Raw genomic sequence first — 51,560 nt, forward strand, 5'->3', positions numbered from 1 at the left:
CGCCGGAATCTGGTGCAGCACGTTCTCGACTTCGGCCGGATAGACGTTCTCGCCGCCGGAGATGTACATGTCCTTCCAGCGGTCGACGATGTAGTAGAAGCCCTCCTCGTCGACGCGCGTCGCATCGCCCGTATGCAGCCAGCCGTCGGTGAAGGAGGAGGCGTTGGCGTCGGGCCGGTTCCAGTATCCCGGCGTGATGTTCGGCCCCCTGACCCAGAGCTCGCCGAGTTCGCCCACGGCAGCGTCGGTGCCATCGGGACGCACGATCCGCACTTCCGTGTGTAGCACCGGCTTGCCGGCGGAGCCCGCCTTGCGCGCGGCATCCTCGCGGTCGAGCGCCATCACCGCGGGCGAGGTCTCGGTCATGCCATAGCCCTGCTGCAGCGCCACGCCGCGCGCTTCCCATACCTTCAAGAGCGGCACCGGCATCGGTGCGCCGCCGACGCCGCCGATGATCAGCCGGCCGAAATCGGCGCTCGCAAACGACGGATGCTGCGCCATGAACTGGTAGATCGCGGGCACACCGAAGAAGGCGTTGATGCGCTCAGTGGGATCGCTGATCAGCCGCAAGGCTTCGCCAGGATCGAAGGCGCGCATGATCAAGACGGTGCCGCCGGCATGCAGCACCGGGTTGGTGTAGCAATTGAGCCCGCCGGTGTGGAACAGCGGCAGCACGCAGAGGAACACCGAGGATGGCGAGATGTAGGCGAGGCCGCCGAGATTGACGCAATTGAAGAACGTCATGCCGTGGGTGATGATCGCGCCCTTCGGCTGCCCGGTCGTGCCCGAGGTGTACATGATGGTCGAGATGTCATCGAGCGTGACGGGCTCGAATGTCTCGATCGGCTGCGCCGCTGCGATGCCTGCCTCGTAGGAGCCATCGGGGCCGAGCCGCAGGGTCGAAGACACATTGCAGAGCCTGGCGACACTGAGCGCGGTCTCGGCGAGGTCGCCATCATGGATCATGACTTTCGGCGAGGCGTCGCCGACAATGAACTGCAGTTCCGGTACCGTGAGGCGGGTGTTAAGCGGCAGGAATACGGCACCCAGGCGCCCACAGGCGAACTGCACTTCCAGCGTGTCTGATGTGTTCAGCGCCAGCACCGCGACCCGGTCGCCGCGCGCGACCTTGAGCTGATCGCGCAGATGCGCAGCCAGCCTCGAGATCCGCGCATCGGATTGCGCATAGGTGAAGCGTCGGTCGCTGCCGAGGTCGACCATCGCGACCTTGTCAGGTGTCCTCAGGCCATGATGAGCGATCCAGTCGTAGTAACGAACCGGCACATGTCCCTCCCACGGTAAGCGGTCTGGCGCCGCCTGATCATGATCCGCAGGGTACCAGTGGACGGGCCGAGGCTGGAATCTGTCTTGCGTTTAGTGGCTGGACCGAGGGTAGGATCGGCGTCCATTCGCCGCCGGCAGCCACTTGACGCAAGTTGGCGCGGCGATTTCCGGACATCGTTCCGGACACAGGAATCGACGGAGCAGAGGGATGGCGAGCCCATTCTACAGCAGCGAACACGAGGCCTTTCGCGAGGCGGTGCGCCGTTTCGTGCAGAAGGAGATCGAGCCTTACGCCCATGAGTGGGACGAAGCGGGCGAGTTTCCGCGCGAGCTCTATCGCAAGGCTTCCGAGATCGGTCTGCTCGGGCTGGGCTTCCCGGAGGAATATGGCGGCATTCCCGCCGACCAGTTCATGAAGATCGTGGCCTCGCAGGAACTGGCGCGGGCGGGCGCCGGCGGCATCAGTGCGAGCCTGATGAGCCACACCATCGGCTCGCCGCCGGTCGCGCGCGCTGCCCGTCCCGAGGTCAGGGCGCGTGTGCTGCCGGAAGTGCTGCGGGGCGAGAAGATTTCCGCGCTCGCGATCACCGAGCCGAGCGGCGGCTCCGATGTCGCGAACTTGCGCACCAAGGCGAGCCGCGACGGCGATTATTACATCGTCAGCGGCGAGAAGACGTTCATCACCTCGGGCGTACGCGCGGATTATCTCACGGTCGCCGTGCGTACCGGCGGCGAGGGGCCCGGTGGCGTCAGCCTGCTGCTGATCGAGGGCGATACGCCCGGCCTGTCGCGCACCAAGCTGAAGAAGATGGGCTGGTGGGCCTCCGACACTGCAACATTGCATTTCGACGAGTGCCGGGTGCCGGCCGAGAACCTGATCGGCGAGGAGGGTCAGGGCTTCAAGATCATCATGCAGAATTTCAACAGCGAGCGCATGGGCATGGCGGCGAGCTGCACGGCTTACGCGCGCGTCTGCCTCGACGAGGCGATCGCCTACGCCAAGGAGCGCCAGACCTTCGGCAAGCCGATCGCACAGCACCAGGTGATCCGCCACAAGATCGTCGACATGGCGCAGAAGGTCGCCGCCTCCCAGGCGATGCTGGAGATGCTGGCCTGGCGGCTGGAGCAGGGCGAAAGCCCGGTCGCCGAAATCTGCATGATGAAGAACCAGGCGACCCAGACCATGGCATTCTGCGCCTCCGAGGCGGTGCAGATCTTCGGCGGCGCCGGCTTCATGCGCGGCATCAAGGTTGAGCGCATCTACCGCGAGGTCAAGGTCAACGCCATCGGCGGCGGCACCGAGGAAATCATGAAGGACCTCGCCAGCCGGCAGATGGGATTGTGACTAAACACGCTCCGTCATTCCGGGGCGCGCGCAGCGCGAGCCCGGAATCCATCGGGCCGTATACGCCGGCGGAGAAATGGATTCCGGGTTCGTCCTTCGGACGCCCCGGAATGACAAGACAATGCTGATTGGAGCTCAAGAGGGACCATGATCTTCACCGCCGACCATGACGAACCCCGCCGCGCCTTGCAGAAATTCATCGCGGCCGAGATCAACCCCTATGTTGACGACTGGGAAGACGCCGGCATCTTCCCCGCGCATGAGCTGTTCAAGAAGCTCGGCTCGCTCGGCTTCCTCGGCCTCAACAAGCCCATCGAATTCGGCGGCCAGGGGCTCGACTACAGCTTTGCGCTGATGATGGCAGAAGAGTTAGGGGCCATCAGATGCGGCGGCGTGCCGATGGCGATCGGGGTGCAGACGGATATGGCCACGCCCGCGCTGGCGCGGTTCGGCTCCGACGAGGTGCGGCGCGAGTTCCTGGTGCCGGCGATCGCGGGCGATCAAGTCGCCTGTATCGGCGTCTCCGAGCCGGGCGCCGGCTCCGATGTCGCCTCGATTAAAACCAATGCACGTTCCCACGGCGACGATTACGTCATCAATGGCGGCAAGATGTGGATCACCAATGGCACGCAGGCCGATTGGATCTGCCTGCTCGCCAACACCAGCGACGGCCAGGTCCATCGCAACAAGTCGCTGATCTGCGTGCCGATGAAGAGCAAGGGCGTCACCATCGCGCGCAAGCTCGACAAGATGGGCATGCGCTCCTCCGACACCGCGCAGATCTTCTTCGACAATGTCCGGGTGCCCAAGCGCAACCGAATCGGCGAGGAGGGCAAGGGTTTCACCTACCAGATGATCCAGTTCCAGGAGGAGCGTCTGTGGGGCGCCGCCGCCTGCCTGAAGGCGCATGAATTCATCATCAACGAGACCATCGAATATACCCGGGGCCGCAAGGCGTTCGGCGGCTCGATCCTCGACAACCAGGTGGTGCACTTCAAGCTCGCGGAGATGCAGACCGAGGTCGAGCTGTTGCGCTCGCTGATCTATCGTGCCGGCGAAGCGCTGGTCGCGGGCGAGGACGTCACCCGTCTCGCCACCATGGCGAAGCTGAAGGCGGGCCGGCTCGGGCGCGAACTGACCGACGCCTGCCTGCAATATTGGGGCGGCATGGGTTTCATGAACGAAACCCCAGTCAGCCGCGCCTATCGCGACAGCCGCCTGACCTCGATCGGCGGAGGCGCCGACGAGGTGATGCTGATGGTGTTATGCAAGATGATGGGTATGTTGCCCAGCATGAAGGGAAGCGCCTGAGATGGTCACGCTTTATCACTGCGAAGCCGCGCGTTCGTTCCGGCCGCTCTGGATGCTCGAGGAAATGGGATTGGCCTACGAGCTCAAGATGCTGCCGTTTCCGCCACGGGTGTTCGCGAAGGACTATCTGGCGCTCAACCCGCTCGGCACGATTCCCTTGCTGATCGATGGCGAGACGCGGATGACGGAGTCTTCAGGCATCTGCCATTACCTTGGTACCAAATATGGCCCGACACCGCTGATCGTCGGACCCGACGAGCCCGCCTACGGTGCCTTCCTCAACTGGATGTATTTTTCCGATGCGACGCTAACCTTTCCGCAGACTCTGGTGCTGCGTTACGCCCAGCTCGAGCCGGAGGAGCGGCGCAATCCGCAAGTGGCCGGCGACTACGCCAAATGGTTCTTCGGCCGTCTGCGGGCGGTGGAGGCCGCAACCGGCAAGGCCGAGACGTTGTGCGCCGGCCGCTTCACCGCCGCCGACATCGCCATCGGCTACGCACTCCGGCTCGCCGACAATATCGGGCTCGCCAAGGATTTCGGTCCCAATGTCGCAGCCTATTGGGCGCGGCTGCAGCAGCGCGAGGCATACCAGCGGGCCGTCGCGGCGGAACGCAAGGCCGGCGTGGAGCAAAACGTCGCGCCGCGGGTGCGTGGGTAAAGCGCCCGCCCCGGCCGTCACTGCGAGGAGCGACAGCGACGAAGCAATCCATTTCTCCACTCGTGGTGGCATGGATTGCTCCGCTTCGCTCGCAATGACGGAGAGAGCCGTTTCCTCGCCCCAATTGTAACGGTGACTTCAGCCAGATTTCGGCTATGGTTGGCGCCGCAACGGCCGGGAAGAGCCGTGCGAGGAGGAACCACCATGGACGACCAGGCCCGCGAAGTAGGCCATCTGATGCTGATCACGCCGGAGCGGGTGTTTTACGCCGGACTGCTCGGCCGCCCGCGCGAGCGCTGTCCGGGCGCATTCCATGTCTATGTCGCGATCAAAGGCCGCCTGCACCTTGCGACCAGCGATGGCCGCGAGTCCTATGGTGATCTCGTCGTGACCATGCCGAACCTGCGCCACACGATCGCGAGCGACTATCGCTCGGCGATCTGCGTCGCCATCGAGCCTGAGAGCGTTCGCGTCGGCGCGCTCGAGTCGTTCTCAAGGCTGTTGACGGGCTCGGAAAGCCAAATCTTCGCCGACCGCATCCGCGCCGCCTATGCCGCGCTCGGACGTCGCCAATATAGCGACAACCTCTCGAACGCCGAGTTCGACATCATGTGCTTCGGAGAGGGGCTGCCGCAGCGTGTGCTTGATCCGCGCGTGGTGCGGGCCATCATGCGCATCGGCAAATTCTCCGGCGAGCCGGTGACGGCGGCGGATTGCGCGGCGGATGCCGCGCTGTCGCCCTCGCGCTTCCTGCATCTGTTCAAGGAGGAGACCGGGATCTCGTTCCGCTCCTTCCGTGCCTGGAAGCGGGCGCGGCATCTGTTGCATTTCGCCAACCAGGACATCAATCTGGCGCATCTGGCGCAGGACATCGGCTATCCCGACTCGACCCATTTCAGCCACTCGATCCGCCGCTTCTACGGCCTGAAGCCGCGCGCGATCTTCTCCGGCTCGCGCGATCTCGCGATCTATCGCAGCAGCGGATCGTTCACGGAAGCGGTGGTCCCCTAATCGTCATGCCCGGGCTTGTCCCGGGCATCCACGTCTTCCTTTGGTGTCGCCGGCACGTGGATGGCCGGGACAAGCCCGGCCATGACGGAGAGAGCGTCTACAATTCACTCCTGGGTCCAGCCGGTCGCTGGCCGCCTTCCGCCATCAGTGCGACAGCAGCACGGGCAGCGGCGGGTGTGACATCATGCTGAGCGTGGCGCCGCCGAGCACGAATTGGCGGAAGCGGGAATGGCCGAACGCGCCCATGACCAAAAGGTCGCTGTCATGGCTCGTCAGCGCAGCCTCCAGCGCGTGCGCGACCGAGCGGCCCGCGGCATCGACGGTGTCGAGGATCACCTCGACGCCGTGACGGGCGAGATGCTTGGCAAGTTCCGGCCCGGACCGCTTGGTGTCGATGCGCTTCTCATTGGTCACCGTCACGATGTGGACGCGCTTGGCCTGCTTGAGCAGCGGCAGCGCATCCGCGACTGCGCGTGCGGCCGGACGGCTGAAATCCCAGGCCACCGTTGCCGTATTCAGGATGAACGGCTTGCGGCTGCTTTGCGGCAGCAGCAGGACGGGGCGTCCGGATTCGAAAATGATCGGCTCGGCATTCCAGGCGCCGAACAGGGCATTGTCCTGGACCGGAATGATGGTGAGGTCGCGAAGCCGCGCATACTCGATCAATAGCTCGCGCTGCTCGGAGGTCAGGCAGCGTTCCAGGATGCGTTCCTCGAAGACGCCGCGCTTTTCCGCGGCGGCCTGGAACGCTGCGAGCGCGGCCTCGGCCCGAAAGCGTGATTTCTTTTCATCGGTCGCGGCGATTCCGGGAACGTCGAGCAGCGCCGGGCTCAGGAAGCTGCCGGGCACGGCGACGCGGATCTCGCAGGCGATCGCGGAAATCTTGGCACCGACGGCGGCGGCGAAATCGGTCGCAAGATCGATCGCCGCCGGCGGCGTCGTTTCGGGGTAGCTCGCGAGCGTCAAGAGGAGGTCTTTGTAGGCCATGTCGTGTCTCCCAGAATCCAGGGAAACTCATAGCCCTGTCGCGGCGTCCGGGTTTGATTCAGAGCAAACCTCCATGCGCGCTATTGCCACGGCGACCTGCCTGCCGCCGCGGCAATAGCCAGTCAACGCAAGAGGGCTCTGGCCAAATCGCGCATCATGCAAAAAACTGAGCCATTCAAACACCTTGGACTGGATGCATGAGCGACAAGGCCGTTATCACCTGCGCGCTGAACGGCGTGCTGACCGATCCAAAACAGCACAATGTGCCGGTGACGCCGGAACATATGGCGCGCGAGGCCAAGGCGGCCTTCAACGCCGGCGCCAGCATCATGCATATCCATCTGCGCCAGCAGGCACCTGGCAAGGGCCATCTGCCGTCCTGGGAGGTCGGCGTCAGCAAGGAGATCCAGCAGGCGATCCGCGAGGCCTGCCCCGGTGTCATCATCAATCACACCACGGGCACCTCCGGCCCGAACTATCAGGGCGCGCTCGATTGCGTCCGTGAAACCAGGCCCGAGATCGCCGCCTGCAATGCCGGCTCGCTGAATTATCTGAAGGTCAAGGCCGACAACACTTGGGCCTGGCCGCCGATGCTGTTCGATAACGCGGTTGAGAAGGTGCAGGATTATCTCGACGTGATGAAGGACGCCGGCACGATTCCCGAATTCGAATGTTTCGACGTCGGCATCGTGCGCTGCGTCGGCATGTACCGGCAGACCGGCATGTATTCCGGTCCGCTCGAATATAATTTCGTGATGGGCGTTGCCTCGGGCATGCCGGCCGATCCGGAATTGCTGCCGATCCTGCTCAAGCTGAAGGCGCCGGACGCGCATTGGCAGGTCACCGCGATCGGCCGCGCCGAGATCTGGCCATTGCACCAGCGCGCCGCCGATCTCGGCGGGCACTTGCGCACCGGGTTGGAAGACACCTTCTATCTGGCTGATGGCACGAAGGTGACCTCCAACGGCCAGTTGATCGAGGCGATCGCCGCCTGCGCGCGCAGAGCTGGCCGCGAGATCGCCAGCCCCGCCGAAGCGCGGCAGATTTTCGGGGTGAGGCACTAGGGCTGCTCCGCTGTCATTCCGGGGCATCGCGAAGCGATGAGCCCGGAATCCATCGGGCCGCATGGACCTGTGGCGAAATGGATTCCGGGCTCGCGCTACGCGCGCCCCGGAATGACGACGGCGGGTGGAGGGGAGGGAATCAAATCAATGGATGATCTCGCAGCAACCGGCGGCGTGTCGGGTCCGGGACAGATCGGCCGGGTGGCGATCGGCGATCTGCTCAAGCGCGCGGCGCGGCGCTTTCCTGATCGCGTCGCGCTCACCGACGGCGCGCGTCGCGTCACCTTCACCGAGCTCGAGCGTGACGCTAACCGATTTGCCAACTACCTCGTGCAGCGGGGTCTAAAGCCGGGCGAAAAAATCTCGACCATCTGCAACAACTCGGTCGAATTCGTCAAAGCGCTGTTCGGCATTCACCGCGCGGGCCTCGTCTGGGTCCCGATCAACACCATGCTCGGGCCTGCCGATATGGATTACATCCTCGGCCATGCCGAGGTCCGCTTCGCGCTGATCGACGACAATCTGCATGCGCAAGCGGACCGGCGCGCGACGCTGGAACAGCGCGGCATCGGGATGGTCGCGATCGATCTTGCCGGAAAAGTCGCGGCAACCGGCCTTGAGAATTTCAACGATCTCATTAAGGGTCAATCCGACATCGAACCCGAGATCGAGATCAACGACCGCGATCTCGCCATGATCATCTACACCTCCGGCACGACGTCGCGGCCGAAGGGCGCGATGCACTGCCACCTCGCCGTGGTAATGGCGGTGATGAGCAATTGCATCGAGATGCAGCTCTCCCGCGATGACGGCATCACTGGACAATTCCCGCTGTTCCATTGTGCCGGCCATGTGCTGCTGCTCAGCTATCTCTCGGTCGGCGGCCGCATGGCGCTGATGCGCGGCTTTGATCCTGTCGTCTGCATGGAGGCGATCGTCCGCGACAAGCTCACCGTCTTTGTCGGGCTGTCGCTGATGTATCAGGCGATCCTCGACCATCCGCGGCGGCGGGAATTCGATCTTTCGGGCTTGCGCTGCTGCATCTACACCATGGCACCGATGGGCAAGCCGCTGCTCGAACGCGCCATCGCCGACCTGTGTCCAAACTTCGTGCTCTCCAGCGGCCAGACCGAGATGTATCCGGCGACCACGATGTCGCGGCCCGAAGTGCAGCTCAATCGCTTCGGCAATTACTGGGGCGAATCGCTTGTTGTTAACGAGACCGCGATCATGGACGACAACGGCAATCTCTTGCCGCGCGGCGAGATCGGCGAGCTCGTGCATCGCGGGCCGAATGTAATGATGGGCTATTACAAGGACCCGAAGGCGACCGAAGAGGCGCGCAAGTTCGGCTGGCACCACACCGGCGACCTCGCGCTGATCGACGACAATGGCGAGGTGCTGTTCCTCGATCGCAAGAAGGACATGATCAAGTCCGGCGGCGAGAACGTGGCTTCCGTGAAGATCGAGGAGACGCTGCTCGCACACCCCGCGGTGCAGAACGCCGCGGTGGTCGGCCTGCCGCACCCGCAATGGGGCGAAGCCGTCTCCGCCTTCGTCAAGCTGAAGCCGAATGCTGCGGCTGGCGAAGCTGACATCATCGAGCATTGCCGAAAGCATCTCGGTGGCTTCCAGGTGCCGAAGCTGGTGCGTATCCTCGACGAAATGCCGATGACGGCAACCGGCAAGCTGCGCAAGGTCGAACTGCGGCAGGCGTATAGTGAGTATTTCTCGGAAGCGAAAAGCGCATGATGCTTACCAAGAACACCCCTGTCATTCCGGGGCGCGCGCAGCGCGAGCCCAGAATCCATTTCTCCATGAGCGTCCGCGGCCCGATGGATTCTCTGATGTGCAATTGCACATCATAGCTCGTCCTTCGGACGCCCCGGAATGACGGAATAGGCTGAGCTATGGCCATCATCGAAAACACCATCTCGCCCTCCAGCGCCGCCTTCCAGGCCAATCGCGACGGCATGCTGGCGCTGATCTCCCGGATGCGGGCGCTGGAAGAGCGCACCCGCGCGGTATCCGCTGCTGCAAAGGACCGCTTCCACAAGCGCGGGCAGCTCCTGCCGCGTGAGCGCGTGGCGCTGGTGCTCGATCCCGGCTCGCCCTTCCTCGAACTGTCGACGCTCGCCGGCTACATGTTCGACGTCGCGGACGCGGACAGAAGCGTGCCTGGCGGCGGGCTGATCGCCGGCATCGGCTTCGTCTCCGGCATCCGCTGCATGGTCAGCGCCAATGATGCCGGCATCGATGCCGGTGCGCTGCAGCCCTATGGCCTCGACAAGACGCTGCGGGTGCAGGAACTGGCACTCGAGAACAAGCTGCCTTATGTGCAGCTCGTCGAGAGCGCCGGCGCCAATCTGTTGCGCTACCGCGTCGAGGATTTTGTCAGGGGCGGCAACATCTTTCGCAACCTGGCGCGGCTCTCGGCAGCCGGCTTGCCGGTGGTCACGGTGACGCATGGCTCGTCCACCGCCGGGGGCGCCTATCAGACAGGATTATCCGATTACATCGTGATGGTGCGCGGCCGCACCCGCGCCTTCCTCGCCGGTCCACCGCTGCTCAAAGCCGCTACCGGCGAGATCGCGACCGAGGAGGAACTCGGCGGCGCCGAGATGCACACCTCGATCTCCGGTCTCGGCGATTACCTCGCTGAGGACGACCGCGACGCCATCCGGATCGCGCGGGACATCATGTCCAGCCTCGAATGGGACCGGCGCCAGCCCGCGAGCGCGTCGTTCAAGCCGCCGCGCTACGATGCGGAAGAATTGCTCGGCATCATGCCGATGGATCACAAGCGTCCCGTCGACATACGTCAGGCGATCGCGCGCTTCATCGACGATTCCGATTTTACCGAGTTCGGCGCCAATTATGGTTCGGCCACGATTTGCGGCCATGCCCGCATCGAAGGGCAGGCGATCGGCATCATCACTAATAACGGCCCGCTCGATGTGCCTGGCGCTAACAAGGCGACGCATTTCATCCAGGCCTGCTGCCAGTCGCGCACGCCGCTGCTCTATCTGAACAACACCACCGGCTACATGGTCGGCAAGGCCTATGAGGAAGCCGGCATGATCAAGCGCGGCTCCAAGATGATCCAGGCGGTGACCTCGGCGACGGTACCGCAGATCACGATCTATTGCGGCGCCTCGTTCGGTGCCGGCAATTACGGCATGTGCGGCCGCGGCTTCCATCCGCGCTTCTGCTTCTCATGGCCCAATGCCAAGACCGCCGTGATGGGCGGCGAGCAGGCCGCCGAGACCATGGCGATCGTCACCGAAGCCGCCGCCGCCCGCCGCGGCAAGCCGGTCCCGAAGGAGAAGCTGGACGCGATGAAAGCCGAGATCATCGGCGTGTTCGACGGCCAGATGGACGTGTTCTCCACCAGCGCGCGCGTGCTCGACGACGGCGTGATCGATCCGCGCGACACCCGCAGCGTCCTCAGCGAGGTGCTTGCGATCTGCCGCGAGGCGGAAGCCCGCAATCCTCAGCGCATGCAGTTCTCGGTGGCGCGGCCATGAGTCGTGAAGGGGGCGGGATGTTCTATCGGGTCCTGATTGCCAATCGCGGCGAGATCGCGCTGCGGATCATGCGCACCGCGCGCCGACTCGGCTACGGCGTCGTCGCCGTTTATTCCGATGCCGACCGTGATGCCCTGCACGTAGGCGAGGCCGATCACGCGGTCCGCATTGGCGAGGCGCAACCGTCGCAATCCTATCTCAACATCGATGCGATCATCGCCGCCGCCAAGGCCAGCGGCGCCGGCGCCGTGCATCCCGGCTACGGCTTCCTCGCCGAGAACGAGCATTTTGCGCAAGCCTGTCGCGACGCCGGCCTCGTCTTCATCGGCCCGTCGCCGGAAGCGGTCCGCGCGATGGGCAACAAGGCGGGCGCCAAGGAGATCATGCAAAAGGCCGGTGTGCCCTGCGTGCCCGGCTATCAGGGCGCCGACCAGAGTGACGAGGTCATGCTGGCGGAAGCCAGGCGGATCGGCTTTCCCGTGATGATCAAGGCGGTCGCTGGCGGCGGCGGGCGCGGCATGCAACTGGTTTCCGACGCGGCGTCGTTCCCGGATGCGCTGCGCAGCGCGCGCTCGGAGGCGCTGGGCGCCTTCGGCGATGCGACGGTTATCCTGGAGCGCGCGATCGTCGATCCCCGCCACATCGAGATCCAGGTGTTCGGCGACCGCCATGGCAACGCGATCCATCTCGGCGAGCGCGACTGCTCGGTGCAGCGCCGGCACCAGAAGCTGATCGAGGAGGCGCCGTCTCCGGCGGTGTCGCCCGAGTTGCGGGCGCGGATGGGCGCCGTCGCGGTCCAGGCGGTGAAGGCGCTTCGCTACGAGGGCGCCGGCACGCTGGAATTTTTGCTCGACGGCAACGGCGACTTCTATTTCATGGAGATGAACACGCGCCTGCAGGTCGAGCATCCCGTCACCGAGGCGATCACCGGGCTCGATCTGGTCGAGCTGCAGTTGCGTGTCGCCCGCGGCGAGCCGCTCGGCGTGAAGCAGGAGGACATCACATTCTCCGGCCACGCGATCGAGGTGCGGCTGTGCTCGGAGGACGCGGACCATGACTTCGTGCCGCAATCCGGCAGGATGGCGCGCTGGCAGATGCCGGAAGGCGTCCGCGTCGAGCATGCGCTGCAGTCAGGTTCTGAGATCCCGCCGTTTTATGACTCCATGATCGCCAAGATCATCAGCCATGGCGCCGACCGGCGCGAAGCCCGCAGCAAACTGATCGTTGCGCTGGAGCAGGTCGAAGCCTTCGGCGTCACCACCAACCAGGGCTTTCTGATCTCCTGCCTGCGCCATCCAGCCTTCGGCAGGGGCGAGGCAACGACGTCGTTCATCTCAGCGCATCGGAGCGAACTGCTGGCGCCGCGCGCCGACGGGAGCGCGGATGCGGCGCTCGCGGCGCTGCTGCTCTACGTCACCAATCCGCACGCGCCGTCGTGGCGGAGCGGCCGCTCGCTCGCTGCGACGTTCCCGCTCGGATTGCGCATCGATCTCGGCCGCGGCCTCCGCGAGGTCGAGATCGTGCGCGAGCGCGACGGCTCTTACGTCGCCGATGTCGCGGGACACAAGCATCGCTTCGAGATCGATGAACTCGGTCTGGACGCGATCCGCTATCGCACCAACAGCCTCATGGCCCGCGCGAAATTCCTGCGCGACGGCGATCGTCTCTACATCCTCAATCACGACGTCACACTCTCGGTCCGCGATCTGACGCTGGCGCCGCCCGAGGCCGCCTCGGGGGCCAATGGCGACGGCAAGGTCCGCGCCGCCATGAACGGCCGCGTCGTCGCGGTGCTGGTCAAGCCGGGCGAGCAGGTTGCCGCCGGCCAGCCCGTGATGACTTTGGAAGCGATGAAGATGGAGCACGTGCACACCGCTAGTGTCGCCGGTACGGTGTCGGCCATCGACGTTGCCGAGGGCGAACAGGTGACGACGGGCAGGATTGTCGTCGAGATCGAGGCGGCGGCTTAGCCTCAACGCGTAGGGTGGGCAAAGCGCGGCGTGCCCACCATCACGAGCACGACACTTGATGGTGGGCACGCTGCGCTTTGCCCACCCTACGGCGCGTTGACCCGCCCCGTTCCCTCATTCAGCCAGCACGCCACCTGATGTCTGGCACCCGCTTCCACCAGCGGTGGGCGTTCAAGCTTGCAGCGATCCATTGCGTAGCGGCAGCGCGTATGAAACGCGCAGCCGGAGGGCGGGTTGATCGGGCTCGGCACGTCGCCCTCGACCAGCGGCGTCAGCCGCTTGACCCGTGGATTGGCGACCGGCACGGAGGCCAGCAATGCCTGGGTGTAGGGATGGCGCGGGTTGGCGAACAGCTCGGCTTTGTCTGCGATCTCGACGATGCGGCCGAGATACATCACGGCGACGCGGTGGCTGATATGGGCGACGACGGCGAGGTCGTGGGCGATGAACAGATAGGAGAAGTTGCGCTGGCGCTGCAGGTCGATCAGCAGATTGATCACCTGCGCCTGGATCGAGACGTCGAGCGCGGAGACCGGCTCGTCGCAGACGATCAGGCTCGGCCCGAGCGACAGCGCGCGTGCGATGCAGATGCGCTGGCGCTGGCCGCCGGAGAACTGGTGCGGATAGTTCTTCATCTGGTCGGGCCGCAGGCCCACCTGCTGGAACAGTTCCGCGACGCGTTCCTGCTTCCGCTCGCCCGAAGCCAGCCCGTGCACGCTTAGGGGTTCGCCGACGATGTCGCCCGCGGTCATGCGCGGGTTGAGCGAGGCAAACGGATCCTGGAACACGATCTGCATCGAGCGGCGGTGGGCACGCAGCTCCGCTTTGCTCAGATGCGTGATCGCCTCGCCGTTCAGCCGGATCTCGCCGCTCGACGGCTCGACCAGCCGCAGCACGCTACGCGCCACCGTCGACTTGCCGCAGCCGGATTCGCCGACCAGCCCCAGCGTCTCGCCGGGAGCCAGTGAAAAGCTGACACCATCGACCGCATGCACGGTGCCGACCTGCCGGCGCAGCACGCCGCCGCGCACCGGGTAATGCTTCACGAGGTCGGTGACCTCCAGCAGCGGCCGCGCTTCGCTCATGAGGCCTCCGCCATCTCGCCCGCGCGCCAGCAGGCGGCAAGGTGCCTGCCGCCGAAATCGCCGAGCGGCGGATATTCCTCCCGGCAGCGCGGGATCGCGAACCGGCAGCGCGGCGCGAACGCGCAGCCCGTCGGCAGCTTCGTTAGCGACGGCACCATGCCGGGGATTTCGACCAGCCGCACATCGGCTTTTGCGTCGAGCGACGGCACGGCCGGGATCGAGGCCATCAGGCCGCGCGTATACGGGTGCAGCGGATTCTCGAACAGCGCCTCGACGCTGGCTTCCTCGACCTTCCTGCCGGCATACATCACGATCACGCGCTGCGCCGTCTGCGCGACCACGCCGAGATCATGCGTGATCAGGATCAGCCCGGTGCCGAGCTTCTTCTGCAGATCGACCATCAGCGCCAGGATTTGCGCCTGGATCGTGACGTCAAGTGCAGTGGTCGGCTCGTCCGCGATCAAGAGCGCCGGCCGGCAGGCCAGCGCCATCGCGATCATCGCGCGCTGGCGCATGCCGCCCGAAAGCTGGTGCGGATATTCCTGCGCGCGCCGCTCCGGCTCGGGGATGCGAACGAGGCGCAGCATGTCGACCGCCTGCTTCCAGGCCTCCTTGCCGCTGATCTCCTGGTGCAGGCGCAAGGCTTCCGTGATCTGGTCGCCGATCCGCATCACCGGATTGAGCGAGGTCATCGGCTCCTGGAAGATCATGGAGATGCGATTGCCGCGGATCCTGCGCATCGCTTCGTCATCGAGCGCGAGCAGGTTCTGGCCTTCGAGCACGATCTCGCCGCCAACGATCTTGCCGGGCGGGTCCGGCACCAGCCGCATCACCGAGAGCGCGGTCACGCTCTTGCCGCAGCCGGATTCGCCGACGATCGCCAGCGTCTCGCCGCGGCGGACGCTGAAGGAGACATCGTCGACCGCCCTGAATAATCCCGAATTGGTGAAGAACACCGTTTTTAGGTTCTTCACCTCGAGCACCGCTTCTGCCTTGCCTGCTCCGCTCATCAGCCGCGCTGCCTTGGATCGAGGATGTCGCGCAGGGCGTCGCCGAACAGATTGGTGCCGAACACCGCGAGGCTGATCGCGATCCCCGGAAAGATCACGAGCCACGGCGCGACGCGCACATATTCTGCAGCCGATTCCGAGAGCATGCGGCCCCAGGACGGATAGGGTTCGGGAATGCCAAGGCCGAGAAACGACAAGGATGCCTCCGTCAGGATGGTGGAGCCGAGCTGCGCGGTCGCGAGCACGATCAGGGGGGCCAGCGTGTTCGGCAGCACGTGGCGGAACGCGATCCGCATCTCGCTCATGCCGATCGATTTCGCTGCCTCCACGAACGGCAGTTCGCGCAGCGCCAACGTGTTGGCGCGGATCACGCGCGCCACCGTCGGGATCAACGGGATCGCGATCGCGATGATGACGTTCGGCAGCGACGGGCCGAGCGCGGCCGTCATCACAAGCGCCAGCACCAACAGCGGCAGCGACTGCAGGATGTCGGTGATGCGCTGGAACAACAGATCGACCCAGCCGGAGAGATAGCCGGAGGCGAGCCCGACGATGACGCCGATCGACGCGCCGAGCGCGGTCGAGCCGAGACCGACCGCGAGCGAGATGCGTGCGCCATGGATGATGCGGCTCCAGACGTCGCGGCCGAACGAATCGGTTCCGAACCAGTGCAGCGCATTGGGCGCGGCCAGGCGGTGCGCCGAATCGACGGCAAGCGGATCGTAACGGCTGATCAGGTCGGCCGAGAGCGCCATCGCGACGAACAGCACCATGATGACGAGGCCGATCGTGCCGAGCAGGTAACGCTGCGCAAGGAACGTCAGCCGTCGCCAGCCGTGGGTGGCGTCAGCGCCGGCGCGCTTCAGTTCGGCATCGAAGTTGATGACAGCCAAGAGCTAGTCTCCGTAGCGAATGCGCGGGTCGATCGCGGCGTAGAGCATGTCGACCGTGAAGTTGACGACGACCACGACCACGGCGATGAACATCACGAGATTCTGCACGATCGGATAGTCGCGCCAGCGCAATGCCTCGACCAGGAAGCGCGCGACGCCGGGGATGTTGAAGACCGTCTCGGTGACGATCAATCCGCCGATCAGAAATGCCGCCTCGATGCCGATCACGGTGATCACAGGCAGCACCGCGTTCTTCAGCGCATGGTGATAGTTGACGGAGGCGTCCGATGCGCCCTTGGCGCGGGCGGTGCGGATGTAATCCTGCCGCAGGATCTCCAGCATCGAGGAGCGGGTGATGCGCATGGTCAGCGCCGCACTGCGGAAGCCAACCGCCATCGCCGGAATGCAGTAGATCGCGAACGCCTCGGCCCAGGTCTGCGGGTTCGGGTTGTAGATCGGCATCCAGCCGAGCATCGACACTGACGCCATCAGGATCAGCAGTCCCAGCCAGAACGACGGCAGCGACAGCCCGCTCAGGCTGACCACGCGCAAGGCATAGTCGAGCCGCGTGCCCTGATGCACCGCGCTGAGCACGCCCAAGGGAATGCCGATCGAGGCCGAGAACAACAGCGCCAGGCCGGCGAGTCTTGCGGTGATCGGGATCCGCGGCAGGATCTCCTGCAGCGCCGGCTTTTCCGAGACATAGGAATAGCCGAGATCGCCGTGCAGCAGGCCGCCGATCCACTTGAGATATTGCAGCACGATCGGGTCGCTGAGGCCGAGTTCCTTCTCCAGGTTGGCCTTGTCGGCGGGATCGACATAGCCGGCGGCGTCGAACAGGATATCGACGATGTTGCCGGGCACGATGCGCAGCAGCACGAAGATGATGACCGAGATCCCGAACAGGGTCACGAGCATCAGGAAGAGGCGCCGGACGATATAGGCTAGCACCTGGCCGCTCTCCTCTTGTCGTCTGCGCCGCTACAGCAGGACGGTCGCGGTTACTACCTCCCCCCAGCGGGGAGAGGTCGGCGCAACGCGCCGGGTGAGGGGCCGCGGCGCCCTCGATAGAGCGTAACCCCTCACCCGCGCCTTCAGCGCGACCTCTCCCTTTGGGAGAGGTGGGGACTCCCGACGCGGAGGCTGACTCGATTCCATCTCGTCACCTCGCGGACGCTACTTGTCCATCCAGACGTCTTCGTAACGGTAGCCGTTGTAGGAGCTGTTGGACATCACCGTCACGTTCTTGACGTAAGGCTGCCAGCAGGTTCCGGTGCGGCTATGCAGGATGATCGGCCGCGCCACGTCTTCCTGTAGTTTCTTGTCGATCTCCCACACCAGCTTCTTGCGCTTTTCGGGGTCGGTCTCGGCCGACTGCTGGTCGAACAGCTTTTCGATCTCGCGATTGCAGTAGTTGGTGTAGTTCCGTTCGGAGTCGCAGGAATAGTTCTCGTAGAACGACTGGTCGGGCTCGTCGACCGCGTTGCCGGTGAGGTTCAGGCCCAGCGAATAGTCCTTGCGCGCGACCTTCGGGAACCATTGCGCGGTGTCGACGACATCGAGCTCGGCGTCGATATAGATGGTCTTGAGCTGGTCGATCAGGATGATGGCGGGGTCGCGGTAGACCGGGATGTTGCGAGTCGAAACCTTGATCTGCAGATGCTTGTCGGGGGCGTAGCCCGCCTTCTGCATCAACTTGCGCGCCTGCTCGCGGTTGGCGTTGACGTCGGGCCCATAGCCCGGGATCGTCTCCAGCATCTCCTTCGGCATCGCCCACAATCCCGCCGGCGCGGGCTGCATGGTGCCGCCGATGTCGGCCTGTCCCTCGAACAGGATCGAGATGAACGCCTTGCGGTCAAGGGCGAGCGCCAGCGCGCGGCGGATGTCGAGATTGTCGAACGGCGGCGCCGACGAATTGATGATGATGTTGGTGGCAACGTTGCTCGGTTCCACCACGCAGATCGCATTGGGCGCCTGCGATTTGACATCCTTCAAGAGCGGGATCGATACTTCAGTCGGGAACGTCATGTCGAACTTGCCGGAGACGAAGCCAAGGATCGCCGTCGAGCGGTTCGGCACAATGGTGAACTCGATGCCGTCGAGATAGGGCAGGCCCTTCCTGAAGTAGTCCGGGTTCTTCGTCAGCTTGATCGACTCGTTGGCCTTGAACTCGACGAACTTGAACGGACCCGTGCCGATCGGCTTGGTGCGCATTTCCGCCGGCGAGACATGGCAGGGATAGATCGGACTATAGCCGGATGCGAGCAGCGACAATAGCGCGGGCTGCGGCCGCTTCAGGTTGAATGAGGCCTCGTAATCGCCATTGATGGTGACGTCATTGACCTGATCGTACCAGGATTTCCGCGGGTTCTGGCGGAACTTCTGTTGCGACTTGCCCATCAACAGGTCGAAGGTGCATTTGACGTCGGCCGAGGTGAACGGCTTGCCGTCATGCCATTTGACGCCGTTGCGAAGCTTGAATGTCAATTTCTTCTTGTCATCGCTCCAGGCCCAGCTCTCCGCGAGTTCCGGCACGATCGTATCGACGCTGTTCTGCGGAATATGCTGGTTGAAGATCACCAGGTTGTTGAAGATCGGCATGAAGGGAACGTTGAACGAATAGCTTGCGCCTTCGTGGATCGAGGCGCTGCCTGGACTGTCGCGGTGATACATCCTGAGAATGCCGCCGGACTTCGGTGTCTCCGCCAGCGAAACATCGCAAGCCGCAAGCCAACACAGCGCTGCCACGGCAAGCGCTCGCACGCTCCGCATCATTTCCTCCCGACGTTCGGTCTCTATGGCCGATTTGGCATGGAGGATACCATGGTGTGAGGTCTGAGCAACCAGCGTCGTATGCATGAGGATCGGCAATTCGGATGAAATGCCGAGCCTGCGACATTAGGCGCTGCAATGCGGGCCGCTATTCTGCCGCTTGTGGCGAGGGCAGGCCCATGCTGGCGAGACCGTCGGCCTCTGTCGCCGAGATCGTGGTGCGGATCATCAGCCGCGGCTCATGCGCCGGCCACGGCCGCCCGCGATGCATGGTGGCGCGGTTGTCCCACATCACGACATCGCCCTGCCGCCATTTGTGCAAGTAGGTTGTTCCCGGCGCGGTGGCTGCCGCCATCAGTTCATCGATCAGCTTCTTGCCCGCGGCGGCCGCCATGCCTTCGATCGCATAGGCGTGCGATGCGAGATAGAGTGCGCCGCGGCCGTTGGCGGGGTTGCGCCACACCATGCGCCAGCACACCGGCGGCAGCACCGCCATCTCCTCAGGCGTCGCAAGGCCGGGCGCGATCTGGTCGCGCGAATGCGCGTAGGAATGCCAGGCGAAGGAGTTTTCGAGCTGCTTTGCGAGTCCCTCGTCCAGCAGTTCGAACGCAAGACGGGTGGAGACGAATTCGGTCTCGCCGCCATGATCGGGAATCACTCGTGCCGACAGGATCGAGGTCAGCGCCGGCACGCGCTTGAACGAGGAATCGGTGTGCCAGAGCTGGTTGGCCTTGCTGCGCAGAGCCTGACGATGATCTGTTGGCACCACCTGGCCGTCGGGGCCGATGGTCGTGAGGATCACGAAATGCGATCCCGTTCCTATGGAACCGATTTTTGTCACTTCCGGCGGGCCGAAGCGGCGCGAGAATGCCAGTTGCTTTTCATCTGACACGTCCTGGTCGCGAAACACTAGGACTGAGTGCGCTTCAAATGCTGCACGCACTGCAGCATAAGCGGCCTTGCTTCTGGCGACATCGCCCAGCGTCACACCGCGAATTTCCGCAGCGAATCCCGGACCTACCCGGACCACGTCCATCGGCCATCCTCCCTAGTCTTTTTGTTGCTCAAGACTTAGGGCAAAAGCTGCAGCCGGGCAACGCGGCGACGTATCAACCCATCGCGATCAGGCTCTGCCGCTCGCGTCGGCTGGTGGTTTCGACGCGATACGTGACAAAAGCGAAGATCACCCAGCTTGCATGAAAGAGGACTCCCGCAAGAACGACCAGGATCCCCGGAATGGGGCCGATCGCGGCCCGCTCCCAAACTTCGGCAAGGGTGGTCAGCGGCGCCGGATGGATCGCGAGCTTGCCGTAATAGGCGATGGCCTGGATGGCGAAGATCCAGCCATAGGTGCGGCGCAGCCTTCGGCCGATCGCGCGCGCATAGCTGATGTGATAGCTCGGATTGCGATAATCATTGGCGAGCAGCTCGGTCCAGGTCGAATTCGGGTCAAGCCGTTCGCCGCGGATCATCGGCGCGTAGAAATCGGTTTCGAGCAGGCGCGCGCGGGCGCGCCAGACATTGAAGTAGCGGTAGCGCCGGGCCTCGAACAGCAGGAACACGGTGACAAGCAGGCCGACGAGGACCATCGGCAAAGGCGACGCGTCGGCGCTGCTGTAGGTGGCCGACAAGGCAATGCCCGTTGTGACCACCGCCCAGTTGGTCGAACTGTCGAGGCGCGTGCGCCAGACTGTGCTTCGGTAAACCTCGCCGCGATAGAGGTGGGCGAGGGCGCCAATCTCTGCGGCGGTGAATTCGAGCCTTGGGGCCGGTAGCGGCGTGGGCTCGCGTGGCTCGGGCAATGCCATGGCGTGCCTCCCGACGAAGCTGGCAGACGGGCAGGCACTATAGCGCAGACACGCCCCACCGAGCGAGTCCAGCCTCGGCGCACACGTCCACGCCTTCGTCGCAGCGCGAGCGCAGATAGGCCAGCTCACACGATACGCGAGGTCTTGTTGCCCCAATAGCGGTCGCGCAACAGGCGTTTGTAGAGCTTGCCGGTCGGCAGCCGCGGCAGTTCCGCCTCGAAATCGATCGAGCGCGGCACTTTCTGGCGCGACAGCGATTGCGCGCAGAACGCGATCAATTCCTCGGCAAGATCGGGTCCCGGCACCACGTCATGCATCGGCTGCACCACCGCTTTCACCTCCTCGCCGAGATCGGCGTTGGGCACGCCGAACACGGCGGCGTCCGCGACCTTGGGATGGGTGATCAGGAGGTTCTCGCATTCCTGCGGATAGATGTTCACTCCGCCGGAGATGATCATGAAGGTCGAACGGTCGGTGAGATAGAGATAGCCGTCATCGTCAACATAGCCGACGTCGCCGACCGTGCTCATGCTGCCGTCCGCCGAGCGTGCCTCACGCGTCCTGGCGGGATCGTTGAAATATTCAAAGGCCGAGGCGGTCTTGAACCACACCGTGCCCGGCGTCCCCTTGGGGCTCGGCTGCATGTTCTCGTCGAGGATATGCAGGTCGCCGAGCAGCACCTTGCCGACAGTGCCGCGATGGGACAGCCACTCCTCGGTATTGCAGGCGGTGAAGCCGAGACCCTCGGTCGCGCCGTAATATTCGTGGATGATCGGCCCCCACCAGTTGATGATGTCCTCCTTGACGAGGGCAGGGCAGGGAGCGGCGGCGTGGATCGCGATCTCCAGCGACGACAGGTCGTAGCGTTTGCGCACCTCCTCCGGCAGCTTCAGCATGCGCGAGAACATCGTTGGCACCAATTGGCTATGCGTGATGCCCCATTGCTCGACGAGCTGTAGATAACGCTCGGGATCGAAGCTCTCCATGATAACGACGGTGCCGCCGACGCGGATGGTGAGATTGACGGCCGCCTGCGGCGCCGAATGATAGAGCGGCGCGGGCGACAGATAGATCATTCCCTCGCGGTAGTGCCAGAGTTTCTGTAGGAAATCGAACAGCGGCAGTTGCTGTGACGGCGCTTGCTCCGGCAGCGGCCGCAGGATGCCTTTGGGCCGACCTGTGGTGCCGGACGAATAGAGCATCGCGGTGCCGATCGCTTCATCCTCGATCGGCGTCGCAGGAAGGCCCGCAGTCATCTGCTGTAGCCCGACGATGCGATCGCTTTCGCCCTCGCCGTCGGCGACGATGCAGAGCTCGACCTCAGGACATTCCTTCAGCGCCTCGCGCGCGACGTCGAGTTTTGCCCTCGACGTGATCAGGATGCGCGACTGGCTGTTGGTGAGGATGTAGGCGAGCTCGCTTGGGGTCAGATAGGAATTCACGCAGGTGAAATAGAGGCCGGAGCGCTCGCCGGCACCGCAGGCCTCCAGATAGCGATTGTTGTTCTCCATGAAGATCGCATAGTGCTCCAGCCGCTTCAGGCCGCATTTTCGAAACAGGTGCGCCAGGCGGTTGCTGCGCACCTCGAGCTCGCGATAGGTGACGGTCTCGCCCGTCGCAGCCATGATGAAGGCCGGTTGCAACGGGCGCAGATAAGCGTGCTTTCCGGTATACATCAGTGGAAAATGTCCCTCATGCTGCCAGCAGAAGAATCTCGCGGACCTGCTCGGGCCCTGCGATAGCGCGCGGATTGCGCGGAACCCACGGCGTCTTCATCGCCTGCGCCGCGATATGGTCGAAATGTTCGGGGCCGATCCGCACGTCCTGAAGGCTGCGCGGCAGGCCCAGTCCGCGGATGAAGTTGTCGAGCACGTCGCCGGCGTCCTGACCGGGATGGCCCATGGCGGCGGCGACCTGCGCCTGCCGCTCCGCATTGGCCGACTTGTTCCAGCGCATCACCGCCGGCAGCATCACGCAGGACGTGTAGCCGTGCGGCACGTCGAATTCGGCGCCGAGCACATAGCCGATGCCATGGCTCGCGCCCATCGGCACGCCGGAGGCGAGCGGCCCCGTCGACAGCCAGGTGCCGATCTGGCAGTCCAGCCGCGCGTCGATGTCGGTTGCATCGGCTTTGACCTGCGGCAGGGCTTGCGCCAGCATCGACAGTCCCTTCAGCGCCTGTGCATCGGCATAGGGATGCGATTCGTTCGAGCAGATGCCCTCGACGCAATGATCGACCGCGCGGATGCCGGTCGAGAGCCACAGCCATTCCGGCGTATGCAACGAAAGCCAGGGATCGAGGATGACGGCGCGCGGCATCACCAGGGGATGCGTCAGCAGCTCCTTGACCCGTTTCTTCTCGTTGGTGACGCCGGCGATCGCGGTGAACTCGCCGCCCGCGATCGTCGTCGGCACGCTGATCTGGCGTACGATGGGTGCATTGATTTGAGGCGTTACGCCGTGGCTGGTGCGGACTTTCTCGATGTCGTCGGCCTTGCGGATACCATTGGCGAGGCATAGCTGCACCGCCTTGGCGCCGTCGGTGATCGAGCCGCCGCCGATCGTGACGATAAGGTCGGCTTTCGCGGCGCGCGCCTGCTCGGCTGCCGCGACCACGGCGGAGCGCGGCGTATGCGGCGGCATCGCATCGAAGGTGCCGGCGCAAGCTGCGCCCAGCGCGGCGCGGATTCGCTCGATTTCGTCGGTCGTGCGGTTGAGCGTTCCGCTGACCATCAGGAAGGCGCGCTGCGCGGCCACACGCGCCACCTGCTCGACGATCGCCTCAGCCGCCTGGCGGCCGAACACGACCTCCTCCATTGCGCCAAATACGACACGTCCTCGGTGCACGAGCCGACCCTCCCTGAAAGATTTATTTTCTTTGACGGCAATCTAACGGAGCCGGAACGGCTCGTCATGCCCTTAGATGCGCCATCGGCGTCCGCGGGTGGGCTTTGCGGAGGTGATTGCCGCCTGTGTTGGCGTGCGGCCACGAAAAATGGACAGCGATTTTGCTTGATCCCGTCCCTCTCTTGAACAGACTGTCCTCCGGTCACATCTGTGACCTCCGCTGCGCGCAAGCTGCGGATCCGAGCGGCGTTACCCGCGCCGCCTGTGCTGTTCAGGGGGAGATCGACTTGGGCGCGAACGACAGGACGGGGAACCTCACGGCCAACTCACGGCGCGGCGTCAGCGCGCTTGGCTTGCTCATTGCCTTGGCAACGTCTGCCTTGGCATTGTCGGGCTGTGGCGACAAGCAGCAGCCACAGGCGGCGGCGCCGGCCCCTGCGGTCACGGTGGCGCAGCCGACCAAGCGCACGGTCACGGATTGGGACGAATTCACCGGGCGGTTCGAAGCGATCGAGGAGGTCCAGGTTCGCGCCCGCGTCGGCGGCTTCGTCACCAGCGTCGAGTTTCGCGATGGCGCCATCGTCCGCGCCGGCGACCTGCTTTACGTGATCGATCCGCGCCCGTTCGAGGCCGTCGCCAAGCAGGCTGAGGGACAACTTGCGGACGCGCGGGCCAAGGCGGAGCTCGCCAAGCGCGAGCTCGACCGCGGCCTGAACCTGGTTCAGACCAGTGCAGTCTCCGAACAGGTCGTCGACCAGCGCCGTCAGGCCTTGCAGGCAGCCCATGCCGCCGAGACGCAGGCCGAGGGCGCGCTCAAGGCAGCCCAGCTCAACATCGAATTCACCCATGTGCTGGCGCCGCTCACCGGCCGCGTCAGCCGCCATCTCGTCAGCGTCGGCAATCTTGTGCAGGGCAGCGAGGGCGGCGCGACCCTGCTCACCTCGATCGTGTCGCTCGACCCGATCTACATCTATTTCGACGTCGACGAGGCGACCTATCTGCGGAACAACCGGCTCTGGTTCGAGGGCAAACGGCCGAGTTCGCGCGATACGCCCAATCCGGTCCAGGTGACGCTGACCGGCGAAACCAGGCCCTCGCACGAAGGCAAGATGGATTTCCTCGACAACCGGCTGGATGTCTCGACCGCCACCCTGCGGAGCCGCGCGGTGATTCCGAACAAGGATCTCTCGATCCTGCCCGGACAGTTCGGCCGCGTGCGGATCATCGGCAGCTCGCCTTATGAGGCGCTGCTCGTGCCCGACACGGCTGTCGCCACCGACCAGTCGCGCAAGATCGTGTTCGTGGTCAAGGACGACGACACGGTGGAGGCAAAGCCCGTGACGCTCGGCCCGCTCGACGAAGGTCTGCGCGTAATCCGCGAAGGCCTCAAGGCGGACGACCGCGTGATCGTCGATGGCCTGCAGCGCGCTCGCGTCGGCGCCAAGGTGAGCCCGCATCCCGCACAAGCCGCGAGCGGTGGCAAATCATGAACCTCGGGCGGCTTTCCATCAACCAGCCCATCCTGGCGATGGTGCTGTCGATCGTGCTCCTGATCGTCGGCGCGATCGCCTACACCACGCTGCCGGTCTCGGAATATCCGCAAGTGGTGCCACCCACCGTGGTAGTCACCACCAATTATCCCGGCGCCTCCGCGCAGACCGTCTCCGACACCGTCGCTGCCCCGATCGAGCAGGAGATCAACGGCGTCGAGGACATGCTGTATCTCTACAGCCAGGCCACCTCGAACGGCCAGCTCACCATCACCGTCACCTTCAAGCTTGGCACCAACCTCGACACCGCCCAGGTGCTGGTGCAGAACCGTGTCGCGATCGCGCAGCCGCGACTGCCCGAAGAGGTGCAGCGCAACGGCGTGACCACGCGCAAGAACAGCCCTGATATCCTGATGGTCGTATTCATGCTGTCGCCCGATGACAGCTTCGACCAGCTCTACATCTCCAACTATGCGCTGCTGCAGGTCCGCGACCAGTTGCTCCGGCTCGACGGCGTCGGCGACATCCAGATCTTCGGCGCGCGCGATTACTCGATGCGGCTGTGGCTGGATCCCGACCGCCTCGCCAATCTCGGCTTGACCTCAACCGAGGTGCTGGCGGCGATCCGCGCGCAGAACCTGCAGATCGCGGGCGGACAGATCGCGGAGCCGCCGATTGCGGATCGCGCGTTCCAGCCCAACCTTGTCTTTACCGGCCGTCTCAAGGATCCCAGGCAGTTCGAGGATATCGTGGTCAGGGCCGGCGCCGGCGGCCGCACCGTGCGCCTGCGCGACGTTGCCCGCGTCGAACTTGGCGCGCTGTCCTATAGCACCAACAGCTTCCTGCTCAAGAAATCGGCGGTCGGCATGCTGGTGACGCAGCGGCCCGGCTCGAACGCGCTCGCCACCGCCAAGGAAATCTCCGATACGATGGTCAAGCTCAAGGCGAGCTTCCCGAAAGGGCTCGACTACAATATCGGCTACAACCCGACCGAATTCATCGCACAATCCATCCACGAGCTGATCAAGACCATCTACGAGGCGATGCTGCTCGTCGTCATCGTGGTGCTGGTGTTCCTGCAGGGCTGGCGGCCGGCGATCATTCCGATCATCGCGATCCCGGTGTCGCTGGTCGGCACCTTCGCGGTGATGGCTGCGCTCGGCTTCTCGATCAACAATCTGACGCTGTTCGGCCTGGTGCTGGCGGTCGGCATCGTGGTCGACGACGCCATCGTGGTGGTCGAGAATGTCGAGCGGCATCTCGAGCACGGAATGAGCCGGCGCGATGCCGCGCTCAAGACGATGGAGGAGGTCGGCGGAGCGCTGGTCTCGATCGCGCTGGTGCTGTGTGCGGTGTTCGTGCCGACCGCATTCCTCGGCGGCATCTCGGGCCAGTTCTTCCAGCAATTCGCCGTCACCATTGCGGTCGCAACCGCGATCTCCTGCTTCTGCTCGCTGACGCTGTCGCCGGCGCTGGCCTCGCTGATCCTGGTGCCGCATGAGGAGAAGCGGCCGGCGGCGCGCTGGAATATCATTGCCCGTGGCTGGGAGAAGTTCACGGGCGTCTTCAACCGCCTGTTCGACCGGCTGTCGCATGGCTATGCCGCAGCGGCCGACTTCGTGATCCGCCATACGGCGGTGATGCTGCTGATCTATGTCGCGCTGATCGGCAGCGCCGGCTGGTTGCTCGCGACCACGGCACAGGGCTTCATTCCGGCGCAGGATCGGGGCTACATCATCGTGTCGGTGCAATTGCCGGGGGCGGCATCGCTGGCTCGCACCACGGCGGTGGTGCGCGAGATCGAGCGGATCGCGCTCGACACGCCGGGCATCGTGCGCGTCGCGGCCTTTGCCGGCTTCTCGGGCGCAACGCGCACGCAGTCGGGCAATGCCGCGGCGCTGTTCCCCGTGTTCGATGAGCCGGAGGCGCGCCAGAAGAAAGGGTTGTCGGCGACCGCGATCACGGCCGAGCTGCGCAAGCGCCTGTCTGTGATCCAGGGGGCCTTCATCATCGTGATCCCGCCGCCTGCGGTGCCGGGCATCGGCACCGGCGGCGGCTTCACCATCCGCATCCAGGATCGCCAGGGCCGCGGCCCCGAGCTGCTGGCTGCCGCGACCGACGAACTTGTCGCTGCCGCGCGCAAGTCGCCATATCTCACCTCGGTGTTCTCGCCGTTCACCGCCAATACGCCGCAAGTGTTCGTCGACATCGACCGCATCAAGGCGCAGAAGCTCGGCGTGCCGATCGCAAGCATCAACGACACCATCCAGACCTATTTCGGCTCGACCTACGTCAACGACTTCAACCTGTTCGGCCGCACCTATCACGTCACCGCGCAGGCTGACCTGCCGTTCCGCAAGGAAACCTCCGATCTCGCGCGGCTGCGGACACGCAATGCCGCGGGCGACATGGTGCTGCTCGGCAGCGTGGTCGAATTCCGCGACGTCTCCGGGCCCGACCGCGTCGCGCGCTACAACCTCTATTCGGCATCCGAGCTGCAGGGCGAGCCGGCGCCCGGCACGAGTTCGCAGACCGCACTCGACACCATCAAACAGCTCGCCGATGCAACGCTGCCGAGCGGTTTTGCGTTCGAGTGGACCGACCTGTCGTATCAGCAGATCACCGGCGGCAATGCCGGGCTCTACGTGTTCCCGATCTGCGTGCTGTTCGTCTATCTCGTGCTCGCCGCGCAATATGGCAGCTGGAGCCTGCCGTTTGCGGTGATCCTGATCGTGCCGATGTGCCTGCTGGCTGCGACCATCGGCGTGCGCATCATGGGGCAGGACGTCAACATCCTGACTCAGATCGGTTTCGTCGTGCTGGTCGGCCTCGCCGCCAAGAACGCGATCCTGATCGTCGAGTTCGCGCGCGACATCGAGGCCGAGGGCAAGCCGCGGCTGGAGGCGGTGATCGAGGCCTGCCGCCTGCGGCTGCGGCCGATCCTGATGACGTCGTTCGCCTTCATCCTCGGCGTGCTGCCATTGGTGGTCTCGACCGGCTCGGGCTCGGAGATGCGCCAGGCGGTCGGGGTCGCCGTGTTCTTCGGCATGCTCGGCGTCACCCTGTTCGGCCTGATCTTCACGCCGATCTTCTACATGGTGGTGCGCGGGCTCGCCGATCCCAGGCATCCGAAGAAGCCGGTGGAAGCTTGAGGCGGGGGCCGCGGTCTCACCCCGCCGTCATTCCGGGGCGCGCGCAGCGCCAGCCCGGAATCCATTTCTCCGCCAGCGTATGCGGCCCGATGGATTCCGGGCTCATCGCGGAGCCTGTCATCGGGCCGCGCTTCGCGCGGACCCGTTGGCGATGCCCCGGAATGACGAGGGCCGCAAGCCCCACTAATGGCTGAGCCGAAAGTGATGGGCAGCCGCAGGGTTATAAAATATCATTCGCTTATATTCCGAACAGAAACTGCAGGGAGATCATTTATGAAATCGGGATTGCTCGCCGCCGTCGCCCTTGGCGGCCTTTTGCTGTCAACTCCGAGTTTTGCCCAGGGCGTCAAGATCGGCATCCTGAACGACCAGTCCGGCGTCTATGCCGATTACGGCGGCAAGTATTCGCTCGAGGCCGCCAGGATGGCGATCGAAGATTTCGGCGGCGAGGTGCTGGGGCACAAGATCGAGCTCGTCACCGCCGATCACCAGAACAAGCCCGATCTCGCCTCTGCGATCGCGCGGCGCTGGTACGATACCGAAGGCGTCGACATGATCACCGAGCTGACCACCTCTTCGGTGGCGCTCGCGGTCCAGGAACTCTCCAACGAGAAGAAGAAGATCGACATCGTCGTGGGCGCGGCGACCTCCCGCATCACAGGCGATGCCTGCACGCCCTACGGTTTCCACTGGGCCTATGACACCCGCGCCCTGGCGGTGGGCACCGGCGGCGCGCTGGTGCAGGCGGGCGGCGATACCTGGTTTTTCCTGACCGCCGACTACGCCTTCGGCTACGCGCTGGAAAAGGACACCAGCGACATCGTCAAGGAAAAGGGCGGCAAGGTGCTGGGCTCGGTGCGCGTGCCCCTGAACTCGTCGGATTTCTCGTCCTTCCTGCTGCAGGCGCAGAGCTCGAAGGCGAAGATCGTAGGCCTTGCCAATGCCGGCCTCGACACCACCAACTCGATCAAGCAGGCGGCCGAGTTCGGCATCGTCAAGAGCGGGCAGAAGCTTGCTGGCCTGCTGATGACGCTGTCCGAGGTCCACGGTCTCGGGCTGGAAGCCGCGCAGGGTCTTGTGCTCACCGAAGGGTTTTATTGGGACCACGACGACGCTTCGCGCGCCTTCAGCGAACGCTTCATCAAGCGCACCGGCCACATGCCGAGCATGATCCACGCCGGCACCTATTCGGCGACGCTGTCCTATCTGAAGGCCGTGAAGGCCGCCGGAACCAAGGACAGCGATAAGGTGGCGAAAAAGCTGAAGGAGTTGCCGGTCGACGACGCCTTCGCCAAGGGCAAGGTGCAGGAGAACGGCCGCATGGTGCACGACCTTTACCTGTTCGAGGTCAAGAAGCCCTCGGAATCGAAGAAGCCGTGGGACTATTACAAGCAGCTCGCCGTGGTGCCCGGCGACAAGGCCTTCTTCACCGCCAAGGAAAGCGGCTGCCCGCTGACGAAGTGATGCTTTAGCAACCACTCGGTCGTCATCCCCGCGAAAGCGGGGATCCATAACCACAGTCGGTCGTTGTGGTGCGCGCAAGCGGTTGCGGCGGAGCACACCACGAGCGCTTGCGGTTATGGGTCCCGGGTCAAGCCCGGGACGACATTGGAGTTTGAATAGCCGTCAATCTCAAATAACCCTCTCAGGAAATCACCTTCCACGTCGCGGCCCCCAACGCGCCACCCCACAGCACGATGCACACCAGCGCCTGGATGCCGAAGCCGGGGCCGCGCTTTTCGACGGCTTGGCGATAGCCGATGAAATAGACGATGCGGCCGATGATCCAGACCACGCCGAGCGCGGCTGCGATCGCGTCGCTGATGTAGATCGCAAACAGCCACAGCGAGGGCAGGAAGATCGGCATCCATTCCAGCGTGTTCATCTGCACCCGGAAGATGCGCTCGAAATCTGGATCCCCCGAGATCGCCGGCAGCTTGACGGCGAATGTGTAACGCGCCCGCGCAACGGTCGCCGAGGTGAAGAAATAGAACGCGATCGCAAGGCAGGTGACGATCGCCGTGTCGTGATACATGGAGAGCCTCCCTTGAAGTCGCCGCTCAATAGCCGGTCAGTTCGAGATAGCCGACGCCGGCATGGCTGCCGGCAAAGCTGATCGGGCCCTCCCAGTAGGAAAAACCCGTTCCCATCCAGCTTCGCGCGTTGAGCGGCCTGGTTTCGATCTTTACCCCGCGCGCAGGGATTTCGATACGCCATGACGTCGGCACCTTGCGGCCGCCGATCTCGGTGAAGGCGATCGGCATGATGCTGTTGTCGCTTGAAGCGATCTCGCTGGAACGGCCGTCCGGCTCGATCCAGTTGCCGAATAGGTTGCTCTTGCCGTCCTTCTGGCGCAGCCGGTAGAGCATCAGCTTTTCGTCGTTGGGCAGATGCAGCGAGAACCAGTCCCAGCCGGTCTGGTCGGACGCGAGCGGCTGGCTGCTCCATTCGCGGTCCATCCAGGCCTGCCCGGTGACGTCGACAGGCTTGTCGTCGATGACGATGCGGCCGGCCGCCTTGAAGAAGGGCTGGCTGTAGTAATAGGACGCCTGTCCGCGATCGGACTTCATGCTGTAGCCGCGGTCGCCCTGCAGCACCAGCGCCCGCTCCGCATCGAGCCGGAGCTCGTAACTGAAATCCGCGCCCGTCGCGCTGAGTTTCAGCGGCGCCACTTTGTCCGCATTGAAGCCGTCGAGCCCACGCATCTCCCAGGCATCGATCCAGCCGACAAACGGACTCGTCTCGACGCCGGCCTGCCCGACGCCGCCGCGCGCAAATGTCTCGGAATAACGGTGCGTGTCGGCGCGCGTGACCGCGGCATGTCCCATCCAGATTTGCTGGTTGGCCCAGCCTTCAAGCTGCGCGCCCGCGCGCATCGCCTGCCGGAACAGCGTCCATTGCAACCCGTGGGCGGTGCCCGCCGCATCGACGAGGTTCGCGGTCACATACCACCATTCGATGCGGAATTCCGGATGCGGGCCGTGATCGAGCGGAAAGACGAAACTCTTACCAGGCGTGACAGGCGCAAACCCGTCGGCGGTCTCGCCGAGCCCCGCGAAGCCTTGCGCACGGGCATGGCCTCCAAGGCCAACTGCAAGCGCGCCGCCGACAAATGCGCGGCGCGAGATTTTCACCTCTCCCGCTTGCGGGAGAGGTCGGCGCGAAGCGCCGCGTGAGGGCTCTCTCCACACGGACAGTCCCATCGTGGAGACACCCTCACCCCAGCCCTCCCCCGCAAGCGGGGGAGGGAGCGCAGCCACCATTGCGGATGCAATTCGGCCCAGTCTCATTTAGCGCTCATTGACGAAGATGCGGATCAGATTGGCCGGCTGCATCCGCGCCAGCCGGATGACAGGCAATAGCGCAGCCAACAGCGCCGCCGCCAGGGCAACGCCGAGCAGCTCCACCAGTTGCAACGGAAACACCTGGAACGGCAAGCGCCAGCCGAAAGCCTTCACGTTCACGACCGCAAGCAGGCACCAAGCCACCAGAAGGCCGAGCGGCAGCGCAAACAGCGAGGTGATCAGCGCCACCGCCATTGTCTTCAGCAATTCGATCCGCGCGAGCCTCTCGCGCGTCAGCCCGATCGCCCACAGCGGCGCAAGTTGCGGTAGGCGGGAATTCGCCAGCGTCAGGAGGCTCGTGAGCAGCGCGACGCCGGCGACGCCGAGCGTGAAGGTGTTGAGTGCTGACGTAACCGAGAAGGTGCGGTTGAAGATGCGTTTCGACTCCGCCTTCACCGTCGTCTGATCAGCGACGCTGCGGTCATCGAGGCCGAACTTCTGCTGCAGCTCGGCAATCAGCGCGGGCACGGCGGGCGGTGGGACGCGGAGGCCGAACCGTGTCTGCGGCACTTCCGGAAAGTGCCGCGTCAGCGCGGCAAAGTTCACCGCCACCTGGCCCTTGGGATTGCCGTAGTCGGCATAGATGCCGACGATCTCGAGCGGCCAGTTGCCGCCCGGCGCGGGCACCTCGATCCGGTCGCCGATCGCAAGCTTCAGCCGCCGCGACAATTGCTCGCTGGCAAAGCAGGTGTCGCCGGCGCGCAGGCGGTCCCATCCATCCGACCGCGACTCCAGCAGCGGCCAGTTGTCGCGAAAGGTGGCCTGATCGGGCAGGCCGAGCACCTCGATCGGCATGCCTGCAAGCTGCGCATCCGCGCGGCCACCGGGCAGGATCGCCTGCACCTCGCTCCGCCCGCGCAGCCAGGCCTTGATCTCACTTGCCTGCGCATCGCTGGCCGCATTGACATAGACGTCGGCGGCGAGCCGTCCGTCGAGCCAGACCAGGAAAGTGCGGCTGAAACTTTCCACCATGGTACCGACACCGACATTGACCGCGAGCGCTAGCAACAGCGCCATCAGCGCCAGTGACAATCCCGAGAGCTGCTGGCGGCTGTCGGCCCAGAACCAGATACTGACCGGCCGCCCGGCGCTGCGTTGGCCGAGCGCAAGTGCGATCTCCAGAATCATCGGCAGGATCAGCGCGGCGCCGAGCATCAGCGCGGCGAGCACGGCAAAGCCCGAGAGCAGGGAATCGCCGAACCAGAGAAAGCCGCCGGCCACGGCAAAGGCGGCAAGCGCGGCAGCGCTCTGAAACACCAGCCAGCGCCGCTGCGCCTGCTGCCAGGCCTGCGGCTGCGCCGATGATAGCACCGGCATGCGGATCGCCTTGGCAAGGCTCGCGGCGGCGGCCGCCAGCGCGCCGAGGATGCTGATCGCGATGCCGGCGAGCCACCACTCGCCCTTCAATGTCAGTTGTCCCGGAATCTGCGCGCCATACAGCCCGCGCAACGAGGCCGCGACGTCGGGTAGCAGCGCCGCGGCGATGAAATACCCGCACACCAGTCCCACCAGGCCCGCGACCAGCGCGAGCGATACCAGCTCGGCTACCAGCACGCTGTTCAGCATCCGCGCCGACACGCCGCAGGCGCGCAAGGTGCGCAGCATCGGCAGCCGCTGCTCGAAGGCAAGCCCGATCGCGGAGTTGACGATGAAGAGGCCAACGAAGAACGACAACAGCCCGAACGCGGTCAGGTTGAGATGGAAGCTGTCGGTGAGGCGCTCGAGATCGGTTTCCGCGTTGGGCTCGACCAGGCGCAGCCGGTCGCCTGCGATGCTTTCGAGCGGCGCGCGCCTGGCGCTGGATTTGCCGATCAGCACGCGCGAGATTTGATCCGGCATCTTCAGGATCTGCTGCGCGATCCCGATATCGACGACGAGCACGCCGGGCACGAGCTGCGCCTGCACGCGGAGTGGCGGCAGCAGCACGCCGCCATTCGACGATGGCCGCTCGCCCTCTTTGAGGCCGAGGTCTGCCAGTGTCTCCGGCGCCACCAGCATTTCACCGGGCGGCGTGACAAAGGACTGCAGATCGGTCCGGCCGATCACGGGCGCAGTGCTGACTTCGCCCGGCAGCGTCACCGGCTCGATGCCGAGCAGCCGGAACGATCGTCCGCCGATCTGCGGGCGCCCCTCGACCACGGGCGAGACCGGCCAGCCGGCGCGGCGCAGATCGACGAAGAGGTGTTGCGGAAAACTGGTGCTGTCGCGACTGACGAGCATCGCGGTGCGGGTGCCGCCGAAGGTCGCCGCCGCCCGATCATAGGCGTTGCGCGCCTGCTGGTTCAGCGCCTGCACGCCGCTCCACAGCGCGGTCGCGGAGATCAATCCGATCAGCAGCGTCGCAAGCTGCATCGGATGCCGACGCCAATGGCTGAGCAGAACTGCCAGCGTCCACAGCGCCCGGCTCATGCGATCACCCCCGCATGCAAATTGACCCGGCGGTCGAGCAATGCTGCGAGCCGCGCGCTATGCGTCACCATCAGGAAGCCGCACCCGGTCCGCGCCACCAGATCGCGCGCCAGCGCCAGCACCTCGTCGGCGGTCTCTTCGTCGAGATTGCCGGTCGGCTCGTCTGCGAGCAGCAGCAGCGGCTTGGGCGCCAGCGCGCGGCCGATCGCGACGCGCTGCTGCTGGCCGCCGGACAATTGCTCCGGATATCGCTTCAAGAGCTGCGCCAGTCCAAGCCGCTGCACCAGTTCGTCGTGCCATTTCGGATCATGCCGTCCGGCGATCCGCGACTGAAAGGTAAGATTGTCCGAAACCATCAGGCTCGGGATCAGGTTGAATTGCTGGAACACCAATCCCAGCCGGTCGCGACGCAGTGCAGCACGACCGGCCTCGCCGAGGTTGGAAAGGCTGACGCCGTCGAGAACGATCTCGCCGCCATCGGCGGCATCGAGCCCGGCGATCAGGTGTAACAGCGTGCTCTTGCCGCTGCCGGATTCGCCGGTCAGCGCCACGCTTTCGCCCGCGGCAACCGCAAGGTTGACGCCGCGCAGCACCGCAATGTCCTCGCCGGCCGAACGATAGCTTTTCCTCAGGCCGGTGACCTCGAGCACGGGACGATTTCCACTTGGCATGCGCTGTCGATGCCACGGCAGGGCCGGCAGGTCAAAATCCACGGTTGCCTTGTCAGGAAACCCAAGGCTAGCATGGGGCACAACCTGGCCGACAGAGCCGAACAACCGAGCCGAGCAAGCGAGAAAACCACGGGGAGAACCAAGCATGACCGCACAGCCGACGCCGAAAGGCGCCTGGAAGATCACCTTCCTCCTGTTCCTGTTCATGCTGGTGAACTTCGCGGATAAGATCGTGGTCGGCCTCGCCGGCGTGCCGATCATGACCGAACTGAAACTCGATCCGGAGCAGTTCGGCCTGCTCGGCTCCTCCTTCTTCTTCCTCTTCTCGATCTCGGCCATCGTGGTCGGCTTCATCGTCAACCGCGTCGAGACCCGCTGGGTGCTGCTGGTGCTGGCGCTGATCTGGGCGCTGGCGCAGTTCCCGATGGTCGGCACCGTCGGCTTCGCCACGCTTCTGATCTGCCGCATCATCCTCGGTGCGGGCGAGGGGCCCGCGGCGTCGGTGGCGGCGCATGCCATCTTCAAATGGTTCCCCGACGAGAAGCGAACCTTGCCGATTGCGATCCTGTCGCAGGGCTCGGCGTTCGGCGTGATCCTGGCGGTCCCGGCGCTGAACTGGATCATCGTCAATCACGACTGGCACTATGCGTTCGGCGCCCTCGGGATCGTCGGGCTGATGTGGGTGGTGGCGTGGGCGATCCTCGGCAAGGAAGGCCCGCTGGTGGAGAGCGCGGCGACGGCGGCCAGCGAGCAGCGCATTCCCTATTCGCGGCTTCTCACCTCGCGGACCTTCGTCGGCTGCGTTGCCGCCACCTTCGGCGCGTACTGGGCGCTATCGCTTGGGCTCACCTGGTTCACGCCCTTCATCGTCAAGGGACTCGGCTATTCGCAGCATCAGGCCGGCTTCGTTTCGATCCTGCCATGGGTGTTCGGCGCCGTCGTCGTCATGCTCACGGGCTGGGTTTCGCAGTCGTTGCTGGCGCGCGGTTTCACCACCCGCGGCGCGCGCGGCGTGCTCGGCTCGGTGCCGCTGATCGTCGGCGGCATCATCATGGCCATCATGCCCCATGTCGCGCCGGGCGGAATGACGATCGCGCTGCTCGTCTTCGGCTCCGGTCTCTGCGGGTCGATCTATGTGGTCTGTGCACCGATGATCGGCGAGTTCACCCCGGTGTCGCAGCGCGGCGCCGTGATCTCGATCTATGGCGCGCTCTACACGCTTGCCGGCGTCGTGGCGCCGGCGGTCATGGGCAGCGTGATCCAGCACGCGGGGAATCTGTTCGACGGCTACATGACCGGCTTCACCATCAACGCCGCGATCATGATCACATCCGGATTGCTCGGCCTGCTCTTGCTCTGGCCCAACACCGAACGCGCAAGGCTGCGCGGCGAAGTGGTGCCCTCAAGCGAATTGAAGAGCGCGGTATCCCCGACATAGTTTCGGTGTAGTGAGGCTAACACAGCATCCGCACACTCGAACCGCCTCTCCCACAAGGGGAGAGGCGGGAGCGCGCAGCGCCGTTCTCGCGCTTTCTTCGCGCCGTTTTCGTGGGGCAGGCAAAGCGACTTGTCCGCCGTAACTCGAACAGCGAAGGCAAAGTCAGCATCATCACCCGATTGTGGATGTCTGCCGAGGTTTCCCCGAGTTACAAGCGAGCGTTGAAATGTCAGATGGAGTGTCGCAGTGAACAAGAAAGTGATATTCAGAACGCTGAATGGCCTTGCAATCGGGGGAGCCTTGGCACTCGGGTTGGTAGCCGTTCCGGCTACGGCTCAGCAACCGGGGCGAGTGAGGGTCGGAACGCTTTCCTGCAATATCGCCCCTAGCGTCGGCATGGTTATCGGGGGACAGCAGCAACTGAGCTGCATCTATGCATCTGCACGAGGCAGGACGCGTGACGCCTACCAGGGCACTATCAGCACGTTTGGGCTGGACATCGGTGCAACGTCCGGCGGTCAACTTGCGTGGGCCGTCTTTGCGCCGACCACGCTGCGCCGGGGAGCGCTGGCAGGAAGCTATGGTGGCGCCACCGTCGACGGTACGATTGGCGTCGGACTGGGGGCCAATGTCCTGGTCGGAGGTTCAGACCGCACTGTCAGCTTGCAGCCGGTGTCGGTCGAGGCCCAGACCGGTCTGAATGTCGCGGCGGGTATATCCAACATGGAGCTACGGCCGGCCGCGCCGCCCGCACGTCGAAGACCCTCATGAGCCAACCATAGTCGGCGCTGCCAAAGTTCTGCGGCAGTGTGCCTGATCGGGTAAGCAATATTTCGTCCTTGTAGGGTGGGCAAAGCGACTTGTCCGCCGTAGCTCGAACAGCGAAAGCGTGCCCACCATCGCGAGCACAGCGCGTGATGGTGGGCACGTCGCTGCGCTCCTTGCCCACTCTACGCCGCTACGCACCTAATGCATCGCCTGCGTACCGCGAATAAGCCGGCCTGGCCTTGCGCCGGTGGCCGCGCCGCCGCGCTGCGTCACTACGCCGGAGACGATCGTCGCGTCATAGCCGTCGACCTGCTGCAACAATCGGCGGCCGCCTACGGGGAGATCGTAATGCACCTTTGGCGGATGCAGATGCAGCCGGTCGTAATCGATCACGTTGACGTCGGCTTTGTAGCCGGGCGCGATCAGGCCGCGATCGGCGAGGCCGACCGAGAGCGCGGTCTTGCGCGATTGCACCGCGATCACGAAGGGGATCGAGAGCTTCTCGCCGCGGGTGCGGTCGCGGGTCCAGTGCGTCAGCAGATAAGTCGGGAAAGAGGCATCGCAGATGATGCCGCAATGCGCACCGCCGTCGGAGAGGCCGGGCACCGAATTCGGGTCCAGCAGCATCTCGCGGGTCGCGTCGAGATTGCCGTCGGAATAGTTGAGGAACGGCACGTAGAGCATGCCGCGGCCCTCGTCGGTCAGCATCGCGTCATAGGCGAGTTCTTCCGGGCGTTTGCCGAGCCGGCGCGCCTGCGCGCCCAGCGTGTTCTCCGGCGGCTGCTCGTAGTCGGGCGGATTTCCGAGCAGATACATCTTGTCGTAGTTCGGCCGGAAGAACAGCGGATCGTCGGTGTCGCTGGCATTCTCGGCGAGGATCGCGGCGCGCACTTCAGGTTGGCGCAACCGCGCCACCCGCTCCTTGAGCGGCAGGTGCGCGATCGCCTTGTAGCTCGCATGGGTCTGGAACGGGTTGCGCGACAATTCAAGCCCGAGCATCAGCCCGACCGGACGCGCGGCGATCTGCGCGGTGATCGACAGCCCGCGGCGGCTTGCCTCGTTGATGGTGTCGAGCGTCTGGCGCCAGCGCCGCGGCGACTTGTCGTTCTGGGTGATCGAGAACGAGATCGGGCATTTCGTGTTCTCCGCCACCCGCAGCATCATCGGCAGGTCTTCGTGGACGGTGGAGAGATCGAGCACGAATTGCAGCACGCTGCGGCCGACGCCATGCATCGCGCCGGCGATCGCGGTCAATTCGTCCTCGCCCGCCTTCAAGGTCGGCGTGAAGTCGCCGGTCGAGGTGCGGTGGTTGAGGGTGCGCGAGGTGGAGAAGCCGAGTGCGCCGGCGCGTACCGCGTCGCCCGCCAGCGCCGCCATCTGCCTGTTATCCTCCACCGTGGAAGGATCGCGCCGCGCGCCGCGTTCGCCCATCACATAGACACGCAGCGCCGCATGCGGCAGTTGCGCGCCGATGTCGACGTCGAAGCTGCGCTTCGACAGCCAGTTCATGTAGTCGGGAAAGCTCTCCCATTCCCAGGGAATGCCGGCGCTCAGGACCGGCTCGGGAATGTCCTCGACGCCTTCCATGAGCTGGATCAGCCTGGTGTGGTCGCTGGGCCGGCACGGCGCAAAGCCGACGCCGCAATTGCCCATGATCGCCGTGGTGACGCCGTTCTGCGAGGAGGGCGTGATGTCCTGGCTCCAGGTCACCTGGCCATCATAGTGGGTGTGAACATCGACGAAGCCTGGCGCCACCAGCTTGCCGCGGGCGTCGATCTCCTCCTTGCCTTTGCTCGCGACCTTGCCGACCTCGGTGATCTTGCCGTCCGTGATCGCCACATCGGCTTCATAGAGGTCCCCGCCGCTGCCGTCCGCAATGGTGCCGCCGCGGATCACGATATCAGGCGCTGAGGTCATGGCGCTTCATCCCGATTTGTTGTTGTTGCCGCGCATCATGGATCGCCCTCCGAGGCTGTCAACCGGCAGTGGTGGGGCTCTGCAATGCGCTATGGCGCCGCAACCTGGAAATATGCGGTGACGTCAAAGCCTAGTCCATGTCGCGGAAAGCGTGACCGTTGGTTTCGATCCTTTTCACAAGATCTGGCGGCAATTCGGCTTGTGCCGCCGTGCCGTCAAATGCCCATTGCTTGGGATCGGCCAGATCAGGAAGACCGGCCCCTTTGCGCACATAAAGGCCTAACGTCGGCTTTTGCGGATTAATATAGAGATCGTACTCCTGCATTGAGATGTCTCCTCTTCTGTTGCCAGCTCAGGATCGCATCAAGCCGCGTTGGCTCGCCTCCCTGTCAGATTATCGCGATCGGTTACAGCCGTAAGCATTTAGTTCGAGGCAGTGATCGGACCGTAACAGGCGCACCGCAGAGTCCCCTCGTATCACTGCGGAGACCTCTCGTGACCGCGACCACCATAGCCAACGAGCGCGCTTTCCATGCAGCCAGCCGAGGCCGGCGATCACGCTATCGGCGCCACGCGCGTGCCGACACGTCGAGACCGGAGCGTTCGCGCGCTTCAGACCATCTATCTCGGTATCGCCTGTTATGTCGGCCTGAACGATTGCGCGGATCGTCTGGAAGCAATCGCCCGCGAGGACACCTGAAAAATAGGTCGTCAGGCCGCGGCGCGCGCTTCCGATCCCTGCGGCTTGCGGTCGGTGACGAGCGCGAGCAGCACCGTCAGCACCATGAACGCGGCGGACGCGCCGAACACCCAATGCGGCAGGTTGTGGTCCATGATCCAGCCGAACAGCAGCGGGCTTGCGATGCCGCCGAAGTTGAAACCGGTGGAGACGATGCCGAAGGCGCGGCCAGCCGCACCGGGAGGCGCCGCGTTGCGCACCAGCATGTCCCGCGAGGGCGTGATCACGCCGCCGAGGAAGCCGGCCAGGCCGAGCGCTGCGGTCAGCACTGCCGATGGCGGGTTGACCAGCGCTATCAGCAGCACGATCGCGGCATTGACCACAAAGCAGGCCGCCGCCACCTGGCTATGACGGTGGGTGCGGTCGGCGAGATAGCCTCCGGCGAGCACGCCCGCCGCGCTGGCGCCGAGGAACGCGGTCAGCGCGATATTGGCCGACGAGAACGACACGCCATAGCCGCCCATCAGCGCCACCACGCCGAAATTATTGATCCCCGCGCTCGACAGGCTGAGCAGCGTGAAGAACACGGTCAGCACCATGATCGCCGGCGTCATCACGCTGGTTTTCACCTTCTCACTGCCCTCGGGCCTGTCCTTCGCGGCGCCCGCGTCGGGGATGCCCATGACGACGAGCAATAGCGCCACCAGCGGGCCGATAGCGCCGGCCACCATCAGCGCGCCGAGCCCGCCGATTGCCGCGACCAGCGCCGCCATGATCGCCGGCGCCACCGCGCCGCCGAGGAAGCCGGCAAAGGTATGGACCGAGAACGCCCGGCCCATCCGCGCCTCGTCCATATGCGCCGACAGGATCGCGTAGTTGGCAGGGTGATAGACGCTGTTGGCGAGCCCGAGCGCGATCGCGCTTGCGATCAGCGCCGGATAGCTCAAATGCGCACCGAGCCCGATCAGGGCAAGGCCGCCGAGGCAGAGACCGATCAGGAGAATTTTGCGCGCGCCGATATGGTCAGCGAGATAGCCGATCGGCGCCTGCGTCAGGCCGGAGACCAGCGCGAATACGGTCAGCGCGAAGCCGAGCTCGATATAGCCGACACCGAGCCGCTCTTTCAGGAACGGGAACAGCATCGGCAGCACGAAGATATGGAAATGGCTAACCCAATGGGCGATCGAAATCCCCGTCAGCGTGCGCACCGCGCTATCGGTCTTCAATTGCTGCAGTGCGGCGAGAACATCAGCCATATCCGTGAGAAGCCCCTAAATGTGACGCCCGGCGGGGCTTGTCTCGAAAATATCGGCTGAGCGTTATTTGTCCATGAAGGCCACTGCATGGCTGCCCCGGCGAACCGCGACCGAGCGACATGCGGCATTAAAGCGGCAAGACAAGCAACTCGCATTGCAGCAATGATCTGGCATGACCGATCCGGCAACAAAGCTGCGCGTCCTGATCCCCGAGGGGGCGAGCACCTCGGCGCGCGAGGCGATCACGATCCTCGGCCTTGCCGGGCACCATGTCGAAGTCTGCGATCCCTCGCCCTGGTGCCTGTCGCGCTATTCGCGCTTCGTGCGCAAATTCCATCGCTGTCCGGGGTTGCGCCACGATCCCGAGGGATTCCTCGGCTTCATCGAGCGGCTGCTGGAGGCGCCGTTCGACGTGCTGCTGCCGACCCATGAGCAGGGCTTTCTGTTCGCGCGCGCCGAGGCGCGGCTGAAGGGCCGCGTCGGCCTGGCGCTGCCGCGGTTTGGCAGCTACCGGATGGCGCACGGCAAGGCCGGCTTCAGCCGTCTGCTTGGCCAATTGGGCCTGCCGCAGCCGCCGACTCGGATCGTGACGTCGGAGAGCGAGCTGCGCGACGCCATCCGCTTTCCTTCCGTGATCAAGACCTCGGTCGGCACCGCGAGTCGCGGCATCTGGTTCGTGCGCGACGAAGCCGATTTCAACATCGCGCTGTACGAGCTCGGCGCGGCCGACACCTTCGCCGACGAGCTTCTGGTGCAGGATCTCGTCACCGGCACCACCGAAAAGGCGCAGTCGGTATTTTGCGAGGGCAGGCTGGTCGGTTTCCATGCCTATCGGCAGATCGCGCCCGGCGTCGGCGGCGGCGAGGCGATCAAGGAAAGCGTCAGCCGTCCGCAGGTGCGCGCCTATCTGGAAGCGATCGGGGGAGCGCTGGCTTGGCACGGCGCGCTGTCGGTCGACTACGTGATGCCGATCGACAGCCCCGTGCCGCTCCTGATCGACTGCAATCCGCGTTTGGTCGAGCCGCTCAATGCCTTCCGCGCCGGCACCGATCTGGTCGATCTCCTGCTGCGCGTATCGCTCGGCGAGACGCCACAACCCTTGCCTGAGAGTCGCGCCGGCGTGCGGACGCATTTGGCGATGCAGGCGCTGCTCGGCCACGCCTCCCGCGGCGGCACCAGGCGCGACATTCTGGTCGAGTGCGGCGATCTCTTGAAGACCTCGGGGCCCTACAACGCCAGCACCGAGGAGCTGACGCCGGTGCGGCTCGACTGGCTCAGCGCCGTGCCGCTGACGATGACGGTCGGCCTCACTCTGGTCTCGCCGAAACTGGCAAAGACGGTCGCCCGCGGCGGCTTCGGCGCGCATCTGCTCGATGTGAAGAGCATCCGCAAGATCGAGCGCGACGATTTCGCGGGACTGCATCAACCTGCAAATCTCGCGTCTCACAACGGTTCGTCGTCGGGGCCGTAGCGATCGCGCTTCGGTGTGGCGATGTCGCCGTCTTCGTAGTCGTCGTCCTCCTCGTGACGCGCAGGTGGAGGCGGCGGCCTTGGCTTGCCGCCTTCCTGCTTCGGAGGTTGGCTTCTCTTCCCGATCCCGCCCATGTCGATCTCCCGCCATCACGACATAATGGCTGATTCGGGCGGAACAAGCCGGTCCGCGCGTGGCTCGCGGACCGGCCGATCGCTTCAGAACGTGGCGCCGGCCTTCACCAGGAAAGTCCGACCCGGCAGCGGATAGGCGCTGAAGCGGCCGGGCGTGAAGTTCGAGGCAATGGCGTAGTCGTAATAGAGCGCATTCAGGACGTTGTTGACGCTGACCGACCAGAAGAAATGCTCATAGGCGCCGCTGAGCTTGAGGTCGATCGTCGCATCGCCCGGAATGCGCGTTTGCGTATTGGCCTGATCATTGTCCATGACGCGCGAGCTCCAGGCGCGCAGCGTGGCATCGAACACGAGATAGTTGTCCCAGACATTCCAGGTCACGCCGAGATTGCCGGTGTAGCGCGACACCAGCGGCACGTCGTTGCCGGCGAACTGTCCCTCGCGGAACACCGCGCGCGTGTAAGCCATGCCGCCGCGCAGCGACACGGTATCGCTGACGCGCAGCGAGGCCTGCGTCTCGGAGCCATAACGCCGGGTCGGATCGAGGTTGATGTTGTAGAACAGCACCGGATTGAAATGGATCTCGTTCTCGAGGTCCATGTTGTAGATGCTGGTTTGCACCTGGAAGCGGCCCGTCTTGACGCGGAAGCCGGCTTCGACGTCGTGCGAGGTCTGCGTCTTCAACTGGAAATTCTGCGGCAACGGGTTGAAGTCCGCATCGAACGCGGGTCCGGTGGACGTGCGCTCGTCGACATCGGGCGTGCGAAACGCGTGCGCGGCGCGGGCGAACACCGAGAACATTTCGGTGAAGCGATGCTCGACGCCGACATGCAGCGCGTAATTGGTCTCGCTCTGGTCGAGCGGCGTCGCCTGCGCGTCGAAGGCGAACGGCGCGTTCGGATCGTAGCGGTCGCGCGCGCTGAGCCAGGTGTTCTGCACCCGCGCGCCATAGGAGAAATCGGTGGTGGGCAAGAGGCCAACCGTGTGCTGCCAATAGCCGGCGAGCGACTGCTGCGACAGGTCGTAGGTATGGATCGGTGGCACGCCCCGGAACGCGCCGCGCTGCTGGTGGAACGTTGCATCGTAATAGTCGATGCCGGTCAGGATCGACGAGGGAATCCCGAAGATCGAATTGCTGATGCTCAGCCGCGGCGTGATCGACCAGGTCTGCAACGCGGCGTCATTGTAGGTGGATGCCGCGCTGATGAATGGCGAGGTGCCGAAGAACGCGCCTTGCGTGTCCTTCTGGCGGTAGCCGCCATCGACGATCAGGTCGACACCGTTCAGGAGCGTCTTGGTGAAGCCCGTCGTCGCGCTCGCGCCCTGCTGGTTGCCATAGTCGAACGGCGTGGCGGCGCCCTTGCGATCGGTGACGAGCTGATTGACGCCGATCGAAGGATCGACCAGCCTGCCGCCGGGAAAGCCCAGCTTCTGGTCGTCGCCGGTCACCGTCAGGAAGGCTTTCAGGTCCGGCGTCGTGTAGTTGAGATTGCCGACGCCGTTGCGCTGGTCGAGCGCATTGTTCACGCGGTAGCCGTCGGACTTGATGCCGTTGCCGTAGAACGACGCCGACCATGGTCCCGAATTCATCGCGATCGAGATCGCGGCCATGCGCTGGTTGAAGGAGCCATAGCCGGCTTCGCCGCGGATCGAGACCGGCGGGCCGCCGACACCGGTCTTGGTGACGATGTTGATCACGCCGCCTATCGCATTGTCGCCGTAGAGCACGGCGCCGCTGTTGCCGCGGGTGATCTCGACGCGCTCGATCGAATCGAGTGGGATGGTCGACAGATCCACCTGCGCCATGTCGATGTCGTTGAGCCGTCGCCCGTTGAGCAGGAACAGCGTGTTGGCGGTGGCGAACGCGCCGAAGCCGCGCAGGTCGACCGAGGTCTTGGCGCCGTTCACGCCGCCATAGAGCGATTGAAGCTGCACGCCGGGGGCCTGCGCGATGATCTCGGCCAGAACCTGGGTCGGCGAATGCGCGATGTCGTCGGCGGTGATCACGGTCGAGGACGTCCCGACAATGCCGGCAAATTGCGGGCCGCCGCCACCGCCACCGGATGAAGCTCCGCCAGCGGCGGCGCCGCCAGCGCCCGCGCCGCCGGCCGGCTGCGCGTTGGTCGGCACCTGGCCCGGCGCGGGACGCCGGGGACCTGGAGTGCCGTCGGAAGCGGGCTTGGCACGGGTGCGGTTGTGGTCGCCGGGCGCCCTGACCTCGACCGGCGGCAATTGCTCGGAGGGCGCTTCCTGCGCCTGCGCGGCGGAAACATACAAAGCGGGCGCCAGCATGCTCGACGCGAGCAGCAGCGCGCGGCGTTGCTTGGTGGCTGTGGTAGCAGAGAACATCGGCGAGACCTCGGTATGACGTCAGTGGCACGTCACAGCGAACCAAGGCTCACCATCGCGTTTCGCGCTTCAGGTGAAGCAAATGCCTGTACTCCCCGACCGACATCGTCGCGTGTGACCACGTATGACGGCAGGTCTCCTGGCTCGCGGGTCGTTACCCTTCGTCGCCTTCCCAGGACCGAGACTCCCAGTGGCATATGACGAAGGATTCACCGCATACAGTTGCGGGGGCAGCCGCGGCTTTACGGGAAGTTTCCCGGTACCGCATTCCCTTTTGATCCCGATAGGAACCGTCGGGGCCATCTAGGATTTCGGCGGCACGTGAGTCAATCCCGGCGAAACTGCGGCTCCCTGGCTCCCATACGTTTTTTTGTTCCGGTGTCGCTTGTCTGCCACCGAATTCGCTGCAAGAAGCAGGGCGCGATGAGTGCACAGGATTTCACGATAGCGGCGGGTCTGGCCGCGCGGCGGCGGTTGGGGGCGACCGTTGCAATGATTGCGTTGGTTGCCTTGCTGATGCTGATCTCGCTCGGCACCGGCCCGGTGCGGCTGTCGCCGCTGACGGTGATCGAGGCGCTGTTCGGTGGCGGCAGCGATGTCACGCAGGTGATCGTGCGCGAGATTCGCCTGCCGCGCACCATCCTGGCGTTTGCGATCGGCGCCATCCTCGGTCTGTCAGGCGCGGCGCTGCAAGGCCTGTTGCGCAATCCCTTAGCCTCGCCCTCGCTGTTCGGCGCGCCGCAATCGGCGGCGTTCGGTGCGGTGCTGGTGATCGCGCTGGGGTTGGCTGACGTCCGCTCCTATGCGCTGCCGGTCGCCGCCATCATCGCCGCATTCGGCTCGGTCTTCGTGCTGCTCGCGATCGCAGGCCGCAATGCGGGCCTCTTGATCCTGATCCTCGCCGGGCTTGCGATCTCGAGCCTTGCGGGCGCTGCGACGGCGCTGGTGATGAACCTCGCGAGCAATCCGTTCCTGGCGCTCGAGATCGCGTTCTGGCTGCTCGGCTCGCTGGAGGACCGCAGCTTCCAGCATGTCGCGCTGGCGCTGCCGTTCATCGTCGCCGGCGCGGCCATCCTGCTGTCGCAAGCCAGCGCCTTCCGCGCGCTCACGCTCGGCGAAGAGACCGCGCAAAGCCTCGGCGTCGATGTCGGCCGCCTGCGCCTGTTCGTGATCGCAGGCGTTGCGCTCGGCGTCGGTGGCGCGGTGGCGGTCACCGGCACCATCGGCTTCATCGGCCTGGTCGCGCCGCATCTGATGCGGCCCGTCATCGGCCACGATCCGGCGCGGCTGTTGGTGCCGAGCGCGCTTGCCGGCTCGGCGCTGTTGCTCGCGGCCGACATCGCGGTGCGCATCATCCCGTCGACGTCGGACATCAAGGTGGGCGTGTTGACCTCGATCATCGGCGTGCCGTTCTTCCTCTATCTCATCATGCGCGAGCGTCGCGCGCTCGGCGGAGGCGTCGCATGACGGCGCTTGTTGTAGAACACCTCAACGTCGTGCTCGCCGGCCGCCGCGTGCTCAACGATGTGTCGCTGCAACTCGCCTCCGGTCATCTCGTCGCGCTGGTCGGTCCGAACGGCGCCGGCAAAACCACGCTGCTGCGCGCGCTCGCCGGCCTCATTCCCTCCGACGGCGTCATCAAGGTGGGAGGCGAGGCGCTTGCCGCGCTGCCGCTGCGCGAACGGGCCAAGCGCTTCGGCTATCTTCCGCAAGGGCACATGGTGCATTGGCCGCTGCCGGCGCGCGACATCGTCGCGCTCGGCCGCTATCCGCATGGCGCGACCGATCCGGCGCGGCTGTCCCCGCGCGACACTGAGGCGGTGGTGCGGGCGATGCAGGCGGCCGATGTCATGGAGTTCGCGGAGCGGCGTGTCACCGAGCTTTCCGGCGGCGAGCGCAGCCGCGTTGCGCTGGCGCGCGTGTTCGCGGTGGAGGCGCCGATCATCCTGGCGGACGAGCCGACCGCCTCGCTCGATCCGCGCCACCAGATCGACGTCATGAAGGGTTTGCGTGCCGCAGCCGATCAGGGCGTGCTGGTGATCGTGGTGACGCACGACCTTGGCCTTGCCGCGCGCTTTGCCGACCATGCGCTGGTGCTGGCGCAGGGCCGCCTCGCATCGCAGGGCGCGCCGGCGGATGCGCTCTCGGAAACGGTCATGGCCGATGTGTTCCGCGTCAGCGCCTTCCGCGCCGAGCATCAGCGCGAGACGGTGATCGTGCCCTGGGCGGAGATCTGATGGGCCGGCTCGCGGCATGCCTTGCAGCGCTCGTCTTGTCCACCACTGTCGCGCATGCGGCGAGCCCGCCGCGGATCGTCTCGATGAATGTCTGCAGCGATCAATTGCTGCTCTCGCTCGCCGATCCCCAGCAGATCCTGGGCCTCAGCCGCTACTCCCGCGACGCCTGGCAATCCTTTGCCGCCGATCAGGCGCGCCGTTTCCCGATCCTTTCCGGCGGCGCGGAGGACGTGCTGGTGCTCAAGCCCGACATCGTCGTCGCCAGCCTGTTCGACAAGCGCGCAACGCGCGAGCTTCTGAAGGCAAACGGCCTCCATCTCGTCGAGTTCAGCGTGCCGCGCACGCTGGACGAGGTGAAGGACCAGATCCGCGAGATGGGCGAGATCGTGCAGCATCCGGACCGCGCGAAGGTCGCGATTGCAAGATTAGATGCCGCGATCGCCCGAGCGCGCCAGGCCGCGACCGGCAAGCACTATCGCGTGCTGCCGCTGGCGCGCCGCGGCTGGGTATCCGGCAGCGACAGTCTGGTCTCCTCGCTTCTGACCGAAGCCGGCCTGCTCAATCCCGCCGGCGACCTCGGCGTCGCTGCCGGCGGCTACGCCTCGCTGGAGGCGCTCGTGCAACTGAGGCCGGATTTCATCCTGGTGTCGGAGGCCGGCGACCGCGCCGAAGACAACGGTCGCGCCTTCCTGCTGCATCCGGCGCTGGAGCACTTCTACCCGCCAGCGAGGCGCATCGTGCTTCCCGAACGTCTCACCGTCTGCGGTGGCGTGATGCTCGCCGATGCGCTGGATGTGCTGACGAAGGAATTGCAACGCGTGGCACGATAGCTCGCAATGACGAAGTCGTAGCCCGGATGAAGCGAAGCGTAATCCGGGATTCGTGCCACTTGCTCCACCGTTCCCGGATTACGCTTCGCTGCTCCGGGCTACGGACTCTCCCCTCGTCATTCCGGGGCTCGCGTCAGCGAGAACCCGGAATCCATTTCTCCAGGGGCGCATGGGGCGCAATGGATTCCGGGCCTGCGCCTTCGGCGCATCCCGGAATGACGAGCGGAGAGATGGGGGCGCCCGCCCGGATTTCGCTGCGCTTCATCCGCGCTACCGACGTAACCATTATGACGGAGCCGCGCTCAAATCGCGCATTGCGACGACGCGCACGGAATAGCAGGATCGCTACGGTGTTGCGTTATGTACGATAGGAACAGGAGAGCATCGTGGCAGAGTTCGTGGTTGAATTCGGCAAAGACGGCGGGCGGGTCGAGGCCGACGGCCGGCTCGATGCGGCGGCCTTTCATCGCAACCATCAGCCGATCTGGGCGGTGCTGGAGAAATTCCTCGCAGGGCGTTCCGGCGACGTGCTGGAGGCCGGCAGCGGCACCGGCCAGCATGTCGTGTATTTCGCTGGACAGACCCCCGATATCACCTGGTGGCCGAGCGATCTCAACGACGCCCATCTGAAGAGCATCGCGGCCTGGCGCGCGTTCGCCGCCCTTCCGAATATCCGTCCGCCGCTGCGGATCGATCTCTCCGATCCAGCCTGGCCCGGTGCTGCGCCCGAGGGCGGCGAGCTGCCAAAGCTGCTCGCGGTGTTCTGCGCCAATGTGATCCACATCGCGCCCTGGTCCGTCACCGAGGGCCTGTTCGAAGGCGCCGCACGCCGCCTGCGCGACGACGGCCGGCTGTTCCTCTACGGCCCCTTCAAGCGCGACGGCAAGCACACCGCGCTCAGCAATGCCGTGTTCGACACGTCCTTGCGCAATCAGGATCCCGATTGGGGCGTGCGCGACATCGCCGACGTCGAGAAGCTGGCGGCGCGCGTCGGCCTGTCACTGGGCGCGACTATTGAAATGCCCGCGAACAACATGATCTTGGCCTTCGCGCGCGGCTGATTCCCGTTCGTCATTCCGGGGCACGCGAAGCGTGAACCCGGACTCCATTGCGCCACATAGCCAGGCGGAGAAATGGATTCCGGGCTCGATGCTGTCGCATCGCCCCGGAATGACGGCGGAGAATGATCACGCCTCACCATCCACCCACCCGATCTTCTCCCTCAGGAACCCAAGCCCCAGCGCCATGAAGGCGGCGCGTTCCTTGTTGTCCTTGCCATAGCCGTGGCCGCCTGCCGCGGGCTCGTAGAGATGGGCTTCATATCCCATTGCCTGCAGCTTGGCAGTCATCTTGCGGGCGTGGCCGGGATGCACGCGGTCGTCGCGGCGCGTGGTCGCGATCAGGATCGGTGGATATTTTTGGCCGGGCGTCGCCATGTGATAGGCGGAGTAGGTCTGCAGCCACGCCCATTCTTCAGGTTTGTCGGGATCGCCATATTCGGCGATCCAGCTCGCGCCGGCGAGCAGCTTGGTGTAGCGGCGCATGTCGATCAGCGGGATGGTGCAGAACAGCGCGCCGAAGCGTTCGGGGTAGCGCACCAGCATGTTGGTGATCAGGATGCCGCCGTTCGATCCGCCCTCGGCCGCGATCCGCCCGGGCCGCGTGACGCCGCGCTTCACCAGATCGGCGGCGACGGCGGCAAAGTCGTCATGCGCCAATCGCTTGCCTGCGTAGCGGCCGGCGTCGTGCCAGCTTGTGCCGAACTCGCCGCCGCCGCGGATATTGGCCTCCACGATGGTGCCGCCGCGCTCCAGCCACAGCTTGCCGAGCGCCGGGTTGTAATATGGCTTCATCGCCAGACCAAAGCCGCCATAGGCGGTCAGATGGACCGGCGCATCGCCGGTCTCCGTCGCCGGGCCGGTCTGCACATAGGGGATGCGTTCGCCATCGACGGAGATCGCCTCGTGCTGGGTCACCACGAGTCCATCCGCGCTGAACGTCCTCGGTGCCTGCTTCAGCACCGTGGGCGCCCCGACCTTCTCCATCAGCATCAGCGAAGATGGCGTCAGCGGGTCCTGCACATTGGCGAACAGGTCGCCCCTGCTTTCGGAAACATGGCTGTCGAGGCGCCAGACATCGACGACGCCGATCCCGGGCAGCCCTTCGAGCCGCGCGCGCGTCCAGCCGGCGGCCGATGGCATGCAGATCTCGAACACCGGCCGCAGTTCATCGAGGATCGATAGCACCAGCCGGCCCGCGGTCCAGAAGAAGCCTTGCAGCGCTCGCCGCGGCTCCGGCTCGAACACGACGGTGAAATCGCGGCTGCCCACGAGGAAGGCCGACAACGACACGCCGAGCACGGTATCGGGCGCATAGGTCTTGCCACCGACCGTCCACGGCTCGCGCAGCTTGACGACGAACCAGTCCTGATCGGCGAGCAGCCAGATGCTGGTGGGCAGATCGAGCTTCGTCTTCGCGCCCGTCTCGTCGCCGAGCCAGGCGCTCAAGTTGAAGAAATCGAGCCGATCGACGAACCAAACCCGTGGGACCGGTCCGGAATCATCGACCTGAGCGGACGCGCTCATATGATCCGCCGGCACGTCGAACACGACAGGCGCGCGCTCCACGACCTCGCCGCGGCGCCACAGCCTGACGGTCCGCGCATAGCCCGAATGGGTCGCCATGCCCTCGCCATAGGCGCTCGACAGCAGCAGCGTATCGTCGTCGACCCAATCGACGCCGCCCTTGGCCTCGGGCAGCACGAAGCCGTCGGCGACGAAGCGCTTCGCCTCCATGTCGAACTCGCGCAGCGTCACCGCATCGCTGCCGCCGCGCGACAGGCTGAGCATCGCGCGCCGATCATTTCCCGGCCGCATCGACGTCCAGTTCAGAAGCCAATCCTCGCCTTCGTCGGCGGCAAGCTGGTCGACGTCCAGCAGGATTTCCCAGTCGGGATCGGCTTTGCGGAATTCGTCAAGCGTCGTGCGCCGCCACAAGCCGCGCGGATTCTGCGCATCCTTCCAGAGATTGTAGAGCAGCCCGCCGCGCCTGGTGACATAGGGAATGTTGTCCGGCCGGTCGAAGATCGCGGCAAGTGTGTCGCGATCGGCGGCAAATGATGCGCCGGCAAATTTCTCCAGCGTGAGCCGGCTCTGCCCCTCCACGAATTCCAGCGCCCGCGCGCCCTCGATCTCCTCCAGCCAAAGATAGGGATCGTCATCGGGAGCAGCGATCGTAGGCCTGTCGTCGATGGTCATCGCGAGAACTCCAAGGGCGGACACAGCTATCGATGTAGGCACTCGCACCTGCGCTGTCCAATAGCGCCCCGCACACCACCGTCATTCCGGGGCGCGCGTAGCGCGAGCCCGGAATCCATTGCGCGGCATACTCAGCGGCTGGATGGATTCCGGGCTCGATGCTTCGCATCGCCCCGGAATGACGGGGGGAGAAAAATTCACCAGCGATTCCAGAGTGATTTGCCCTGTCCACTCGTCGCACAAAAAACATTCGGCTTTCGCCGTCGGGCAAATCAGTGATTTAACTCCGCGCGTCTCACCCGAGATGAGGGGCGGGTCGCGATCGTCACGAACGTTGCGGTGAGATGCGGTGGACGAGGATGTCACGACTGACGAGCGTGGCATTCACGGACGGCGAAGTCGTGTGGTCCTGGCGCCCCGACGCTGGCGCTAAGTCCTGGGGGATGGAAACATCCCTAGGGGTGACGGTGGCAAGAAAGCCCGGTCACCGGCTATCTAATGCACACATCTTTGTTGCGAAGATCGGCGAAGACTGATTCCCTGGCGGGAGGCGGTCTTGTGGAGAGCGGTCGTATGTCGATGGAGG

40 protein-coding genes and 1 riboswitch (1 of these 41 cut by a window edge) are annotated in these 51,560 nt (G+C 64.9%); of the genes, 19 read left to right on the forward strand and 21 right to left on the reverse strand.

Annotated features, from left to right (window positions below):
• Nucleotides 1-1,284: the 5' portion of an acyl-CoA synthetase gene (locus ACZIRK_RS24280; RefSeq protein WP_130228113.1), read on the reverse strand. The gene continues 264 nt to the left of window position 1, outside the view; only the first 1,284 of its 1,548 coding nucleotides appear in the window; its start codon is at nucleotides 1,282-1,284; the stop codon falls past the left edge of the window.
• Between the two features lie 208 nt (nucleotides 1,285-1,492).
• On the opposite strand from ACZIRK_RS24280, the gene ACZIRK_RS24285 reads away from it, so the two are divergent.
• The 4 genes from ACZIRK_RS24285 (at nucleotide 1,493) to ACZIRK_RS24300 (ending at nucleotide 5,609) form a co-directional block, all read left to right on the forward strand.
• Entirely contained in the window at nucleotides 1,493-2,629 is a 1,137-nt protein-coding gene (locus ACZIRK_RS24285; protein ID WP_130228112.1) for an acyl-CoA dehydrogenase family protein, read from the forward strand.
• A 147-nt stretch (nucleotides 2,630-2,776) separates the two neighbouring features.
• A complete protein-coding gene (locus tag ACZIRK_RS24290) occupies nucleotides 2,777-3,940 on the forward strand; it encodes an acyl-CoA dehydrogenase family protein (RefSeq protein WP_130228111.1) in 1,164 nt (387 codons plus the stop codon).
• A 1-nt stretch (nucleotide 3,941) separates the two neighbouring features.
• Nucleotides 3,942-4,598 (forward strand): glutathione S-transferase family protein, encoded by a 657-nt coding sequence (locus ACZIRK_RS24295; RefSeq protein ID WP_130228110.1) that lies wholly within the window; start codon nucleotides 3,942-3,944, stop codon nucleotides 4,596-4,598.
• Nucleotides 4,599-4,802: 204 nt separating this feature from the next.
• Nucleotides 4,803-5,609 (forward strand): helix-turn-helix domain-containing protein, encoded by an 807-nt coding sequence (locus ACZIRK_RS24300; protein ID WP_130228109.1) that lies wholly within the window; start codon nucleotides 4,803-4,805, stop codon nucleotides 5,607-5,609.
• Between the two features lie 144 nt (nucleotides 5,610-5,753).
• Here ACZIRK_RS24300 and ACZIRK_RS24305 read toward each other — a convergent pair whose 3' ends face one another.
• Nucleotides 5,754-6,596: a universal stress protein gene (locus ACZIRK_RS24305; RefSeq protein WP_463328230.1), complete on the reverse strand. Its 843-nt coding sequence runs from the start codon at nucleotides 6,594-6,596 to the stop codon at nucleotides 5,754-5,756.
• Nucleotides 6,597-6,793: 197 nt separating this feature from the next.
• Here ACZIRK_RS24305 and ACZIRK_RS24310 point away from each other — a divergent pair, with 197 nt between their 5' ends.
• The 4 genes from ACZIRK_RS24310 to ACZIRK_RS24325 all read left to right on the forward strand — a co-directional run bounded on the left by ACZIRK_RS24310 (nucleotide 6,794) and on the right by ACZIRK_RS24325 (nucleotide 13,157).
• Nucleotides 6,794-7,660, forward strand: coding sequence for a beta-keto acid cleavage family enzyme (locus ACZIRK_RS24310; protein WP_130227325.1), 867 nt, complete (start codon nucleotides 6,794-6,796; stop codon nucleotides 7,658-7,660).
• 147 nt (nucleotides 7,661-7,807) lie between these two features.
• Nucleotides 7,808-9,412 carry an AMP-binding protein gene (locus ACZIRK_RS24315; protein ID WP_130227324.1) on the forward strand — a complete coding sequence of 535 codons (1,605 nt, stop codon included), beginning with the start codon at nucleotides 7,808-7,810 and terminating at the stop codon, nucleotides 9,410-9,412.
• 158 nt (nucleotides 9,413-9,570) lie between these two features.
• A complete protein-coding gene (locus ACZIRK_RS24320; protein WP_463328231.1) occupies nucleotides 9,571-11,187 on the forward strand; it encodes an acyl-CoA carboxylase subunit beta in 1,617 nt (538 codons plus the stop codon).
• Nucleotides 11,184-13,157, forward strand: a complete 1,974-nt coding sequence (locus tag ACZIRK_RS24325; RefSeq protein ID WP_463328232.1) for an acetyl/propionyl/methylcrotonyl-CoA carboxylase subunit alpha — start codon at nucleotides 11,184-11,186, stop codon at nucleotides 13,155-13,157. Before ACZIRK_RS24320 ends, ACZIRK_RS24325 begins: the two co-directional genes overlap by 4 nt.
• An 86-nt stretch (nucleotides 13,158-13,243) precedes the next feature.
• Here the strand turns inward: ACZIRK_RS24325 and ACZIRK_RS24330 are convergent, their stop codons facing one another.
• The 9 genes from ACZIRK_RS24330 to ACZIRK_RS24370 all read right to left on the reverse strand — a co-directional run bounded on the left by ACZIRK_RS24330 (nucleotide 13,244) and on the right by ACZIRK_RS24370 (nucleotide 23,572).
• Complete coding sequence (locus tag ACZIRK_RS24330) at nucleotides 13,244-14,242, reverse strand: ABC transporter ATP-binding protein (protein WP_130227321.1); 999 nt, start codon at nucleotides 14,240-14,242, stop codon at nucleotides 13,244-13,246.
• Nucleotides 14,239-15,252, reverse strand: a complete 1,014-nt coding sequence (locus ACZIRK_RS24335; RefSeq protein WP_130227320.1) for an ABC transporter ATP-binding protein — start codon at nucleotides 15,250-15,252, stop codon at nucleotides 14,239-14,241. Before ACZIRK_RS24335 ends, ACZIRK_RS24330 begins: the two co-directional genes overlap by 4 nt.
• Nucleotides 15,252-16,145, reverse strand: coding sequence for an ABC transporter permease (locus ACZIRK_RS24340; protein WP_028167254.1), 894 nt, complete (start codon nucleotides 16,143-16,145; stop codon nucleotides 15,252-15,254). The genes ACZIRK_RS24335 and ACZIRK_RS24340 overlap by 1 nt, the downstream gene beginning before the upstream one ends.
• Nucleotides 16,146-16,148: 3 nt before the next feature.
• Entirely contained in the window at nucleotides 16,149-17,096 is a 948-nt protein-coding gene (locus ACZIRK_RS24345) for an ABC transporter permease (protein WP_130227319.1), read from the reverse strand.
• A gap of 225 nt (nucleotides 17,097-17,321) precedes the next feature.
• The gene (locus ACZIRK_RS24350; protein WP_130227318.1) at nucleotides 17,322-18,917 is read right to left on the reverse strand and encodes an ABC transporter substrate-binding protein; all 1,596 of its coding nucleotides are present in this window, start codon (nucleotides 18,915-18,917) and stop codon (nucleotides 17,322-17,324) included.
• Nucleotides 18,918-19,065: 148 nt separating this feature from the next.
• Nucleotides 19,066-19,953 (reverse strand): TauD/TfdA dioxygenase family protein, encoded by an 888-nt coding sequence (locus tag ACZIRK_RS24355; protein ID WP_130227317.1) that lies wholly within the window; start codon nucleotides 19,951-19,953, stop codon nucleotides 19,066-19,068.
• Nucleotides 19,954-20,026: 73 nt separating this feature from the next.
• Nucleotides 20,027-20,725, reverse strand: a complete 699-nt coding sequence (locus tag ACZIRK_RS24360) for a DUF2270 domain-containing protein (protein ID WP_130227316.1) — start codon at nucleotides 20,723-20,725, stop codon at nucleotides 20,027-20,029.
• A 125-nt stretch (nucleotides 20,726-20,850) separates the two neighbouring features.
• On the reverse strand, nucleotides 20,851-22,401 hold the full coding sequence (locus ACZIRK_RS24365; protein WP_130227315.1) for an AMP-binding protein: 1,551 nt from the start codon (nucleotides 22,399-22,401) through the stop codon (nucleotides 20,851-20,853).
• Between the two features lie 16 nt (nucleotides 22,402-22,417).
• Nucleotides 22,418-23,572: an iron-containing alcohol dehydrogenase gene (locus tag ACZIRK_RS24370; RefSeq protein WP_165435318.1), complete on the reverse strand. Its 1,155-nt coding sequence runs from the start codon at nucleotides 23,570-23,572 to the stop codon at nucleotides 22,418-22,420.
• 353 nt (nucleotides 23,573-23,925) lie between these two features.
• Here ACZIRK_RS24370 and ACZIRK_RS24375 point away from each other — a divergent pair, with 353 nt between their 5' ends.
• From ACZIRK_RS24375 to ACZIRK_RS24385, 3 genes are all read left to right on the forward strand, one after another.
• On the forward strand, nucleotides 23,926-25,062 hold the full coding sequence (locus ACZIRK_RS24375) for an efflux RND transporter periplasmic adaptor subunit (RefSeq protein WP_245474821.1): 1,137 nt from the start codon (nucleotides 23,926-23,928) through the stop codon (nucleotides 25,060-25,062).
• Nucleotides 25,059-28,214, forward strand: a complete 3,156-nt coding sequence (locus ACZIRK_RS24380) for an efflux RND transporter permease subunit (RefSeq protein ID WP_463328233.1) — start codon at nucleotides 25,059-25,061, stop codon at nucleotides 28,212-28,214. The genes ACZIRK_RS24375 and ACZIRK_RS24380 overlap by 4 nt, the downstream gene beginning before the upstream one ends.
• Nucleotides 28,215-28,487: 273 nt before the next feature.
• A complete protein-coding gene (locus ACZIRK_RS24385; RefSeq protein ID WP_028167246.1) occupies nucleotides 28,488-29,678 on the forward strand; it encodes an ABC transporter substrate-binding protein in 1,191 nt (396 codons plus the stop codon).
• 181 nt (nucleotides 29,679-29,859) lie between these two features.
• On the opposite strand, the gene ACZIRK_RS24390 is transcribed toward ACZIRK_RS24385, so the two are convergent.
• From ACZIRK_RS24390 to ACZIRK_RS24405, 4 genes are all read right to left on the reverse strand, one after another.
• Entirely contained in the window at nucleotides 29,860-30,249 is a 390-nt protein-coding gene (locus ACZIRK_RS24390; protein ID WP_028167245.1) for an MAPEG family protein, read from the reverse strand.
• Between the two features lie 25 nt (nucleotides 30,250-30,274).
• Entirely contained in the window at nucleotides 30,275-31,348 is a 1,074-nt protein-coding gene (locus tag ACZIRK_RS24395) for a lipocalin-like domain-containing protein (protein ID WP_245474820.1), read from the reverse strand.
• A gap of 156 nt (nucleotides 31,349-31,504) precedes the next feature.
• On the reverse strand, nucleotides 31,505-33,967 hold the full coding sequence (locus ACZIRK_RS24400; RefSeq protein WP_130227313.1) for an ABC transporter permease: 2,463 nt from the start codon (nucleotides 33,965-33,967) through the stop codon (nucleotides 31,505-31,507).
• Nucleotides 33,964-34,638, reverse strand: coding sequence for an ABC transporter ATP-binding protein (locus ACZIRK_RS24405; RefSeq protein WP_130227312.1), 675 nt, complete (start codon nucleotides 34,636-34,638; stop codon nucleotides 33,964-33,966). The genes ACZIRK_RS24400 and ACZIRK_RS24405 overlap by 4 nt, the downstream gene beginning before the upstream one ends.
• A gap of 145 nt (nucleotides 34,639-34,783) precedes the next feature.
• Between ACZIRK_RS24405 and ACZIRK_RS24410 the strand changes: the two genes are divergently transcribed.
• Nucleotides 34,784-36,076, forward strand: coding sequence for an MFS transporter (locus ACZIRK_RS24410; protein WP_130227311.1), 1,293 nt, complete (start codon nucleotides 34,784-34,786; stop codon nucleotides 36,074-36,076).
• Nucleotides 36,077-36,334: 258 nt separating this feature from the next.
• A complete protein-coding gene (locus ACZIRK_RS24415) occupies nucleotides 36,335-36,847 on the forward strand; it encodes a DUF992 domain-containing protein (RefSeq protein ID WP_283813281.1) in 513 nt (170 codons plus the stop codon).
• A 195-nt stretch (nucleotides 36,848-37,042) separates the two neighbouring features.
• Here ACZIRK_RS24415 and ACZIRK_RS24420 read toward each other — a convergent pair whose 3' ends face one another.
• Together ACZIRK_RS24420 and ACZIRK_RS24425 are read right to left on the reverse strand one after the other, a co-directional pair.
• Nucleotides 37,043-38,761, reverse strand: a complete 1,719-nt coding sequence (locus ACZIRK_RS24420) for an N-acyl-D-amino-acid deacylase family protein (protein WP_130227310.1) — start codon at nucleotides 38,759-38,761, stop codon at nucleotides 37,043-37,045.
• A 130-nt stretch (nucleotides 38,762-38,891) separates the two neighbouring features.
• Nucleotides 38,892-39,086: a hypothetical protein gene (locus ACZIRK_RS24425; RefSeq protein ID WP_028167238.1), complete on the reverse strand. Its 195-nt coding sequence runs from the start codon at nucleotides 39,084-39,086 to the stop codon at nucleotides 38,892-38,894.
• Nucleotides 39,087-39,293: 207 nt separating this feature from the next.
• On the opposite strand from ACZIRK_RS24425, the gene ACZIRK_RS24430 reads away from it, so the two are divergent.
• Nucleotides 39,294-39,461: a hypothetical protein gene (locus ACZIRK_RS24430; protein ID WP_463328234.1), complete on the forward strand. Its 168-nt coding sequence runs from the start codon at nucleotides 39,294-39,296 to the stop codon at nucleotides 39,459-39,461.
• 11 nt (nucleotides 39,462-39,472) lie between these two features.
• On the opposite strand, the gene ACZIRK_RS24435 is transcribed toward ACZIRK_RS24430, so the two are convergent.
• Nucleotides 39,473-40,696 carry an MFS transporter gene (locus ACZIRK_RS24435; RefSeq protein ID WP_130227309.1) on the reverse strand — a complete coding sequence of 408 codons (1,224 nt, stop codon included), beginning with the start codon at nucleotides 40,694-40,696 and terminating at the stop codon, nucleotides 39,473-39,475.
• A gap of 172 nt (nucleotides 40,697-40,868) precedes the next feature.
• Here ACZIRK_RS24435 and ACZIRK_RS24440 point away from each other — a divergent pair, with 172 nt between their 5' ends.
• Nucleotides 40,869-42,167 carry an ATP-grasp domain-containing protein gene (locus ACZIRK_RS24440; RefSeq protein ID WP_130227308.1) on the forward strand — a complete coding sequence of 433 codons (1,299 nt, stop codon included), beginning with the start codon at nucleotides 40,869-40,871 and terminating at the stop codon, nucleotides 42,165-42,167.
• Here ACZIRK_RS24440 and ACZIRK_RS24445 read toward each other — a convergent pair.
• Entirely contained in the window at nucleotides 42,140-42,301 is a 162-nt protein-coding gene (locus ACZIRK_RS24445) for a hypothetical protein (RefSeq protein WP_165435317.1), read from the reverse strand. The genes ACZIRK_RS24440 and ACZIRK_RS24445 overlap by 28 nt on opposite strands.
• 84 nt (nucleotides 42,302-42,385) lie before the next feature.
• On the reverse strand, nucleotides 42,386-44,650 hold the full coding sequence (locus tag ACZIRK_RS24450) for a TonB-dependent receptor (protein WP_463328235.1): 2,265 nt from the start codon (nucleotides 44,648-44,650) through the stop codon (nucleotides 42,386-42,388).
• Nucleotides 44,651-44,762: 112 nt separating this feature from the next.
• Nucleotides 44,763-44,960: riboswitch (cobalamin riboswitch) on the reverse strand.
• A gap of 182 nt (nucleotides 44,961-45,142) precedes the next feature.
• Here ACZIRK_RS24450 and ACZIRK_RS24455 point away from each other — a divergent pair.
• The 4 genes from ACZIRK_RS24455 to ACZIRK_RS24470 all read left to right on the forward strand — a co-directional run bounded on the left by ACZIRK_RS24455 (nucleotide 45,143) and on the right by ACZIRK_RS24470 (nucleotide 48,778).
• Nucleotides 45,143-46,117 carry a FecCD family ABC transporter permease gene (locus ACZIRK_RS24455; protein ID WP_433994562.1) on the forward strand — a complete coding sequence of 325 codons (975 nt, stop codon included), beginning with the start codon at nucleotides 45,143-45,145 and terminating at the stop codon, nucleotides 46,115-46,117.
• Nucleotides 46,114-46,887 carry an ABC transporter ATP-binding protein gene (locus tag ACZIRK_RS24460; protein WP_463328236.1) on the forward strand — a complete coding sequence of 258 codons (774 nt, stop codon included), beginning with the start codon at nucleotides 46,114-46,116 and terminating at the stop codon, nucleotides 46,885-46,887. The genes ACZIRK_RS24455 and ACZIRK_RS24460 overlap by 4 nt, the downstream gene beginning before the upstream one ends.
• On the forward strand, nucleotides 46,887-47,717 hold the full coding sequence (locus ACZIRK_RS24465; RefSeq protein ID WP_130231281.1) for an ABC transporter substrate-binding protein: 831 nt from the start codon (nucleotides 46,887-46,889) through the stop codon (nucleotides 47,715-47,717). The genes ACZIRK_RS24460 and ACZIRK_RS24465 overlap by 1 nt, the downstream gene beginning before the upstream one ends.
• 386 nt (nucleotides 47,718-48,103) lie before the next feature.
• On the forward strand, nucleotides 48,104-48,778 hold the full coding sequence (locus ACZIRK_RS24470; RefSeq protein WP_130231279.1) for a DUF938 domain-containing protein: 675 nt from the start codon (nucleotides 48,104-48,106) through the stop codon (nucleotides 48,776-48,778).
• Between the two features lie 126 nt (nucleotides 48,779-48,904).
• On the opposite strand, the gene ACZIRK_RS24475 is transcribed toward ACZIRK_RS24470, so the two are convergent.
• Complete coding sequence (locus ACZIRK_RS24475) at nucleotides 48,905-50,974, reverse strand: prolyl oligopeptidase family serine peptidase (RefSeq protein ID WP_130231277.1); 2,070 nt, start codon at nucleotides 50,972-50,974, stop codon at nucleotides 48,905-48,907.
• Between the last annotated feature and the right edge of the window lie 586 nt (nucleotides 50,975-51,560).

The sequence above is a fragment of the Bradyrhizobium sp. Leo114 genome (assembly GCF_055229415.2).

Bases quoted from the DNA above. Each gene is read 5' to 3' on its own strand.
- ACZIRK_RS24335 (WP_130227320.1), bottom strand. From the start codon at position 15,252: ATGAGCGGAGCAGGCAAGGCAGAAGCGGTGCTCGAGGTGAAGAACCTA.
- ACZIRK_RS24430 (WP_463328234.1), top strand. From the start codon at position 39,294: ATGCAGCCAGCCGAGGCCGGCGATCACGCTATCGGCGCCACGCGCGTG.
- ACZIRK_RS24440 (WP_130227308.1), top strand. From the start codon at position 40,869: ATGACCGATCCGGCAACAAAGCTGCGCGTCCTGATCCCCGAGGGGGCG.
- ACZIRK_RS24360 (WP_130227316.1), bottom strand. From the start codon at position 20,725: ATGGCATTGCCCGAGCCACGCGAGCCCACGCCGCTACCGGCCCCAAGG.
- ACZIRK_RS24300 (WP_130228109.1), top strand. From the start codon at position 4,803: ATGGACGACCAGGCCCGCGAAGTAGGCCATCTGATGCTGATCACGCCG.
- ACZIRK_RS24320 (WP_463328231.1), top strand. From the start codon at position 9,571: ATGGCCATCATCGAAAACACCATCTCGCCCTCCAGCGCCGCCTTCCAG.
- ACZIRK_RS24435 (WP_130227309.1), bottom strand. From the start codon at position 40,696: ATGGCTGATGTTCTCGCCGCACTGCAGCAATTGAAGACCGATAGCGCG.
- ACZIRK_RS24385 (WP_028167246.1), top strand. From the start codon at position 28,488: ATGAAATCGGGATTGCTCGCCGCCGTCGCCCTTGGCGGCCTTTTGCTG.
- ACZIRK_RS24355 (WP_130227317.1), bottom strand. From the start codon at position 19,953: ATGGACGTGGTCCGGGTAGGTCCGGGATTCGCTGCGGAAATTCGCGGT.
- ACZIRK_RS24365 (WP_130227315.1), bottom strand. From the start codon at position 22,401: ATGTATACCGGAAAGCACGCTTATCTGCGCCCGTTGCAACCGGCCTTC.
- ACZIRK_RS24465 (WP_130231281.1), top strand. From the start codon at position 46,887: ATGGGCCGGCTCGCGGCATGCCTTGCAGCGCTCGTCTTGTCCACCACT.
- ACZIRK_RS24405 (WP_130227312.1), bottom strand. From the start codon at position 34,638: ATGCCAAGTGGAAATCGTCCCGTGCTCGAGGTCACCGGCCTGAGGAAA.
- ACZIRK_RS24310 (WP_130227325.1), top strand. From the start codon at position 6,794: ATGAGCGACAAGGCCGTTATCACCTGCGCGCTGAACGGCGTGCTGACC.
- ACZIRK_RS24285 (WP_130228112.1), top strand. From the start codon at position 1,493: ATGGCGAGCCCATTCTACAGCAGCGAACACGAGGCCTTTCGCGAGGCG.
- ACZIRK_RS24460 (WP_463328236.1), top strand. From the start codon at position 46,114: ATGACGGCGCTTGTTGTAGAACACCTCAACGTCGTGCTCGCCGGCCGC.
- ACZIRK_RS24350 (WP_130227318.1), bottom strand. From the start codon at position 18,917: ATGCGGAGCGTGCGAGCGCTTGCCGTGGCAGCGCTGTGTTGGCTTGCG.
- ACZIRK_RS24420 (WP_130227310.1), bottom strand. From the start codon at position 38,761: ATGACCTCAGCGCCTGATATCGTGATCCGCGGCGGCACCATTGCGGAC.
- ACZIRK_RS24475 (WP_130231277.1), bottom strand. From the start codon at position 50,974: ATGACCATCGACGACAGGCCTACGATCGCTGCTCCCGATGACGATCCC.
- ACZIRK_RS24450 (WP_463328235.1), bottom strand. From the start codon at position 44,650: ATGTTCTCTGCTACCACAGCCACCAAGCAACGCCGCGCGCTGCTGCTC.
- ACZIRK_RS24390 (WP_028167245.1), bottom strand. From the start codon at position 30,249: ATGTATCACGACACGGCGATCGTCACCTGCCTTGCGATCGCGTTCTAT.
- ACZIRK_RS24305 (WP_463328230.1), bottom strand. From the start codon at position 6,596: ATGGCCTACAAAGACCTCCTCTTGACGCTCGCGAGCTACCCCGAAACG.
- ACZIRK_RS24290 (WP_130228111.1), top strand. From the start codon at position 2,777: ATGATCTTCACCGCCGACCATGACGAACCCCGCCGCGCCTTGCAGAAA.
- ACZIRK_RS24315 (WP_130227324.1), top strand. From the start codon at position 7,808: ATGGATGATCTCGCAGCAACCGGCGGCGTGTCGGGTCCGGGACAGATC.
- ACZIRK_RS24425 (WP_028167238.1), bottom strand. From the start codon at position 39,086: ATGCAGGAGTACGATCTCTATATTAATCCGCAAAAGCCGACGTTAGGC.
- ACZIRK_RS24330 (WP_130227321.1), bottom strand. From the start codon at position 14,242: ATGAGCGAAGCGCGGCCGCTGCTGGAGGTCACCGACCTCGTGAAGCAT.
- ACZIRK_RS24410 (WP_130227311.1), top strand. From the start codon at position 34,784: ATGACCGCACAGCCGACGCCGAAAGGCGCCTGGAAGATCACCTTCCTC.
- ACZIRK_RS24295 (WP_130228110.1), top strand. From the start codon at position 3,942: ATGGTCACGCTTTATCACTGCGAAGCCGCGCGTTCGTTCCGGCCGCTC.
- ACZIRK_RS24400 (WP_130227313.1), bottom strand. From the start codon at position 33,967: ATGAGCCGGGCGCTGTGGACGCTGGCAGTTCTGCTCAGCCATTGGCGT.
- ACZIRK_RS24455 (WP_433994562.1), top strand. From the start codon at position 45,143: ATGATTGCGTTGGTTGCCTTGCTGATGCTGATCTCGCTCGGCACCGGC.
- ACZIRK_RS24325 (WP_463328232.1), top strand. From the start codon at position 11,184: ATGAGTCGTGAAGGGGGCGGGATGTTCTATCGGGTCCTGATTGCCAAT.
- ACZIRK_RS24380 (WP_463328233.1), top strand. From the start codon at position 25,059: ATGAACCTCGGGCGGCTTTCCATCAACCAGCCCATCCTGGCGATGGTG.
- ACZIRK_RS24445 (WP_165435317.1), bottom strand. From the start codon at position 42,301: ATGGGCGGGATCGGGAAGAGAAGCCAACCTCCGAAGCAGGAAGGCGGC.